We start from the raw sequence: 44,757 nt of genomic DNA, 5'->3' as shown, positions 1-44,757 counted from the left end.
CATGATGACTCCCCCTGTTTCAGATTGAAGATCACAGACACCTTCAATGTGCCACATCGATGCTGTGGGAGCAGGGGGAGTCCATATCATTCGTTTGATGGAGCCGGCGGGAGTTGAACCCGATGAAATCGTCCTCAAAAAGCCACTTTGATACGCATTGGGCCTAAATTCAGTAAGTTAAGAAAGCGAGAAACCGCAGAAAAACACGTTAACACGGAGTGGTGTGGACATGTTCTGGACACATAGGCTTTGGAACGCTGTAAGCAATTAAGCAATCGCTTACACCGCTTTCAGAGATTGCCGATACCTTGAGCGGCAATGGATCTGTATCGTTTGCGCCATCTCATCGGATGAGATCCCCTATGCACGGATGCCTCTAGCATGGATGCCGACGGGGTGCGCCACCTGCTCAGTGGTGGGACTGCCAGGGAGAGTACTGGTTCTCTTCTTGCACTTTTCGCTCAATACACCCAATTGCAGCCCCCTTTGCCGGTTGAAGGCTCGTCTGGTTTCCTGGATACGGCTCATTTCGAAAGGACCGTTCCCACCAAAACCAAGAGTCATTGTGTTGTGGCTTCGGCCTTGACGTGACATTGTGAAGGGAGGACCCTTGCGCCTAACTGCATTGTCCGCAAATTTGGTATGGTCTACTATTTTAGAGTAGAGGCCTCAAGCGAGAGCATCGTAAGTGACTGATTACAAAGATTTGAAGCTGAAGACTGATCCGATCGTAGAGGCGTTGTTTGAGATTCGTTTTCGGAAGTCGGACGCGATGCCGAGTTCAGCACTCGCGGGGCTGGTTTTTTCGGCGTACCGTGAGCAGTACCCGCATTTTGAAAATCTTCCAGCGTCTAATGTTCCGCAGGAGGTGCGGGACAGAGATGAAAGCTTTCATTACAAAGCTACGCATCGAATCTCTGGAGATGGTTATGCGATATCCGTTGGGGATAGGGTCTGTTCTCTGTCAGGAAGAAGACCGTATAAACACTGGGAAGACTTTAAGGAACGAATTTTAGGACTTATTGAGGCATTAAAACAGTTTAATGTTATAGAAGTGGTTGATCGGATTAGTTTGAGATATATCAACTTCTTTGAAAGTGAAGAGGTTTTCCCTGACCATTATAAATATATAGATTTCTCCTGTAATCTGGCCTCAAAAAAGCTAGAAGAGTATCCGACGACAGTAAAAACTCAAATACCAGTTGGAAACTGCAAGAATATAATTCAGATAGTGCCTGGGGCATCCGTTAGTGTTCCTCCTGATGTCAGTGAGACAAATGGCTTGGTTTTCGACATTGACTCAATAATGGATGGGCCGTTTGAAGATTTTTGGTCTAAGGTGGATGGTTATCTGGACGATATCCATAGAACGGAAAAGCAAATCTTCTTTGAGTCTCTTTCTGAATTGGCAAAAGAACACTTTGGTCTGGCTGAATAGGTTGAAGGGATATGGAGGCTTTCATGGATAAATCTACCTCGACTGTTATAAGTGCAAGTACGTTAGCGTGTCTGGCCTTTAGCCCAGGACCTGCAGATTCGCAAATTGTGCCTTCAACCTTGCAAGATAACTCTGAGTATCAAGCGCTTCCGGCTGAGTTTTTGTCTTCAGTTGTTGAGGATGTATACGAGCGGCCAGCAGATTCGCTAAGCTTGAGTGAAGGGGTTTTAAAGCTGGATAGTAATTTGAGTTCTCAGGTAGGATATTCCGCCTATGAAGTAAAACAGGGCGTTGATCCTCTTAAACGTTTAGCGAAGGGTCTTGGGCAGAAGCTTGAGAATAACAAAACTGATTTTGATCCCGAGGTTAGGGCTATTATAGCCGATAACTTGTGGGAGCTTTACGATTGAGCGACTCGGTAAAGGACCTTTTTAGTGAGGTCGAACTTTTTCTTCCGTCGTACCTAACGCCTAATGAGAAAGAAGAGCTTTACTCGGGGCTAAAAGACTTTCCTGAAAATGTGACGTATTATCTACAAAGGGGGCGTCAGGATGAGGCCCTTCAGGGTGATGTTTGGAGCTCGTTGCCCATAATCAATTTTGACACTTATGATGTGAAAAACTGTCAGGGTGTTATTATCAGCAACAGCTGTGATATAAGTCCAGAAAACGAGAGATTTCTTCCTACCTTTAATGTGATCTTTGCTCCTCTTATTAGAGTCTCAAAGCTTAGGAGATTGCTTGAGTCAAGTAATATTTCTGAGGAAAGGGTGTCTTCTACAATTGAGAACATTAGGAAGCAGTATAATACGTCCACTTTTTTCCTTCCTGCGATGGGAGAGGTTATAGAAGAGGATTCTGTCGCTCTTTTTTCGGATATGCGGTACGTTCCTATGAGCAAATTCAGAGAGCAAGGTGTCAAAAATATAACGTTGCATATGCAAGGGTTTTATTTATTTTTGATGAAATTATCTATGCATTTTTGTAGATTTAATGAAGGCGTTCATCGCTTTTAATTCTAGATAAATTAGTAATGATTTGGGCTGCTTCTCCTTTAGCTGTTAGCGATCAAAAGCCTACTTTAAATAAAGATGTTGGTTATATGCGAACGGATCTGCGTCTGCATTAATTAAGATATGGCTGTAATAATCCTAGGTGGGGTTTTAGCGCACAGGTATCTGGTTTAGATTCGGTTGAGAAATTTACTGAATTGTTCCAATTACCTCTTCGTACTTTATATTTACGCGCTCTCGATTTTTCGGGCAGAGATCAAAAAAGAAATAGTATTCTTTAACTGTTTCAAAATCTTCCCGAGAATTTTTTAATATTTCTTTAGTTAGACGTCGAGATTTATTTACTCCCAAGCTTTGACCTTTCGGCGTTTTCATAAACTTTGTGGTGAGATACTCTAATTGAGTCTGCCGTCCTTTCCCTTTTCTGGTGTTTATGTAGTGATCTCTAAACGACTTAGCAAATAAAGCTATTGTGTTTATTGCGTAAAACTGTTCGTCTTCTGGAAGATCTTTGTTTAACTTCTCGAGAGCTTTGTTGCCATTTGAAGTATTTACTAAAGCTACGTAGTCGCCCCTGCAAAACCTAAAATGTGCGCCAAAACAGGACGTTGAAGCCATTTTCGGGTATCATTCCCGCCCATAAATGCACTCATACCCTCAAATCCCTGCAGTTTTACCGCCATGACACCCAAAGACAAGCGCCAACAGCCCCAGAAAGCCATGTTTGAGACCTACCTGGAAGACATCATCAACGCCCGGCATCCGCTGGTTCGGATGGCCGAACGGATTGATTGGGATAACTGCGAGCAGCACTTCGGTCCCTACTGGTGCGCCGACAACGGGCGCCCCGGTCACCCGATCCGGCTGCACGTGGGCCTGCAGATGCTCAAGCACATGCAGGGGCTGTCCGACCGCGAGCTTCTGGATCAGTGGGTGGAGAACCCGTACTGGCAGTATTTCTGCGGTGAGGATGTGTTCCAGCACGAGACGCCGATGGACGAGTCCACCATGGGCCGGTTTCGCCGGCGCATTGGCGAGGACGGTGCCCAGGCGCTTTTGAAGATGACCGTCGAGCTGGGCGAAGGCACCGGCACGGTTCGCCCGGAGAGTTTCCGGGTGGCGGTGATGGACACGTCGGTGATGCCCAAGGCGGTGGCGCACCCCAGTGATGCGAAATTGATGGCGCGCTCGCACCGCAAGCTGGTCTCGAGAGCGAAGGCTGATGGCATCAAGTTCCGCCAGACCTATGAGCGCTCGCTGGACACACTGGTCTGGCAGGTGGGGCGCTACGCCCATGCCCGCCAGTACCGGCGCATGCACCGAAAGCTCGGCAAGCTCCATGGGTATCTCGGGCGGGTCTGCAATGACATCATCCGCCAGCAGCCCTACGGCCAGCGCAGCAGCGAGCTTGATCATCATCTTTACCAGTCACTGCGGCTGCTGCGCCAGTACAGTGAACCCGGCCATAAACGCCTCTACAGCCTGCACGAGCCGGAGGTGGCCTGCATCGCCAAGGGCAAGGCACGAACGCCCTACGAGTTCGGCAGCAAGGTGAACGTGGTCACCACCGCCGATGAAGGCTTCGTGCTCGACTGCCAAGCGTTGAAGGGCAACGCCTACGATGGCCACACCGCGCACCAGGGACTGCTGCGGGTGTTCAAGCACACCGGCCGCTTCCCGCTGCACACGCTGGTGGATCGAGGCTATCGCGGCGGTGAACACACCGCGCTCAGCCAGGTCCACATCACCGGCAAGAAGAAAGGTACGGGCACCGCCCACGAACAACACCAGCACCGGCGCAACAGCATCGAGCCGATCATCGGCCACATGAAACACGAAGGGCTGCTCGACCGATGCCACCTCCGAGGCCATACCGGGGACCGTATCCACGCGGTGCTGTGCGCGGTGGGGTTCAACCTGAGAAAGGTGCTCCGGCACCTGGCCTGGCTTTTTTGGCTCCGTAATCCGGTGGCGTTCAGGCGCTGGGTGGAAACATTAATGGCTCACAGCGTTCCCGATCAAAATGGCCGGTTTCTCCCGGCTGTTTGAGAAGGCGGGTTTCGCAGGGACGACTACGTAGAAGTTTCGAAATCTCGTAATGGTTCTTTGGCTTATTATTGTCGGGCAGCTTACTAAAATCAAGAAAGGAGCTCGGTCCAAAACTGCTGCGATGGTGCTGCTGTAGAGGCCATGGCAGGCTGCGATGGTGACGCATAAATTGAGGCATGAGGATATGTTTATCTTCATTAGTTTTTTTCTGAGTTTTTCATGCTTAATAAAGCTATTGTCTGCTAGCTGGAGGCCTTCAGTATCTCCGTGACAGTCAATGTGGATCATAGAGGATTTGGAGTGGACGTGATTGAAAGTCTCTATTCGATCAAGCGTCTTCAGGAATTCCGCCGACGAGGAAACTGTGACGACTTCCACATCAATAACTTGCTGATGCATGAATATATCTTCATATAAATATTGGCCCGTCTTTTGGTCTTTTTCCCCAAGAGACTCGATTATCCATAACTTATGATAAGTTACGTCGATATCCAGCATTTTCGGATCCATGTATTTCGGATGGGTGACCCTGACCCCGTTTCAGTACCACCCATTACTGGAAAAATCCGGCTCTTTGAGCCGCCTCCGGGGACCGGAAACGGCGTGTTTTCGGGCATAGTCAGCCGGTGTTGACCACCCCAGTGCAGAGTGAGGTCTGACTTGATTGTAGTCCATCCGCCACTGCGAGGCATTCCTGGCGAAAGCGTCCGTTGAACGACTCAACCGCCGCATTATCCGTCGGTTTCCCAGGCCGGGAGAAGTCAATTCCGATGCCATTTTCATAGGCCCAGCGGTCCATGACCTTGCCGGCGAACTCCGAGCCATTGTCGGATTTGAGCATCTGCGGCACTCCTCTAAAGCGCGCGATCCGGGTCAGCGCCTCTTTCACATCGTCGCCTTTAAGGCTCTGTCCCGTGACGATCGCCCTTGCCTTCGGCAACCTGCTGAGCATCTACGCACGCAACCGGTTCAGTCCTCAGCAGGTGTGGCACTGCCTCAAGAAATCGGGCCTGTGGGATGACCTAACGCAGTATTACCGAAGGCGGGACATGACCAGTGACATGCTCTATGAACTGGTGCGGGATGGACTCCTGCAGCGACGATTACAGGGGAAGGTGTCACGCCCGCTTGATATTGTCCGCTTAATCCCGAACTAATTTGTCCGCCCTCTCAAGACCGGTACCTTCCGGGAAGTAACTGTAGCCGCAGTGAACACCCGGGAGGCAGCCGATGCTCAAGAGGACGGACGCTATGATGATAAAGCGAATGCGCCGACAAGGCCTATACCTGAAGGACATCGCCGCCCAGATCGGTTGTTCGGAGCGCACCGTGCGCCGGACACTGCAGCGCGGTGGTCCCGCCAGCGGGCGCCGCCCCGGCGCCCGGGGCAGTAAACTCGATCCCTACAAGCCGATGATCGATGCAATGCTCGGTGACGGGATCTGGAACTGTCGTGTCATCCGAACACGGCTTCAGGCCGCCGGCTATGACGGCGGCTCAACCCTGGTTGAGGATTACGTTCGCCCACTGCGCCGGCTCCAGCCGTCGAAGGCAACCGTGCGCTTCGAGACGCCACCAGGGCGTCAGCTCCAGCATGACTGGGGCGAGATCGACGCGGAGGTCGACGGCCAGACACAGCGGGTTCACTTCGCGGTGAACACCCTTGGCCACTCGCGCTACTTCCATGTCTATGCGGCTCCCTGCCAGGACGCCGAGCACACCTATGAGAGCCTTGTGCGGGCGTTTGAGCACTTCGGAGGGGTGGCCGCCGAAGTGTTGGTCGATAACCAGCGTGCGGCAGTTGTCGGGCGCAGTGGTGGCGATGTGCGCTTCAACGCCCGTTTTCTGGATCTGGCCGGTTGCTATGGGTTCAAGCCTCGGGCCTGTCGCCCGTACCGGGCCCGGACCAAGGGCAAGACCGAACGGATGGTGCGTTACGTGAAGGAGAACTTCTTCCAACGCCACCAGCGCTTCGACAGCCTCGATCATCTCAACCACTGCCTGGAGCAATGGTTGGCGGAAGTCGCCAACCAGCGCGAGCACGGCACCCACGGCGACGTCGTCATGGAGCGCTTTCGCCGTGAAGAGGCTCCGGCGTTGCAGCCGCTTCCACAAGCGCGGTTCGACACCGCGTACCGCTTCCAGCGCACCGCCGGCTGGGACGGTTACATCAACGTCGAGGGCAACCGCTACAGCGTGCCTGATGAGTACTGCGGTGAGGTGCTCAACTGCCACCTCACCCTGGAGGGCGTGCTTACCGTCTACGGCCGCCTTCGCCTCCAGGGGCCTGACGAGCCCATTGCCCGGCATGTTCTGAGCGATCCCTCAGCCGGCTGGCAACAGCAGCCGGAGCACCATCAACGCCTGTGGCGGGAGTCTATGCCGGTTCAAGTTCGCGACCTCAGCGTTTACGAGGAGATGGTGTGATGCAGCTGGAGCAACTGTTTGAACGACTCAAGTTCGAGTATCTGCCGGATCAGCTCGATACAGTGTGCGAACAGGCCGCCAAGAAGCAGCTCGATTACCAGGACTTCCTCGCCCAGGCGCTGGAGACCGAGTGGGCCGGGCGTAACCGCAAGGGGATCGAGTCACGCATGAACCAGGCCCGCTTCCCCCACATCAAGACGCTGGAGCAGTTCGACTTCGAGTTCCAGCCCTCGGTGGATCGCAATGTGTTGCGCAACCTCTCGGGCCTGGCTTTCGTGGAACGCGGCGAGAATGTCATCTTCCTCGGGCCACCCGGTGTAGGTAAAACCCATCTGTCCATCGCGTTGGGCGTGAAGGCTGTTGAAGCCGGCCATCGAGTCGAGTTCCAGACCTTGGACCAGCTGATGACCCGCCTCAAGAAGGCCCGAGAGGAGAACCGGCTGGATCGCACGCTCAAGCAGCTGAGTTACCCCAAGGTGTTGATCGTCGATGAGATCGGCTATCTGCCGCTGTCACGGGACGAGGCCTCGCTGTTCTTCCGGCTGATCAACCGCCGCTACGAGAAGGCCTCGATGATCCTGACCTCCAACAAGTCCTTCGCCGACTGGGGCGAGGTCTTCGGTGAGCAGGTCATCGCCACCGCCATCCTGGACCGGCTGCTGCACCACGCCACCACCGTCAACATCAAGGGTGAGAGCTACCGACTCAAAGAGAAACGCCGTGCCGGCATGCTCAAGAACAACCCACCGGCGGGCAGTGATGACTCGCCCGAACCCAACACCGCAACCAATGAAGAGGACCCAACCCCGGCCTGACTGAAACCGGACTGGCCATCCAGAAACAGAACCAACTCACTCAACCGGCGGACAAATTAAACCGGGAGAAACCGGACAAATTAGGCTGGCGTTGACAAAGGTCGCGGCATGATCCGGAAACAGAAGTCTGGCCGCTGGCAGATTGATGTGCGCCTCGGTGGTCGAGGAAGTAAACGCGTGCGCAAGACTTTCCCCAGTAAGGCGGAAGCGCATCGGTATGAGCGCTGGCTGCTCTCTCAGATTCAGAGTGGGGCAGACTGGAACGAGCTGCAGTAAGGATAAGCGCCGGCTGAGCGAACTGTTCACGCTTTGGTATGACGCTCACCGGCGATACCTGAAGGACGGCAAGCGCCGTTACGATCACTCGATGCGTATTGCGGAGGCCTGGGGCGATCCGGTGGCCGCGGATATCCAGGCACGGGACTACATGAAGTATCGCGCAGTCAGGACGGAAGAAGGGCGGACACCCAAGACCTGTAACAATGAGTTGGGCTATCTCAACGCCGTATTCAATGAGCTGCAGCGGCTGGGGGAGATCAATTACAGCAACCCGCTGTCATCCGTGCGGCCGTTGAAGGTGCCGGAACAGGAGATGGGTAACTGGAACACCACGAGATCCAGAAGCTGTTTCAGGAACTTAGCGAGGGCTGCGACAACCCGCATGTTTACCTGGTTGCTCGTATAAGCCTGGAAACCGGTGCTCGGTGGTCGGAGGCTGAGGGCTTGACGCTGAATCACTTCAAGCGGTACCGGGTCACTTTCGTGAACACCAAATCAGGCCGAAAGCGCACGGTTCCGATCTCCCAGGAGCTTCACCAGGCGATCACGGAGCATCTGAAAGAGTGGGGCAGCTTCGGAACGTCCACCATATCGGCATTCCGGCGAGCGGTCAGAAGGGCAGGGCTGACACTGCCCAAGGGTCAATGTGCCCACATACTGCGCCATACGTTCGCCAGCCATTTCATGACGAACGGCGGTAACATTCTCACGCTCCAGCGGATCCTGGGCCATGCCAGCATCAGCATGACGATGCGTTACCTCACCTATCCCCTGACCACTTAGAGGACGCCGTTCGTTTGAACCCTATGGCAGCAGCCTCTATTGAGGCCGCTGATAGATAAGGCGTTGCGCCTTATGCCCAATTGTACTCTTGGGTCTGTGGAGGCCCCTCATAGAGTGGGGGGGCTAAGTGGGGAGGCTGGGTATCAGGTTCTTGAATAGCCTGCAACGATAGGGCGATTACGACGCTTATTAGTTGATGGGCGAAAATGCGCCCTATCGTTTTTAAGGGATTTTTTTGAAATAATACTTGACGCCTTACTTTCTTTGCAGTAGATTTTGATTTCAAAGATAGTATTCTAAAAGAAATTTTCACCATAATAGTCTCCTATAGCTTGATTTGGTGGAAATGAGGATTCGGCGGCATCCGAATCCAATTCCTAATTTCCGGGGTTTAAGCCCCGGTCCTTCCTTTTGGGCTAATTATGCCCAACTCCCAAATATATCAGAGATGTAGCGCGACGTCAACTCCTTTTGAGGTTTTTGCGTCTTCTTAGCTTGCCGGCGGTGGCTGGTGTCCAGACGCTCTCGACTACTCTGCTCGTCTTGGTGCGATGCGAATTAGCTCATGAATAAGCTCTGGCAGAGGGTTTTGGTGTGTCTGAATGCGGTTGAAGCTCTGTGTGGACACTTCGTGGACGCATATTGCTGGGTGGCAGTTCGGGAATAAAAAAAAGCCCTGACGAATCAGGGCTTTAAGTCTTGCTGTTTGGTGGAGACGGCGGGAGTTGAACCCGCGTCCGCCGGTACTCCGCCCTCGGCTCTACATGCTTAGCTTCCTTTTATTGCTTTAACCCCAGGCGACCCAAAGGTCAGGGTGCAAGGGGCGAGCTCTTCGGGTTTTAACTACAGCGTATAGAGCAATACGCGGTAGCGAGCTTGTTTTCTATGACTGCCTGAACGCGCGGGGAACAAGCACCCCGGCTAGGCAGACTAGCGGGTTTTATGCCGCCAGTGCGTAGTTGTCGTCGTTTGCAACTATCTTTAGCACAGCTTTGATTTTACGAGATTCGCTGTCATCTCGGCATGCACCTCGGGTTTTGTCACCAGCGTCGAATCCGGATCGTCCCCGTACCCATTAGTATATGGGCGCCCTAGTCCATTCTCAAGGGCTCGCGGGTTTTTATTACCGGGGCCTGCCCGCTCTCATCAAGGGCCAGATCCCGGATTTCATGGAAGGCGTCCGCGAAGGCCGCAGCCATGCCCTCTGGGGAGGGCATGAGCTCGCGGTCGATGATAACGCCGAACTGGACCTGACCGGCGTAGCTGAAGATGCTCAGGCCAATGCCAACATCCCCGGTCTGCGGCACCCAGAACATGGGCTGGCGTAGCCGGGAGCCGCAGAGGTAAAGAGGCTCCTCGGGGCCGGGCACGTTGGTGAGCACGGCGGAGGCGCGCCGGCTGAGCAGCTCCAGTGCCCGGCGCTCAAGCAGGTCCGGGCCGCGCCCGAGTATATCGAGCAGGCCGTAGGAGACCTGGGCCTGGTAGGACTGCTTCAGCTCCGCCATGTGCTCCTGGACGAATCGGAAGCGTTCCCGCGGGCACAGGGCCTGCACGGGTAGTGGCACCAGAACCAGCCCGAACTGATTCCCAAGACGCGTAATGGGCTGGTTGAGTGGTCTCAGATTGAAGGGCACGGCGACGCGGATACCGGTCTCCGGCAGTGGTGTCTGGCTCGCCCGCAGGAAGGCGTGGATGGCGCCGGTGGCCGCGGCCATGAGCACGTCGTTGACGGTGCCGTCCAGGGCCCTGGCGGTTGCCTTGACCTCGCCCAGGCTGAGCGGTTCCGACCAGGCTACTTCCTTGCGACCAGAGAGCGGGCCTTTCAGGGGGGTGGCCGGCTCCGGGGCCCGGAAGGCGACCCGGAAGAGGTCCTTTCCCACCAGCGCGCATTCCTCGCCAAGCCGCAGGAGGTAGGCGGGGTCCTCCTGGACGGTGCGCCAGGTCTCTCGAACCTGGCGTCGTGCGAGCCGCAGGTTGCGTCGTGCCCGGAAAACCACCCGGCGCCATTCCGGCCACGTGGAGGTATCGGTACGTTGTTTGCGGCGTCTGCGGCAGAGCTCTTCATCCTCTTCCGGGCCACATTCATCCGTCAGTGACAGCAGGACCCGTACCAGCGAGATGCCGTCGGCGATGCAGTGGTGGATGCGTACGATAAGCGCGCAACCGCCCTGGTACTGGTCGACGTAATGGATCTGCCAGAGGGGGTGGTTGAAATCGAGTGGTGTGCTGTTCAGGTTGCTGACAAGGCTCTGGAGCGCGGTCTGGTCAGCCTTTCCGGGGAGCGCGGTGGCGTGCAGGTGGTTGTCCAGGTCAAACCAGGGGTCATCCTCCCAGTAGCAGCGGTCACTCTTACAGACAACGCGTTGCCGGAAGCGGCGGAAACGAAGGAAGCGTTCTTCAAGCAGGTTGCGGAACATCCCGAAGTCGATCGGCTCATCAAAGACCAGCACGGCCCCGATCATCATGGGGCTTTCGGGAGACTCCATCCGCAACCAGGCAGTATCGACCGAGGACATGGCTGTGCGGTTGGCAGACATGATCCCTCCCTGGTTGCAGTGGTATTTGTTTTGGAATACAGGACGAGTATACGTCCGCTAAACCACTGCTGGAACAGCTGTTGGCATTACCTTACCGTAAGTTCGCCCGCAGGATCCGCTGTTTCTCCCGGTTCCAGTCCCGCTCTTTCTCGGTCGCCCGCTTGTCATGCAGCTTCTTACCCTTGACCAGGGCGATCTGGACCTTGATGAGGTTCTTCTTCCAGTAAATGGCAAGCGGCACACAGGTGTGTCCTGTCTGCTGTGTTTTGCCTACAAGCGTGGCAATTTCACGCCGGTGCAGCAGAAGCTTGCGCGTCCGTGTGGGGTCCGGGTTGATATGGGTGGATACCGATGGCAATGGCGGAATGTGGAGTCCGAGCAGCCAGGCTTCGCCATTTTTCAGGAGCACATAGGCGTCCGTGATCTGGCACTTGCCAGCGCGCAGGGCCTTCACTTCCCACCCGTGAAGCTGGAGGCCGGCCTCGAAGGTTTCTTCAATATGGTATTCGTGCCGCGCTTTCTTGTTGAGGGCGATCGTGCTTCCACCAGAGGTGGATTTTTTCTTTCCGCTCATAGGGTTGGTCCGGCCTGACTGAATCGGTTCCGCAAAAGGTCCGCCATTGTAGCCTAAAGCCCTTGGTAAAAAGCAAAGTGTCTGCCTGTATGTTTGCTGCTTAAGCCGAGTGGGCGGTTGGGTTACACTGGGTCATCCTTTGCAGTATTGGGGCAGTTCATGGCCACAAATTCCATTGCGCCGGCCAGTGCCTGGGGCAGTCGATGGACCTTTTCGCTGGCGTTGGCGGCTACCGTCATCGGGCTCGGCAACCTGTGGCGAGTGCCGTCCGCCATGGTGAACTATGGTGGCAGCGCGTTTCTGCTGGTGTACGTGGCGGTTCTGTTTCTGGCGGTGGTGCCCGTGGTCATGGCGGAGCTGGCCCTGGCCCGCCGGTGCCTGATGAGCCCGGTTCCAACCCTCAGGCGCATGTCCGAGGGTTCCCTGATTGCGCCGCTGATGCCCTGGGCAGGGTGGTCCATGATGCTGGCGGCCTGCATCCTGCTGGGGCTCTACGGGGTTGTGGGAGGCATGGGGCTGTCCTATCTGTTCCGGGCAGCGCTGGGGGAACTCAATGGTAATCCCGCCGCCGCTTCCGCGCTGTTTACCCGTTTCTACAGCAATCAGGGCGATATGGCCTTCTGGCTCCTGAGTTTTATGGCCCTGGTGGTCGGTATATCGATGAAAGGGCTGCAGCGGGGTCTGCAAAGCTCGCTTCGAACCGTGATGCCCTTGATGCTGGTCGTGATCCTGGTGCTTGTGACGGTGGGCGCCATGTCCGGCAAGGCCGGCGAAGCAAGCTGGACGCTTTTCGCGTTTCGCTGGGAGGATCTCGGCTGGTCTGGCGGTTTCCATGCGGTTTCGCTCGCCTTTTTCTCGCTGGCAATCGGCAGCGGCGCCCTGATGACACTGGGGGCCTATATGCCCGGCAACGCATCGGTTCCGCTGTCGGGGATTGGTGTTGCTGCAACGGATCTTGCCATCACGCTGTTGCTTGGGCTGGGTGTCATTTCACTGCTCTTTGCCCATCAGGTGGCTTCGGTCTCAGGCTTTGAACTGGTATTCGTGACATTGCCCCAGGTGTTTGAGGCGATGCCTTCCGGGCAGCTTGTCGGGAGTCTGTTCTATATACTGGTGGTGTTGCTTGCCTGGACGTCCGCGCTCTTTGTCATGGAAGTTCTGGTGGCACGGTTGTCGGAGTCGCTCGGCGGCCTGCGGGCCCTTGCTGTGGCTCTGGCGGCGATCCCGGGCTGTCTGGCCGGGTTGCTGGCGGTCCGCGGAGTTGCCAGCGGGACGGGGCCGGATTTCTTTTTCTGGATGAGTCAGCTAGCCAGGCTGCTCTTTATTCCGTTGGGGGTTCTCGGCGTGGCGTTGCTTGTGGGTCGCTTCCTTCGTCCTCAGCGGGTGGTCTCCTTTCTGGGGCTGAAGGGGATGCGTTTCCGGTTCTGGCGCCTGCTCATGGGTGTGGTGGTCCCGCTCACAGTGGTTGCGACGGTCGGGTTTGGGCTCTACCAGCAGGGGCCTAGCCTTTGCGATGAGTATTCCCCCCCATGGTGCGGCGGGGGTGGAGACAGTTTCGAAACACCGGTTTATCCGTTATCCGAAGAGCCTTATGGGGCAATAGGGGATTATGACGCAGAAGATTGAACGCAGCGCCCTTGTGCGACATTCCGCCCGGGAGATGTTTGCGCTGGTGAGCGATGTTGAGGCCTATCCGGAGTTCCTTCCCTGGTGCGGTAATGCGCTCCGCCATGATGATGGCAATGGGCAGCAGGTGACGGCCTCTCTTGAAGTGGTGCGTGGCGGTCTCAGCCAGCGCTTTACCACACGTAATCATCTGGACCCTCACAGCTGCATCCGGATGGAACTGGTGGATGGGCCGTTTCGCTATCTTCGCGGGTACTGGCATTTTGTCGAGCTCAGGGAAGACGCCTGCAAGGTGAAACTTGAGCTGGAGTTTGATGTGGACGGACGTGTTGCCCGGTTTGCTTTCGGCAACATCTTCCACCAGGCCGCCAATGCCATGGTGGATGCGTTCTGCCGTCGTGCCGCGGAGCTCTACGGCGCCAGGGCGGGGAGCGGCTGATGGGTGGGATGCAGGTGGAAGTGGTATATGCGCGCCCCGAGCATCAGGAGCTGATTGCCGTCACGGTGCCGCCCGATGCGACTGCGCTGGATGCCATCAGGGTTTCCGGTATCGAGGCACGATTTCCTGAAATTGATCCGTCGCAGCAGAGCATTGGAGTCTTTGGGCGGGTACTGAAGGATCCGGAGCACCATGTGCTGTCTGATGGCGACCGGGTGGAGATCTACCGTCCGTTGGTTATTGATCCCAAGGATGCCAGGGCCAGCCGGGCTGGAACACGGCGCTGAGTACCCGGTCAGTTGGCCGGGGTTTCGTCCAGCAGTTTGGTTTCATGCCGGAGGTAGCGGTTGTTCTCGTAGTGGATCGTGACGCGCTGGCGCTTGATCTCCCCCCCGTTTTCCTGAAAAGTGTACAGATAGTGTTCACGATCCGGATTGAAGGCGCTCACGGTAATGGGCGTCCCCAGCAGGTCCTGAACGTCTGCCCGGGTCATGGTAGGGCCAAGTGCTGAAAGGTCCTCGTGGTCGATGATGTTGCCCTGCTGGACATCAATCCGGTACACGCCCGGAAAGCTGCAGCCCGCCTGAAGGGCGGCGACAAGTGCCAGGACGGGAAGTATAAAAGCCTTTTGCATCGCGGGAGCAAATCCTCTATCTTGAGTGCCGCTCTGAGGGTCGTCGGCCGGTTAATGAGCGAGCATAGTAACGAAAGCCCACAACATCACCAACGATTAGGTTCAGCATGGCACCAGAAAACGTCGAGCTGCGCAAGGTAGGACTCAAGGTTACCCTGCCAAGGGTCAAGATTCTGAGCATTCTTGAGACTGCGGAAGCGGCCGAGGATGCGGAAGGCGATCATCATCTGAGCGCGGAAGATGTGTACAAGAAGCTTCTGGAATCCGGTGATGATGTTGGGCTGGCCACGGTCTATCGGGTTCTGACGCAGTTTGAAGCCGCTGGCCTGGTCCTGCGGCACAACTTCGAGGGTGGCCATGCGGTATTTGAGCTGGCCAAGGAAGAGCATCACGACCACATGGTCTGCACCCAGACGGGGCGTGTCATCGAGTTCTATGACGAGGTTATTGAAGAGCGCCAGCGCAAGATTGCCGAGCAGTATGGCTTCGATCTTGTCGACCACAGCATGATTCTCTATGTGAAGCCCCGTAACGGCTAGCCAGACTGGCTCTAGTGATGGGTGGCCTGCCCCTTCTCAACCATTTCCGCGGCATGAGCGATGGTCTGCTCCGTGAGATCAACGCCCCCCAGCATGCGTGCCACTTCCCGGATCCGCTCATCAGCATCCAGGGTTTCAACGGTTGAGAAGGTTTCGCTCTCCTGAGTGAACTTGCTGACGGACAGATGCTGATGCGCCTGACTGGCTACCTGGGGCAGATGGGTCACGCACAGTATCTGACCCTCCTCGCCAAGAGTTCTCAGCAGCCTGCCCACGACCTCTGCGACCGCACCGCCAATGCCCACGTCCACTTCATCAAAGATCAGGGTGGGAATGGTGGATGTCTGGGCGACCACCACCTGTATGGCCAGGCTGATGCGTGACAGCTCACCACCGGAGGCTACTCGGTGCAGGGGCTTGGCGGACTGGCCGGCGTTGGTGCTGACCAGGAATTCCATTTCCTCATTGCCCGTGACGCTGGGCGTCTGGTCGTCGGAGGTGGGTGTCAGCCGGGTTTCGAAGTGGATGCCGGGCATGCTCAGCCGCGTCAGTTCCTCGGTGACGCGGGCATCCAGGTTTTGCGCGGCCTGCTGACGGGCAGCGGTCAGTTCATCGGCCCTCTCCCGCCATGCCCTGCAGGCTTCTTCGACCCGGGCTTCCAGCTGCTCCACGCTTTCTGAGCCGCTGTCGAGTCGCTCAAGTTCCGCCTGCAGGTTCTGGTGGTGTTCCGGCAGTTCTTCGGGCTGCACCTGGTGCTTGCGTGCCAGCTGATAGATCAGGCTCAGTCGTTCCTCGACACTCTGCAATCGCTGCGGGTCGCAGTCGTAATCATCCATGAACCGGCGTAGATTATCGCCGGCTTCCTCCACCTGAATGCGGGCCTCCGCCAGCATCTGGCTGGTTTCCGCCAGTTGCGGGATCTCCACGGGAAGCCGCTCAAGCTGCTGGCGTGCCTGTTCGAGCAGGGCGCTGGCATCCGGCTCCCCTTCGCTGCAGCATGCCGCAGCCTGATGGCAGTGCTGGAGGATGCTTTCGGCGTTCGCGAGCTGCTTCTGTTCGGCCTCGAGGGCGGAAAGCTCATCCGCCGTCATGCCCAGACGATCCAGCTCCTCCACCTGGTAGCGCAGCAGTTCCGTGCGGGACTGGCGTTCGTCCTGTTCATTCCGGATGCGTTCCAGCTTCCGGCGCAGTGCCTGCCAGTCACGGTAGGCGGTCCGGACTTCCGCCGCCCGCTCGGTATTGTTCCCGAACTCATCCACCAGCCGGTGATGGGTGTCTTTGCGAAGCAGGGACTGGTGCTGGTGCTGGCCGTGGATGTCCATCAGCATGGCGCCGAGCTGCTTGAGGTCCTGGAGGGTGCAGGGCTGGCCATTGATGTAACCGCGTGAACGGCCATCCTTGCGGATAACCCGCCGGAGCACGCAGTCATTGTCCTGCTCGAGATCCTTCGATTCGAGCCAGGCTCGCGCCTGGGGAATGCGCTCGATGTCAAAGACGGCGGTGATGTCGGCTTTTTCGGCGCCGTCGCGCACCGCGCCGGCATCCGCCCTGGCGCCCATGACCAGGCCCAGGGCATCGAGCACGATGGACTTGCCCGCCCCGGTTTCCCCAGTGAGTGCTGTCATGCCCTGGGAAAAGGAAAGCTCGACCTGCTCTGCAATGGCGTAATTGGCGACCGTCAGCTGGCTCAGCATGAGTCTGTTCTCCTGTACCGGGCATGGGGTTATATACAGTATATGTTCATATATACAGTTCGTAAAGAATGGGGTCAGGCACGAAATCCGAAAAATTTCGGGGTTCGTGATGCGCAATGGTTGAAACCTGTCGGGGCAACCCCATATTCCGGGCAGGTAACCCCTTTTGGGTCGAAACGAAATTCGGTCAATGAATGTCGAGGCGAGTGATGAGCGACGAAGAAACCCGTAAGGAAGAACAGGCTAACGAGGCGGAAGCAGCCGAGGAAGGCCAGGCCCAGGCGCAGGCCGAGGGCGGCGAAGAGACAGCCAGCGGCGATTCGGGGCTCGAGCAACAGCTGGAGAGCTACAAGGAAGAGCTGATGCGTGCCAAGGCGGAGATGCAGAACATCCGCCGCCGCTCTGAGATTGATGTGGAGAAGGCGCACAAGTTCGCGCTGGAGAAGTTCGTGAAGGAGCTTCTGCCAGTGCTGGACAGCCTCGAGAAAGCGGTGGAGAGCACCGAGGGGCACGAGGTCCACAATGAAGAAGTGGTCACCCGCATCAAGGAAGGCGTCGACATGACGCTGGATATGTTCACCCGCGCGATGGAGAAGTTCAACGTTCAGCAGATCAATCCAGTGGGTGAACCCTTTGATCCGCAGCAGCATGAGGCCATGTCGATGGTGCCCAGCGCTGAAGCGGAACCCAATTCCGTCATCGCGGTGATGCAGAAAGGCTACACGCTGAACGGCCGCGTCGTGCGTCCCGCCATGGTCATGGTGGCCAAGGCGCCGGAACCCGAGGGCGGTAATGTCGACGAGCAGACTTGAAAACGCTGAGTTAGGCCCAATAAAGGCACTATAACGGCAAACCGGATACCGGCTACTAATTCAACGATCAGATAAATTGGAGTGATTTCCATGGGTAAGATAATCGGGATTGACCTGGGTACGACGAATTCCTGCGTTGCCATTCCGGATGGTGACGGCGTCAAGGTCATCGAGAACGCAGAGGGCGACCGCACAACCCCGTCCATCGTGGCCTATACCGACGAGGGCGAGACCCTTGTGGGTGCGGCGGCGAAGCGCCAGGCGGTAACCAACCCGAAGAACACGCTGTACGCCATCAAGCGCCTGATTGGCCGCGCCTTTGACGACGACGTCGTCCAGAAGGACATCAAGATGGTGCCCTATGACATCGTCAAGAACGACAATGGCGATGCCTGGGTTGAAGTGAAGGGCGAAAAGATGGCACCGCCCCAGGTGTCCGCGGAAGTTCTCAAGAAGATGAAGAGCACCGCGGAGGATTACCTGGGCGAGAAGGTGACCGAGGCGGTCGTTACCGTGCCGGCCTACTTCAACGACAACCAGCGCCAGGCCACCAAGGATGCCGGCCGCATCGCCGGTCTTGATGTGAAGCGCATCATCAACGAGCCGACCGCCGCGGCACTGGCCTATGGCCTGGACCGTAAGGGCAAGGATCGCACTGTTGCGGTCTATGACCTTGGCGGCGGTACCTTCGACATCTCCATCATCGAGATCGCGGATGTCGATGGCGAGAAGCAGTTCGAGGTACTGGCCACCAGTGGTGACACCTTCCTGGGTGGTGAAGACTTCGACATGGCGCTGATCGAGTACCTGGCCGACCAGTTCAAGAAGGACCAGGGCATCGACCTGCGCGGCGACTCACTGGCCATGCAGCGCCTGAAGGAAGCTGCCGAGAAGGCCAAGATCGAGCTGTCTTCCGCGCAGCAGACCGACGTGAACCTGCCGTACATCACGGCGGACCAGAACGGGCCCAAGCACCTGAACGTGAAGGTCACACGGGCCAAGCTGGAATCACTGGTCGAGGACCTGGTCCAGCGCAGCATGGAACCCTGCAAGACCTGCATCAACGATGCCGGCGTGAAGGTGAGCGACATCGACGAGGTGATCCTGGTCGGTGGTCAGACCCGGATGCCGAAGGTGCAGGAAAAGGTCAAGGAATTCTTCAACCAGGATCCACGCAAGGACGTGAACCCGGACGAAGCCGTGGCCATGGGTGCTGCCCTGCAGGGCTCCGTACTCTCCGGCGATGTGAAGGATGTCCTGCTGCTTGACGTGACACCGCTGACCCTCGGCATTGAGACCATGGGTGGTGTTGCCACGCCGGTGATCGAGAAGAACACCACGATCCCGACCAAGAAGTCGCAGACCTTCTCGACCGCCGAGGACAACCAGACCGCGGTAACCATCCACGTGGTCCAGGGTGAGCGCAAGCAGGCCACCCAGAACAAGTCCCTGGGTCGCTTTGACCTCCAGGACATTCCGCCGGCACCGCGTGGTGTACCGCAGATCGAGGTGACCTTCGATATCGATGCCAACGGCATCCTGCACGTCTCGGCCAAGGACAAGGCAACCGGCAAGGAGCAGTCCATCGAGATCAAGGCTTCCTCCGGTCTGAACGAGGACGAAGTCGAGCAGATGGTCAAGGACGCCGAGGCCAATGCGGAAGAGGACAAGAAGTTCGAGGAACTGGTCCAGGCCCGCAACCAGGGCGACAGCATGATCCATGCGGTTCGCAAGAGCCTTGAGGAAGCTGGCGACCAGGCGACCGAGGAAGAGAAGTCCTCCATCGAGAGCGCCATTTCCGAACTGGAAGAGGCGATGAAGGGCGATGACAAGGAGGACATCGAAGCGAAGACCCAGAAGCTGACCGAAGCGTCATCCAGCCTGGCTCAGAAGATGTACTCCCAGGAAGGCGGTGACGCCGAAGGCCAGGCGGATGCTGGCCAGCAGGGTCAGGAAGGTGGCGATGATGCCGTTGACGCCGAATTCGAGGAAGTCAACGACGATGACAAGCGGTAATACCGCTGGCATCATGCACACCTTTTGAGCAGCAGGCGCGGGGGGTTCTCCTCCCGCGTTTGTCGTTGCTGGATCAATATTCGAACTACGGTTAACAGACGTCATGGCCAAACGCGATTATTACGAGATTCTCGGTGTATCCCGAAGTGCGGATGACAAAGAGATCAAGAAGGCATACCGGAAGCTGGCGATGAAGTATCACCCGGACCGCAATCCGGATGATGAAGACGCCGAAGCCCGCTTCAAGGAAGCCAGTGAGGCCTATGAGGTCCTTGGCGATCCGGAGAAGAAGGCGGCCTACGACCAGTTCGGCCACGCCGGTGTTGACGGCAGCGCCGGCGGTGGTGGCGGCTTTGGCGGCGGTGGCGGCGCCAGTTTCTCCGACATCTTCGGCGACGTGTTCGGCGACATCTTCGGGGGCGGTCGCGGCCGCAGCAACCGGGGTGCCGACCTTCGCTACACACTGGAGCTGGATCTTGAAGACGCCGTGCGCGGCAAGAATGTGAAGATCGAGATCCCCAGCGCCAGCGAGTGCAAGAGCTGCAATGGCTCGGGTGCGGAGCCGGGCAGCCGGCCTGAAACCTGCACGACCTGTCGTGGTATGGGGCAGGTCCGGATGCAGCAGGGTTTCTTCTCGGTCCAGCAGACCTGTCCCCACTGCCGCGGCCTGGGTCAGATCATCAAGAACCCCTGTAAGGCCTGTCATGGTCAGGGGCAGATCGAGGAAGAGAAGACTCTGTCCGTCAAGGTGCCGCCGGGTGTCGATACGGGTGACCGCATCCGCCTCTCCGGCGAGGGTGAGCCCGGTTTCCAGGGTGCTGCCCCGGGCGATCTCTACGTGCAGGTTGCTGTTAAGGAACACCCGATCTTTGCCCGGGATGGGCGCAATCTCCATTGCGACGTCCCCATCAGCATTACCGATGCGGCCCTGGGTGGTGAGCTTGAAGTGCCCACGCTCGATGGCCGGGTGAAGCTCAAGATTCCGGCGGAAACCCAGAGCGGCAAGGTATTCCGGCTGCGCGGCAAGGGCGTGACCCCCGTACGTGGTGGCAACCCCGGCGATCTGCTGTGTCGGGTTGTGGTGGAAACGCCTGTCAATCTGACCAAGAAGCAGAAGGAGCTTCTCCGGGAGTTTGAGGATACACTCCAGGAAGACAGTGATGGCAGCCATCACGGGCCCCGCAAAAGCTCCTGGTTCGAGGGTGTGAAAAATTTCTTTGAAGACATGAAGTTCTGACCATGACACGGATTGCGATCACCGGCGCTGCCGGACGTATGGGAAAGGTGTTGATCGAGGCGGTGACGCTTACGGAGGGTGTCAGTCTCGGTGCCGCTGTTGTGCGCCCGGGAAGTTCGCTGGTGGGGTCCGATGCCGGTGAGCTTGCCGGTGTTGGCCGCAATGGGGTTGCCCTTGCCGGCGATCTCTCCGAAGTCACCGATGACTTTGATGTCCTCATCGATTTCACCTTCCCGGACCTGACGCTCGCCAACCTTGATGTCTGCCGTAACGCGGGCAGATCGGTGGTGATCGGGACGACCGGGCTCAGCGATTCCGAAAAGCTCCAGCTTGAGGATAAAGCCAGCGGCATTCCGGTGGTTTTTGCTCCCAACATGAGTGTGGGGGTGAACCTGGTGCTGCAGTTGTTGAAGACCGCCTCCAGGGTCCTGGGCGATGACTCGGACATCGAGATTGTGGAGGCCCATCATCGCCATAAGAAGGATGCGCCTTCCGGGACGGCCCTGCGCATGGGTGAGGTTGTTGCCGATACCCTGGGCCGGGACCTTCAGGAGTGCGCGGTCTATGGCCGCGAGGGATTCACCGGCGAACGCGCACGCGAGACCATTGGCTTTGAGACCATCCGTGGCGGCGATATCGTGGGTGAACACAATGTCATGTTCGCCGCTCTGGGCGAGCGGGTCGAGATCAGTCACAAGGCGAGCAGTCGCATGACCTTTGCCAAGGGCGCGGTGCGCGCCGCACTCTGGCTGCAGGGTCAGGGGCCGGGTCTGTATGACATGCAGGACGTTCTGGGCCTGAAAGACCTCGCATAGCGGATGTCCCGGATGGACAGCGGCAGGGGTTTCTCTATAAAATGCTCCGGATTTATTGAGCGCTCCCTCCACCGGCTGTTGGAATTCTGCGAAAGCGGGACGGCGTCACACGACTCCGTCTCGCTTTTTTACGAGTAAGCAATGCCGGGGTGTCGTGACGCGCGTCCTACCCGCCAGAGACGCAAGAAGGGGCATGGCATTGACGGAACCAGCAATCCTTGCACTTGAAGATGGCAGCATTTTCAGGGGCGAATCCATTGGCGCCGAGGGCAGCACCAGTGGCGAGGTCGTTTTCAATACGGCCATGACCGGCTACCAGGAAATCCTCACTGATCCTTCCTATACCCGCCAGATGGTGACGCTCACCTATCCGCATATCGGTAACACGGGCATCAACCCCGAGGACGTGGAATCCGACCGGGTCTGTGCGGCCGGGCTCATTATCCGTGACCTCCCGATGATCGCCAGCAACTGGCGCCGGACGGAGACGCTCACCGACTACCTTCAGCGCGAGAAGGTCGTGGCCATCGCGGGCATCGACACGCGTCGACTGACGCGCCTGCTGCGGGACAAGGGCGCCCAGAGTGGCGCCATTGTGGCGGGAGCCGGGGCCACCGAAGAAGCCGCGCTGAAGCTGGCGCGGGAATTTCCGGGACTCAAGGGCATGGACCTGGCCTCAGATGCCGGTTGCAGTGAGCCCATGAAGTGGACCCAGTCAGCCTGGACCCTGGACGAGGGCTACGGTCCGGCACCGGAGGCCCGCTACCGGGTGGTCGCCTATGATTATGGCATCAAGTACAACATCCTGAGACTACTGGTGTGGCGGGGCTGCGAGGTGACGGTCGTGCCCGCGAAAACGCCCCTGGACGAGGTCATGGCCTATCAGCCGGATGGCGTCTTCTTCTCCAATGGCCCGGGTGATCCGGAGCCCTGCGACTACGCCATCGAGGCACTCCGTGGCTGCATTGAGAAAGGGATTCCCACATTCGGGATCTGTCTGGGACACCAGCTTCTCGGGCTGGCGGTGGGCGCGCGCAGCGTCAAGATGAAGTTTGGCCATCACGGGGCGAACCACCCGGTTGAGAATGTAGCGGACGGGACCGTGGTGATCACCAGCCAGAACCATGGCTTTGCGGTGGAAGAGGATTCGCTTCCGGACAATGTCGAGGTCACCCACCGCTCGCTGTTTGATGGCACCCTTCAGGGGATGCGTCTCAAGGACGCGCCGGTGTTCAGTTTCCAGGGGCATCCGGAAGCCAGTCCCGGTCCCAGGGACGTGATCCCGCTGTTCGGTGAATTTACCCGGCTCATGGACGAGCACCAGGCAGCCCGGGCTGCCGAAGACTGACTCCTGTCGGACACCGACATCCGACAAACGGCTTGAATGAGAACGGGACAGTGTTTTAAATGCCGAAAAGAGACGATATCAAAAGCATACTGATTCTTGGCGCTGGCCCGATCGTGATCGGGCAGGCGTGTGAATTCGACTATTCCGGCGCGCAGGCCTGCAAGGCCCTGACCGAGGAAGGTTTCCGCGTCATACTGGTCAACTCGAATCCGGCCACGATCATGACGGATCCCGTCATGGCGGACGCCACCTATATTGAGCCAATCACCTGGCGCACGGTCGAGAAGATCATCGAGAAAGAGCAGCCGGACGCGCTGCTGCCCACCATGGGTGGGCAGACGGCACTGAACTGCGCTCTCGACCTGGAACGCCACGGACTGCTGGCCAAACATGGCGTGGAGATGATCGGTGCCAACGCCGATGCCATCGACAAGGCCGAGGACCGGGACCGCTTCGATAAGGCCGTTCACAACATAGGCCTCGATACCCCTCGCGCTTCTATGGCCCACAGCATGGAAGAGGCCTACCAGGTGCTGGATCACATCGGCCTTCCGTGCATCATCCGGCCCTCGTTCACCATGGGCGGTTCCGGTGGCGGTATTGCCTATAATCGCGAGGAATTCGAGGAGATCTGCCAGCGTGGCCTGGCGTTGTCTCCCACCAATGAGCTGTTGATCGATGAGTCGCTCATTGGCTGGAAGGAATATGAAACGGAAGTGGTGCGGGACAAGAACGACAACACCATCATTGTCTGCGCCATCGAGAACTTTGACCCCATGGGCGTCCACACCGGGGATTCCATTACAGTCGCCCCCTCCCAGACGCTGACGGACAAGGAATGGCAGATCATGCGTGATGCCTCCCTGGCCGTGCTGCGTGAGATCGGTGTGGAGACCGGGGGTTCCAACGTCCAGTTCGGTATCAACCCGGAAAACGGACGCATGGTGGTGATCGAGATGAACCCCCGCGTGTCCCGTTCTTCGGCACTGGCGTCCAAGGCTACGGGTTTTCCCATCGCCAAGGTCGCCGCCAAGCTCGCCGTCGGCTTTACCCTGGACGAGCTGCAGAACGAGATTACTGGCGGTGTGACACCGGCCTCCTTTGAGCCGTCCCTTGATTACGTGGTTACCAAGATCCCGCGCTTCACCTTCGAGAAGTTCCCGCAGGCGGATTCGCGGCTGACCACCCAGATGAAGTCGGTGGGTGAGGTCATGGCCATCGGGCGGACCTTCCAGGAGTCCTTCCAGAAGGCGCTGCGTGGCCTGGAGACCGGTGTTTCCGGGCTCGATCCGATTCTTGAGGACGGTGGTGATGCCGAGGATACCCTGATCCACGAACTCAAGGTCCCCGGCGCCAACCGTCCCTGGTACATCGGTGACGCCTTCCGGCGGGGCATGAGTCTTGAGCAGGTGTTTGAGTACACCAATATCGACCGCTGGTACCTGATCCAGATCCAGGACCTGATCGAGGAGGAAAAGCGTCTCGAATCCACGGGTACTGCGGAGCTGGATTACGATCGTGTCTACCGCCTCAAGCGCAAGGGCTTCTCCGATACGCGCCTGGCTGAGCTGCTGGGGGTGTCCGAGCAGAGCTTCCGCAAGCTGCGTCACGACCTTGGTGTACGCCCCGTGTTCAAGCGCGTCGATACCTGTGCCGCCGAGTTCAAGTCGTCCACGGCCTATATGTATTCCAGTTACGAGGAGGAATGCGAGGCGGACGTCAGCGACCGCAAGAAGATCGTGGTGATTGGGGGCGGCCCCAACCGTATCGGCCAGGGCATCGAGTTTGATTACTGCTGTGTGCACGCGGTGCTGGCCATGCGCGATGATGGTTATGAAACCGTCATGATCAACTGCAACCCGGAGACGGTTTCCACCGACTACGACACCTCGGACCGGCTCTACTTCGAGCCGATTACCCTCGAGGATGTGCTCGAAATCGTGCAGGCGGAAAACCCGGACGGCGTTATCATCCAGTTCGGCGGCCAGACGCCGCTCAAGCTGGCCCGGGGCCTGGAAGCCGCGGGTGTGCCCATCATCGGCACCAGCCCGGACGCCATTGACCGGGCCGAGGACCGCGAGCGCTTCCAGCAGATGATCAACCGCCTCGGCCTCAAGCAGCCGCCGAATGCCACGGTCCGCAGCCTGGAGGAAGGCATACTGGTGGCGCGTGACATTGGCTATCCGCTGGTGGTGCGCCCGTCCTATGTGCTGGGTGGCCGGGCCATGGAGATCGTCTATACCGAGGACGAGCTCAAGGAATACATGCGCAGTGCGGTACTGGTTTCCAATGACAGTCCCGTACTGCTGGACCACTTCCTGAACGCGGCCGTCGAGATTGACATCGACGCGGTCTGTGACGGCAAGACCGCCATCATTGGCGGCATCATGCAGCACATTGAGCAGGCTGGCGTGCACTCCGGCGACTCCGCCTGTTCTCTGCCGCCTTACACGCTGCCGGTCAGCGTCCAGGACGAGATGCGCGATGTGGTTCGCCGCATGGCGCTGGAGCTGGACGTGGTCGGGCTGATGAACGTGCAGCTGGCCTGGCAGGATGGCGAGATCTACGTGATCGAGGTCAATCCCCGGGCGTCACGGACCGTGCCCTTCGTCTCCAAGGCCGTGGGCCGTTCCCTGGCTCGTATTGCCGCCCGCTGCATGGCCGGAATGACCCTGGAGGAGCAGGGGATTACCAGTGAGGCCGTTCCGAACTATTATTCGGTGAAAGAGTCGGTCTTCCCCTTCCCGAAATTCCCCTCGGTGGACCCCATTCTCGGGCCCGAGATGAAGTCCACTGGAGAGGTCATGGGCATTGGCGACAGCTTTGACGAGGCGTTTGCCAAGGCGGCCCTGGGCGCGGGAGAGACCCTCCCGAGTGGCGGCACGGCCTTTATCAGTGTGCGTGATGCGGACAAGGGCGATGTGGTCAAACTGGCCCGCGACCTTGCCGATGTGGGCTTCCGTCTGATCGCCACCGGTGGTACGGCTGCTGTGCTCGCGGAGGCGGGCCTGCAGGTGGAAAAGATCAACAAGGTGCGCGAAGGCCGGCCGCATATCGTGGATGCCATCAAGAACGACCAGGTGGATCTGATCGTGAACACCACGGAAGGGCGCAAGGCGATCGCGGATTCGGCCCAGATCCGGCAGTCCGCGCTGCAGCGCAAGGTAACCTATGCAACCACATTGACGGGCGGCGAAGCCTTCTGCCGGGCCATCCGGTTCGGCTCGGAGCGCACCGTTCGCCGCCTCCAGGACCTTCACGCGGGGTATCAGCACGATGAGTAACAACCGGGTTCCCATGACCAAGCAGGGCGAACAGGCCCTGCGTGATGAGCTGTACAGGCTCAAGAGCGAGGACCGCCCCCGGGTGATCCAGGCGATTGCCGATGCCCGGGAACATGGCGACCTCAAGGAAAACGCGGAGTATCATGCGGCGCGCGAGCAGCAGAGCTTTGTCGAGGGTCGCATCCAGGAGATTGAAAGCAAACTGGCCGCGGCGCAGGTGATTGACGTGACCACCATCGAGAAGACCGGAAAGGTGATCTTCGGGACCACGGTGCGGCTGGTCAACGTGGATACCGAGGAGGCGGAAACCTACCAGATCGTGGGCGACGACGAAGCCGACATCAAGCAGGGGCGCCTCTCCATCTCCTCACCCATTGCCCGTGCCCTGATCGGCAAGGAGGAAGGCGAGGAAGTGTCCGTCCAGGTGCCCTCGGGTACCGTGGAATACGAGATTGAAGAGGTGCTGCACCTGTAGGCGGGAGGCCGCTGCGGCTTACTTGCGAAGGTTCGACAGCTTCGGGTTGGGATCCTTCGCGCGGCGCAGCAGTACGGCGACCTTGCCGATGGTCTGGACGAGCTCGGCGCCGGTGGCCCTGCAGGCCTCCTCCAGCATTTCACGGCGCTCCTCGCGGTCCGTGGAGCTGATCTTGACCTTGATCAGCTCGTGATCATCCAGGGCCCGTTCAAGCTCCTGGGTCAGGCCTTCGGAGACGCCGTTGTCGCCGATCAGGATGACGGGCTTGAGGTGATGGGCGCGAGCACGGTATTCGCGCTGCTGTTCCTTTGAAAGGGCCATTATTGATTCTCTTGATTGGGGAAATAACAGGCTCGAGGCTGTTCCAGAGGCGGTAGACCATTAGAATAGGCAGTATACCAGTCGAGGCGGGCTGATTGAATGCCCCGGGAGAGACGGTTTGGCGCGATCCAAGAGCAGTGATCGCTGGTTGCGCGAGCATCACGGCGATCCTTATGTCCAGAAGTCACGGGAGGACGGTTACCGCTCCCGGGCGAGTTACAAACTCCTTGAAATTGACGAGAAGGAGGGCCTCTTCCGGCGTGGCCAGACGGTCGTGGACCTGGGGTCGGCCCCGGGCGGCTGGTCCCAGGTGGCCGCGGAGAAGGTCGGTGACCAGGGGCTGGTGGTGGCCAGTGATATACTGCCCATGGATGCGGTTCCCGGCGTAAGCTTCATACAGGGCGATTTTACCGAGCAGGACGTGCTGGATGCGCTTCTTGCAGAGATTGGGGATCGGCCTGTCGATGTTGTTATTTCGGATATGGCCCCCAATATGAGTGGTATGGCCGCCATTGATATTCCCGGCGCCATGAACCTGATTGAGCTGGCGCTGGATATGGCCCAGCAGGTGCTGCGTCCGGGGGGCACCTTTGTGACCAAGGTTTTTCAGGGTGAAGGCTTCGATGCCCTGCTGAAAACCATGAAATCGGATTTCCGGCGTGTTGCGACACGCAAACCGGGCGCCTCAAGGGCTCGTTCAAGGGAGCAATATCAGGTCTGTAGCGGCTTTCGTGGCCGCCAGGGCGCCTGAACAGACAGCCAGTATGCTGGTCGCCCCCGGGGCGATTGGTGTATTGTTTGACGTATATCGCCCGAAAGGGCGGGCAGACAGAATGGGTGAGTAATCTTGAACGATATGGCGAAAAATCTGGTCCTGTGGCTGGTCATCGCGGCGGTGCTGTTGATGGTGTTCCAGAACTTCAACCCCGAGCCACAGCAGGACCAGGTCAACTACTCCCAGTTCATCGAGATGGTGCGCAGCGGTCAGGTCCAGGAAGTGACCATCCAGGGGCAGACGATTACCGGTGAGCGCGAGGGTGGCAGCAACTTCACGACCACCCGGCCGGCGGTCGAGGACCCCAACCTGATGGATGACCTCTACAACAACGATGTGCAGGTCACCGGCAAGGAAGCGTCCGGCCAGAGCATCTGGACCCAGTTGCTGGTGGCGTCATTCCCGATCCTGATCATCATTGCCATCTTCATCTTCTTCATGCGCCAGATGCAGGGCGGAGGCGGTGGTGGCAAAGGCCCCATGTCCTTCGGCAAGAGCAAGGCCCGCCTGATGAGCGAGGAGCAGATCAAGACCGGCTTCAGTGATGTGGCCGGTGTTGACGAGGCCAAGGAAGACGTCATGGAGCTGGTGGACTTCCTCAAGGATCCCAGCAAGTTCCAGCGCCTCGGCGGCCATATTCCCAAGGGGGTGCTGATGGTGGGCGCCCCGGGTACCGGTAAGACACTGCTCGCCAAGGCCATCGCGGGCGAGGCCAAGGTGCCGTTTTTCTCCATCTCCGGTTCGGACTTCGTCGAGATGTTCGTCGGCGTTGGTGCATCCCGGGTCCGGGACATGTTCGAGCAGGCCAAGAAGCAGAGTCCCTGCATCATCTTCATCGATGAGATCGACGCCGTTGGTCGCCAGCGTGGTGCCGGCATGGGCGGTGGGCACGATGAGCGGGAACAGACCCTGAACCAGCTGCTTGTCGAAATGGACGGCTTTGAGGGCAACGAGGGCGTTATCGTTATCGCCGCCACCAACCGCCCGGACGTCCTTGACCCGGCCCTGCTGCGCCCTGGCCGTTTTGACCGCCAGGTGCAGGTGCCGCTGCCGGATATCCGCGGCCGTGAGCAGGTGCTCAAGGTTCACCTCAGCAAGGTGCCCCTGGCGGATGGCGTCGAGCCCAAGGACATCGCACGCGGTACGCCCGGCTTCTCCGGTGCCGATCTGGAGAACCTGGTCAACGAGGCGGCGCTGTTCGCGGCGCGCCGGAACAAGCGCCTGGTCTCCATGGAAGAGCTGGATCTGGCCAAGGACAAGATCATGATGGGCTCGGAGCGCAAGTCCATGGTCATGTCCGAGAAGGAAAAGCTCAACACAGCCAATCACGAGTCCGGCCATGCCATTGTTGGCCGGCTGGTGCCGGAGCATGACCCGGTCTACAAGGTCAGCATCATCCCGCGTGGGCGGGCGCTTGGCGTGACCATGTTCCTCCCCGAGGAGGATAAGTACAGCTACACGCGCCGCTACATCATCAGCCAGATCTGCAGCCTCTTTGGCGGCCGGATTGCCGAGGAACTCACCCTTGGCAAGGAAGGTGTGACCACCGGGGCCCAGAACGACATCAAGCGTGCCACCGAACTGGCGCGTAACATGGTGACCAAGTGGGGCCTCTCAGAGAAACTGGGGCCGCTGATGTATGACGAAGACCGTGATGAGCCCTTTGCCGGTTATGACACAGGCGCTGGTGGCAAGGGCGTATCGGGCCAGACAGCACATGCCATCGACGAGGAGATCCGCCGCATCATCGATGAGTGCTATGATACGGCCAAGCAGATCCTCGTCGATAACATGGATAAGCTGCAGTTGATGGCGGATGCGCTGATGAAGTACGAAACCATCGACAGTGCCCAGATCAACGACATCATGGCCGGCAAGGTGCCGCGTCCGCCCCAGGGGTGGGATGATGATGACAGCGACGGGGAGCGGGTCACCCAGGACCTGAACGCGAGTAACGGTGACGAGGCGTCGGAGGGCGGCGAGTCCGGCCACCCTGCCGGGGAACACTGACCCGCCCCGGAACCCTTCCGAACACGCTCCCGTCGGCATGCCGGGAGCGTTTTTCGTTTGATGAGGCAGACCCATGAACCATTCGATCATTCCGGGGGCGCAATGGCCCGCTGTGATGGGCGTGCTCAATGTTACCCCCGACTCCTTTTCCGATGGTGGTCGTTTTGCGGACCGGGAAGCCGCGCTTCAGCAGGCGCGTACCATGGTGGAGGCAGGGGCGGATTGCCTGGATATCGGGGGTGAATCAACGCGTCCGGGGGCCGAACCGGTGCCGATCCAGGAAGAACTTGACCGTGTCTGCCCCGTCCTGGAAGCCATCCGGAGCGAGCTTGATATTCCCCTGTCCCTGGACACGAGCACCCCCGAGGTGATGCGGGAAGGTGCACGACTGGGCGCCACACTGATCAATGACGTGCGCTCACTGCGCCGTGAGGGCGCCGTGGAGGCCGCCCGTGACTCGGGGCTGCCCGTCTGCATCATGCACATGCAGGGTGAGCCGGCGACCATGCAGCAGCAACCCGAGTACGCTGACGATGTTGTGCTTGATGTGCTGGCCTTTCTCAGGAGCCGGACGCAGGAGCTTATCGAGGCGGGAATTGTCCGGGAGCGGATCATGCTTGATCCGGGATTTGGCTTTGGCAAGACGCTGGAGCACAACTTAACCCTGCTGGACCGGCTGGAAACAATAACCGCTGAGGGATTGCCGGTGCTGGTGGGGATGTCGCGCAAATCCATGCTGGGGAAGGTGACCGGGCGGGATCTGGCCCATCGAATGCCGGCAAGTGTCGCCGCCGCCACGGTGGCCATGATGAAAGGGGCAGCCGTGGTGCGTGCGCATGATGTTCCGGAGACAGTGGATGCGGCGCGACTGGTAAGTGCGCTTGATGGCAACAGGGAGCAGGAGTATGGGTGAACGGCAGTATTTCGGTACGGATGGCATTCGGGGCAGGGTTGGTGAGGCACCGATAACCCCCGACTTCATTCTCAAGCTTGGCTGGGCTGCCGGGCGGGCATTCCGGCGCGAGGGCCAGGCCAACACCATGCTGATCGGCAAGGATACGCGGCTTTCCGGCTACATGTTCGAGTCGGCCCTGGAGGCGGGGTTGTCGGCCGCCGGCATGGATGTTCGCCTGCTGGGGCCCATGCCGACGCCCGCGATCGCCTACCTGACCCGGACCTTCAGGGCCGCCGCTGGCATTGTGATCAGCGCCTCCCACAATCCCCATTACGACAACGGGATCAAGTTCTTCTCCGCCGACGGCACCAAGCTGGACGACGCCATGGAGAACCGTATCGAGCAGTGGATTGATCGGGACCTGGCGGTTGTGGAAGCCGCCGATCTTGGTAAGGCGGTCCGGGTGGACGATGCGCCGGGCCGCTATGTGGAGTTCTGCAAGAGTACGGTTCCCGCCCATTTCAGCCTTGAGGGGCTGCACATGGTGGTCGATTGCGCCCATGGTGCGACCTACCATGTTGCCCCCAGTGTGTTCCGGGAGCTCGGCGCTCGGGTGACGGTCATGGGCGCGCAGCCGGACGGTCTCAACATCAATGAAGAATGTGGCTCCACCTCCCCGGAAGCACTCCAGAAGCGGGTTGCGGAGACCGGCGCGGATCTGGGGGTGGCATTTGATGGTGACGGTGACCGCGTCATCATGGTGGATCACACGGGGCGGTTGATCGACGGCGACGAACTGCTCTATGTCATCGCGCGCCAGCGCTGGGACGCGGGCGGTCTCTCCGGTGGTGTGGTGGGCACCCTGATGACCAATCTGGGCGTTGAGCAGGCCCTGGATCGCCTCGGAGTCCCCTTTGCGCGCGCGAAGGTCGGTGACCGCTATGTCATGGAAGAGCTGGTACATCGGGGCTGGCTGATTGGCGGTGAAGGTTCCGGGCACATTGTCTGCCGGGACTGCACCTCAACCGGGGACGGCATTGTCTCCGCCCTGCAGGTGCTGGTGGCGATGCGTCAGCGGGAGCATTCGCTGGCGGAGCTTTGCCGGGGAGTCACCCGTCTGCCGCAGGAGACGGTGAACGTGCATGTGACCCAGCGTTTTGATCCAGACCAGGTACCCGGCATCCAGAAAGCGGTTGAACAGGCGGAAGAGCGCCTCGGTGCCGCCGGACGAATACTGTTGCGGGCTTCCGGCACCGAGCCGGTCGTTCGTGTCATGGCGGAAGGCGAAGATGCCGGGCTCATCGGGCGCATTGTCAACGAGCTTGCGGAGACCGTGCGCCGTGAGGCGCCCTGAGCTTCCTTGCGCCACGCTGACATCTTGGGTATAGTGCCGCCTCCCTGAAAAACGGGTTGGATTATGCGACGGCGGCTGATAGCAGCAAACTGGAAACTGAATGGCAGTGGCGCCTTCGCCACTGAATATGCCGATGCCATGGTGCCGGCACTGGAGGGGCTTGATCCGGCCGTTGAGGTTGCGATCATGCCACCTGCGATCCTGGTGCCGACGCTGCGTGACGCCCTCAACTGTGAGGGCGGTAGACGGGTTATGGTTGGCGTCCAGGATGTGTCAGCCTGGGAGACCGGCGCCTACACGGGTGAGATTGGTGCCCTTATGGCGGCGGATCAGCATTGCAGCTTCGCCATTGTCGGGCACTCCGAACGTCGCCAGTATTTCGGGGAAACCGATGAGCTGGTTAACAGCAAGATCCATCAGGCGCTGGCGGCCGGGCTCGACCCGATCCTGTGTGTAGGCGAGTCGCTGGAAGAGCGTGAAGCGGGGAATACCCTGAGCGTTGTCGGCCGCCAGATCGAACGGGGTCTGGATGGTGTTCCCGGGTCGGACTGGCGCCATGTGTGTGTTGCCTATGAGCCTGTCTGGGCCATTGGCACAGGCAAGAGTGCCTCCGCGCAGGAGGCGCAGACGGTTCACGCCCACATCCGCTCATTGCTGGCGGATTATGACAGGGGCGCGAGCGAGATACCGATTATCTACGGCGGCAGTGTGAAGCCGGAAACTGCCGAAGAATTGTTTGCACAACCGGACATTGATGGCGGCCTGATTGGTGGGGCTTCGCTGAGCGCTACGGACTTCGCCGCGATCTGTCGGGCAGCGTAAGAGACTGGACTATGAACTGGGTTGAATCCGCCATTCTGTTGGCACATGTGCTTATAGCGCTGGCGCTGGTTGTCCTCATACTACTGCAGAGGGGCAAGGGCGCGGACGCCGGGGCCGCCTTCGGGGGTGGCTCATCCCAGACGGTTTTCGGCAGCGCCGGCGGTGTGGGCTTCATGGTCAAGCTTACCGCCGTGCTGGCGGCACTGTTTTTTGTAACCAGCTTCTCCCTGGCCATGTATGCCAAGCAGCGTGCCGAGGTCGGAGCCCAGGCGGGCGTGCCGATGGTTGAAGAGCAGAGCGGCGCGCAGGAGCAGGCCTCGGGTGATGCAGCGCAGGGTGAAGAGGGCGCCACCAGTGAAGACAGTGAGGGTGGCGACGATCAGGCATCGGAGAGCGACGCCGATCAGGATGGTGAGGAATTGCCCGAGATTGAATAAACCCGCTTCAGGGTATTGGAAATCGGGCAGAGGGTTCGTTACTATACGTCCCGCAACGAGTTATGCCGAAGTGGTGGAAATGGTAGACACGCTAGCTTGAGGGGTTAGTGGCGCAAGCCGTGCCGGTTCAAGTCCGGCCTTCGGCACCATACGGGAAACGGCTTGGAAGAGGTGGTGCTGCTTCCCTCGATCAAGCCGTTTTTTTTGGTCATTCCTTGACCAGTTTTGGGGCGAGACTTATACTTTTCGCCCTGCTGGCAGGGCATTATGGCCAGTAAGGAGCTGCTCCGGGAAAATTGCCGGAGCGGTCCTGGCGGGGGTGAGTTCACCAGCCCGCGGATCCCGTTAGACGGGGTCCAGGTTGTGCGTATCGGGCACGACCGGCTTTTCGTTCTGTGGCCTCCCAAGGGAAGAGCCACGTCTTGAAAAGGGGCTGGAAGGGCCCTTTTTTTGTTTCTGAATCACGGCAAATTCGTGGTTCACTGAAGAATCTGGAAGCAGGCAGGGGCGAATTGTCCGCAAAGGTTAAGAAGCTGGAAACACTGTTGACCCCGGTTATAGAAGGGCTGGGGTTTGTCTGCTGGGGAATTGAGTATCTCCCCCAGGGCAATCACTCCGTGGTTCGTGTCTATATCGACCATGCCGACGGCATCACCGTCGATGACTGTGAGCAGGTGAGTCGTCAGGTGAGTGGCGTGCTGGACGTGGAAGACCCCATTGGTAACCGATATACACTGGAAGTTTCCTCGCCCGGCATGGACCGGCCCCTGTTTCACAGGGATCAGTACCGGGAATTCATCGGGTCGTTACTGAGTATCAAGCTTTCTGAACCGTTCGAGGGGCGTCGGAAATACAAGGGTATACTGCGGGCCGTGGAAGGCGACGACATCTGCCTCGTTGTGGATGAATACGAACTGCAGCTCCCGTTTGAAACCATTGAAAGCGCGCGCGTCGTCCCGGTTTTCGAATGAAGAGCAGAATCAGGCTTAAAGGAAAGGCAGGGCTGTTTAATGAATAAAGAAATCCTGATGGTTGTCGAGGCCGTTTCCAACGAAAAGGACGTCGATAAGGACGTTATTTTCGAAGCGATCGAACTGGCCCTGGCGGCTGCGGCCAAGAAGCGTTATGACGACGAGGACGCCGATCTTCGCGTGTCGGTGGACCGCAAGACCGGCGAATACGCCACCTACCGCCGCTGGCTCGTGGTTGACAACGACGCCGTGCCGGCGCTCGGAACGGAGTTGACGCTTCAGGAAGCGGAGCAGATCGATCCCTCCCTGCAGCCCGGCGATGTGCATGAGGAAGAGGTCGAGTCGGTCTCGTTCGGGCGCATCGGCGCCCAGGCCGCGAAGCAGATCATCTTCCAGAAGGTTCGCGAGGCTGAACGCGCCCGGGTTGTCGACAGCTATCGCGACCGGGTCGGTGAGCTGGTTTCCGGGTCTGTGAAAAAGGTAACCCGTGACAACGTCATTGTTGAGCTCAGTGGCAATGCCGAGGCATTGCTGCCCCGCGACCAGCTCATCGCCCGTGAAACCTTTCGCATGGGCGACCGGGTACGGGCGCTGCTGCTTGACATCCGCACCGACCATCGCGGCCAGCAGCTGATTCTGAGCCGGACCAGTCCGAAGATGCTGATCGAGCTGTTCCGTATTGAAGTGCCCGAGATCGCGGAAGAGCTGATTGAGATCAAGGGCGCCGCTCGTGACCCGGGTTCGCGCGCCAAGATTGCAGTCAAGACCAACGACGGTCGTATTGATCCTGTCGGGGCCTGCGTGGGGATGCGGGGCGCTCGTGTTCAGGCCGTATCCAACGAGCTGGGCGGTGAGCGCGTCGACATTGTCACCTTCGATGACAACCCGGCGCAGCTGGTGATTAACGCCATGGCGCCTGCCGAGGTGGTGTCGATTGTGATCGACGAGGACACCCACTCGATGGAGGTTGCCGTCGCCGAGGACAACCTGGCCCAGGCCATCGGGCGAGGTGGGCAGAACGTACGCCTTGCCAGTGAGCTGACGGGCTGGGAACTGAACGTGATGACCGAAAGCGAGGCTGAGGAAAAGCAGGAACAGGAAGCTCAGCGGCTGGTCAATCATTTCATCCGCTTCCTGGAGGCGGATGAGGAACTTGCCCAGGTTCTGGTGGAGGAAGGCTTCACCACCCTGGAGGAAATCGCCTATGTACCGCGGGATGAAATGCTCGCGATTGAAGGCTTTGACGAAGACCTGGTGGAAGAACTGCGTGAACGTGCCAGAAACGGCATGCTGAACGAAGCCCTGGCAAGCGACGTTGAGGGCGGCGAAAGCAGCAACGAGCCGCAGCAGGACCTGCTGGAGATGGATGGTATGGACCCCGAGCTGGCGGGAACGCTGGCGGGCAAGGGGATCTGCAGTATGGAAGACCTGGCGGAACAGTCGGTCGATGAGCTGCTCGACATTGAAGGCATGGATGAAGACCGTGCCGGTCAGCTGATCATGACAGCCCGCGCGCCATGGTTCGAAGACCAGGAATAATCGGGAGAGGAGGACCAGTATGGCGGAAGTCACTGTAAAGCAACTGGCCGAAGATGTGGGCGCTCCCGTTGATCGCTTGCTTCGTCAGTTTGAGGAAGCCGGGCTGAGCAAGCGGGCGGCAGATGATGTGGTTACCGATGAGGAAAAACAGACGCTTCTGGCGTTCCTCCGGCGCAACCAGAGTGGTGAAGGCGGCGGGCCGAGCAAGGTCACGCTCAAGCGCCGTACCACAACGCAGCTGAAGACCGGTGGTGGCGGTCGCGGCAAGACCGTGAATGTTGAGGTGCGCAAGAAACGTACCTATGTGAAACGCTCCGAGAATCAGCCTCAGGCCACGGAAGCCGAAGAAGCCCAGCAGCAGGAAGAAGCCCAGCAGGCTGAAGAGGCCGCGGCCAGCGAAACTACTGGCGCTGAAGCTGCCGCCGAGACGACTCAGGCTGAAGCAGCGGAAGAGGCCACGGTGACCGAGGCGACTGAAAGCGAAGCCGAAGCGTCCGCGAAAGCCGAGACGACTGAAGAGGCAGCCGAAGCGCCGGCCGAGACGGTCGAGGAAGCGCCGGCCCCACCGCCGCCTGAATCGACCAAGGAAGATAAGCGCAAACACGCCCGTAATAAGAAGAAAGGCAAGCCTGAACGGGATGACGACGAGGGCAAGCAGCGTGGCAAGGGCAAGGCGGCGCAGAAGCCTCCCAAGAAGCGTGTTGACGACGAGCTTGTCGAACTGGAAACAGAGGGTGACACGACCGAGGACACCAGTGCCGATGAAGAAGCGGCTGGTCCGCGGAAGCCGCTGCGTTCGCGTAAGAAGAAGCAACGCGAGAAGCGCCATGTGTTTGAGAAACCCACGAAACCCATGGTGCATGAAGTGGAAATACCCGAAACCATTACCGTCTCCGAGCTGGCGCAGCGCATGGCGGTCAAGTCCGGCCAGGTGATCAAGACCCTGATGGGGATGGGCGTCATGGCGACCATCAATCAGCCGCTGGATCAGGAAACGGCCGTGCTCGTTGTCGAGGAAATGGGACACAAGGCCCGGATGGTCCGCGAGGATGCCATCGAGGAAGAGGTCCTCAGCGACATCGAGTACGAGGGCGAGGCGAAGCACCGCGCCCCAGTCATCAGTGTCATGGGCCACGTCGACCACGGCAAGACCTCGCTGCTGGATTATATCCGCAAGACCAAGGTGGCCAGCGGCGAATCCGGGGGTATTACCCAGCACATCGGCGCCTATCACGTCGAGACCGGTCACGGCATGATCACCTTCCTGGATACCCCGGGCCACGCGGCCTTTACGGAAATGCGTGCCAGGGGTGCCAAGTCCACGGATATCGTCATCCTGGTGGTTGCCGCCGATGACGGCGTCATGCCCCAGACCCGGGAAGCGGTGGAGCACGCTCGTGCCGCCGGCGTCCCGCTGATCATTGCGGTCAACAAGATGGACAAGCCCGAGGCGGACCCGGACCGGGTCAAGAACGAGCTTGTGGCACTGGAAGTGGTTCCCGAGGAATGGGGTGGTGAGACCCAGTTCGTTCATGTTTCCGCCCAGACCGGTGAAGGCATTGATAACCTCCTTGAGGCGATCCTGCTCCAGGCTGAACTCCAGGAGCTCAGTGCCGTTGAGGAAGGGCCCGGCCAGGGCACGGTCATCGAGTCGCGGATGGAGAAAGGGCGCGGCTCCGTAGCCACGCTGCTGGTCCAGAACGGCACCCTGCACAAGGGCGACATCATCGTGGCCGGCATGTACTTTGGTCGTATCCGCGCGATGATCAACGAGCTCGGTAAGCAGGTGGACAGTGCCGGACCGTCGATCCCCGTGGAGATTCTGGGTCTGAATGGCACGCCCAACGCCGGTGATGATTTCGTGCGCGTGGCCGACGAGAAGAAGGCCAAGGAACTGGCCGAGTTCCGCCAGGAGAAGGAGCGTGAGCAGCGCCTGCATCGTCAGCAGGCGGCCAAGCTCGAGAACCTGTTCGAGAACATGGGCAAGGAAGAGGTCAAGAGCCTCAACGTGATCGTGAAAGCGGATGTGCAGGGGTCGCTTGAGGCGATTACAGGCGCGCTCCAGGAACTCGGCAACGAGGAAGTCGAGGTGCAGATCATCTCGGCGGGCGTTGGCGGCATCACTGAATCCGACATCAACCTGGCCATGACGAGCGAGTCGGTCGTGTTCGGCTTCAACGTCCGCGCAACACCGGCTGCCAAGAAGCTGGTTGAGCAGGAAGAGATCGACATGCGCTACTACAGCGTCATCTACAATCTGATTGATGACGTCAAGGGCGCGCTGACCGGTATGCTCAAGCCCGAGTATCGGGAAGAGATCCTGGGCATCGCCGAGGTCCGCGAGACGTTCCGTTCGCCCCGCTTCGGCCAGGTTGCCGGCTGTATGGTCACCGAAGGCCACGTCTACCGGAACAAGCCGATTCGGGTGCTGCGTGACAACGTGGTGATCTTCGAGGGCGAGCTTCAGTCCCTGCGGCGCTTCAAGGATGATGTTAACGAAGTCCGTAACGGCATGGAGTGTGGTATCGGCGTCAAGGGCTACGACGTGAAGGTCGGTGACCAGATCGAGGTCTTTGACCGGATTCGCGTGGAGCGCAAACTCAATTGATCGAGGGCGCCCATGCCACGTGAATTTACCCGCGCCGAGCGGATTGCCGACCAGATCCAGCGCGAGCTTGCGCAGCTGATCCAGCGCGAGGTCAAGGACCCGCGCCTGGGCATGGTGAATATCAGCGAGGTCCGCGTGACCCGGGATTTCGGCTATGCCGACATCTATATCACCCTGCTCAGCACGGAAGAACTGACCGAGGAGTCTCCCGAGGTGCAGCAGAGCCTGGAGGTTCTGCGGCGTGCCTCCGGGTTCCTTCGTGGCCACCTGGGACGCTCCATGCGCCTGCGTGTGGTGCCGGAGCTGCGGTTCCGGTTCGACCGGCTGGCCGGCCAGAGCCGCCATATGGAGTCGCTGATCCGTCAGGCGGTCGAGAGTGACCGTCAGAAGCATGACGATGAGGGCGATGGAGGCGAGGATTGAGTCGTCGGCGTCGCGGTGATGCAGTCGATGGCGTTCTCGTGGTGGACAAACCTGCCGGACAGACTTCCAACGGGGTCTTACAGCAGGTCCGCCACAAGTTGAACGCGGCCAGGGGCGGCCACACCGGAAGCCTGGACCCACTCGCCACGGGTGTTCTGCCGCTGTGTTTCGGGGAGGCGACCAAGTTTGCCCAGCAGGTGCTTGAGGCGGACAAGACCTATCTGACACGGGCCCGCCTTGGTGTGAGAACCACGACCAGCGACGCCGACGGCGAGCCGGTTCAGGAAAGGCCCGTGCCGGAAGGATTATCCCGAGCCGATGTTGAGGCGGTGCTTGAGCGCTTTCGGGGCGAACAGAAACAGACGCCCTCCATGTATTCGGCGCTCAAATATCAGGGGCGGCCGCTGTACGCCTATGCCCGTGAGGGGCGAACGGTGCCGCGCGAGGCCCGGCCGATCCATATCCGCGAACTCAGCCTGATTGAGCATGAGGGCGAGGACCTGGTGCTCAGGGTTCGGTGTACCAAGGGCACTTACATCCGCACCCTGGTGGATGATATTGGTGAGGCGCTGGGCTGCGGCGCGCATGTTGCCGAGTTGAGACGCGAAGCGGCGGGCCCCTTCACCCTGGGGGAAGCCGTGACGCCGGCCGAACTGGAAGAGCTGTCCCGTGATGAACTGCGACAGCGACTGGTGCCGGCGGATCGATTGCTGTCGGCCCTGTCCATGATCACCCTGGACGGCGTCCAGGCCGTATCGATTTCCAATGGGCAGGCTGTTACCATAGCGGCTTCCAGCGCCGAGTCGTCTGTGGAAAGCGGGCTCCTCAGGCTCTACGAAGGAGAGCGATTCCTGGGGCTTGGTGAACTGAATCAGGGCGTTGTCCGGCCCAGGCGGCTGATGCGCACTGAAAACTGAACGAATCAAAGCGGGCGGGCTGTAAATATGCGCGGTTCGACCCGGAATCCAAAGGCATATTGGGAGGAAGTAAACCATGGCACTGACTACTGCCGAAAAAGAGCAGATCGTTAAGGATTATCAGCGCGCTGAGGGCGATACCGGTTCGCCGGAAGTCCAGGTCGCTCTGCTGACCCACAACATTGTGAAACTGCAGGACCATTTCAAGGATAACAAACAGGACCACCACTCACGGCGGGGCCTGATCCGGATGGTCAATCAGCGCCGTAAGCTACTGGACTATCTCAAGCGCAAGAACGCGAATCGCTACCTTGAGCTGATTCGCCAGCTTGAACTCAGGCGCTAACGGTTTAAAAAAGAGTTGCGGCCAGACCTCCGGGTCTGGCCGGCTTCGTTTAAGAACGTCTGGAAAGGAGCAACTGTGAATCCAGTCAAGAAAACATTCGAGTTCGGAGGGTCCACCGTTACCCTCGAAACCGGCCGCATCGCACGCCAGGCCACCAGTGCCGTTCTGGTAACCATGGACGACACGTCCGTGCTGGTTACCGTGATGGCGGACAAGGAACCCAGCCCGATGCCGTTCTTCCCGCTGGCGGTCCATTACGTCGAGAAGACCTATGCGGTGGGTAAGATTCCGGGTGGCTTCCTGAAGCGGGAAGGCCCGCTGTCCGAAAAGGAAACCCTGACCTCGCGCCTGATCGACCGGCCCATCCGGCCGCTGTTCGCGGACGGTTTCAAGCATGAGACCCAGGTCATCTGTACGGTCATGTCCTCGAACAGGAACGTGGATCCGGATATTCCGGCAATGATCGGCGCTTCTGCGGCTCTGTCCATCTCCGGACTGCCGTTTGAGGGCCCGATCGGTGGCGCGCGCGTCGGCTTCTCCGACGAAGAAGGGTATTTCCTGAACCCGACCTACGAAAAGCTCGACACCAGCCGCCTCAACATGGTTGTTGCCGGCACCAAGGATGCCGTGCTCATGGTCGAGTCCGAGGCGGACCGCCTGACGGAAGACCAGATGCTGGGCGCCGTGCTCTTTGCCCATGATCAGATGCAGACGGCGATCAAGGCGATCAACGAGTTTGCCGAGGAGGTTCAGCCGACTTCCTGGAACTGGCAGCCCGAACCCGAGAAGACCGAGCTGAAGACTCAGATTAAAGATCAGTTCGGGGCTGAGATCGAGGCGGCCTATCAGGTCAAGGACAAGCTTGAGCGTCAGGACAAGCTGGGTGAGCTGAAAACCCGTGTGGTTGAAGCACTGGCTTCCACCGAGGAAGGCGGTGAGCCGACCGAGGGTGACGTCAAGGAATACTTTGGCAAGGTCGAGAAGGAAATCGTACGCGGCCGCATCCTGCGCAATGAGCCGCGGATTGACGGGCGTGACAACCGCACCGTGCGTCCCATCGACGTTGAGGTGGGGCTGCTGCCCAACGCCCATGGCTCGGCGCTCTTTACCCGTGGCGAGACCCAGGCGATTGTTTCCACGACCCTGGGTACGGCCCGGGACGCCAAGCTCATCGATTCGCTGCGCGGTGAGAGCAAGGATCCCTTCCTGTTCCATTACAACTTCCCGTCCTATTCCGTGGGCGAGACCGGCCGCATGGGCCCTCCGGGGCGCCGTGAGATCGGTCACGGTCGGCTGGCGCGTCGTGGTGTGCAGGCGGTCATGCCCAAGCACGATGACTTCCCGTACACCATCCGCTGCGTTTCCGAGATTACCGAGTCCAATGGCTCCAGCTCCATGGCATCGGTATGCGGCAGCAGCCTGGCGCTGATGGACGCTGGTGTTCCCGTAAAGTCACCGGTGGCTGGCATTGCCATGGGCCTGGTCAAGGACGGGGATGATTTCGCGGTCCTGACCGATATTCTTGGCGATGAGGACCACCTGGGCGACATGGACTTCAAGGTTGCCGGTACCCCGGACGCGGTTACCGCGCTGCAGATGGACATCAAGATTGCCGGCATCACCGAGCAGATCATGGAAATGGCCCTGCAGCAGGCCAATGAAGCACGGCAGCATATCCTGGGCGAAATGGCCAAGGTCATCGCCGAGGCACGTCCGGAAGTGGCGGACAATGCGCCAACGATGCACACCATGCACATTGACTCCCAGAAGATCCGTGACGTCATCGGCAAGGGCGGCGCCACCATCCGCCAGCTCAGCGAAGACACGGGTGCTTCCATCGATATCGAGGATGACGGCACCATCAAGATCTACGCGGAGAACTCCGAGCAGGTCGAGAAAGCCACCTTCCGTATCATGGAGCTTACCGCGGACGTGGAAGTCGGCCGGGTCTACCGAGGTCGGGTCGAGCGGATCGTCGAGTTTGGTGCTTTCGTGAACCTGCTGCCGGGCAAGGATGGCCTTGTCCATATCAGCCAGATTGCGGATCGCCGAATCGAGACGGTTCGTGAAGAGCTTACCGAGGGCCAGGAAGTGCTGGTCAAGGTGCTCGATGTGGACCAGCGCGGTCGCGTGAAGCTGAGTATGAAGGAAGTCCAGGGCGACGAAGAGCCCGTCGATTTCCGCCTGCCGGGCGAATAACGCCCACAAAAAAGCCGCCCCAACTGGGGCGGCTAAAGGGCTCTACTCAGATGACAGGATTCTGAGGATCGGATGCGCCGCAACCGATATCTCCAGTCTAGCGATCTCACCCTGAGGCGCTATACGGGAATTCCACTATCCCCCGAAACCCCCTTCAATGATGGGTCCTGCGTCTAGGGCTGTCGTCAAAGCAGACGCGGTACACGTCGGTGTACTCCTTTGCGAAATGCGCCTCAATGCCTTCTTGCAGGTAATCCGGAAGCTCCTCGAAGTCACCCCGGTTGGCCTCGGGCAGAATCAGGGTGCTGATCTTCTGCCGGCGCGCGGCAATCACCTTCTCGCGAATCCCGCCCACTGCCAGAACCTGACCGGTGAGTGTGAGCTCGCCGGTCATGGCTACCGTGCGCACGGGTGCCTCATTGCGGGCCAGCGACAGCAGGGCCGTAGCCATGGTGACGCCGGCACTGGGGCCATCCTTGGGGGTTGCCCCCTCGGGCACGTGCAGGTGGATATAGGATTTGTCGAAGAAACTCGGGTCGCCCTTGTACTGGTTCAGGTGCGATGAGACAAAGCTGTGGGCGATGGAGGCGGACTCCTTCATGACATCGCCGAGCTGGCCCGTGAGCTTGAAGCCCCGGTCCTGGCTGTGGATGCGCGAGGCTTCCACGCCCAGGGTAGCGCCGCCCATGGCGGTCCAGGCCAGGCCGGTCACAACGCCTATCCCACGTAAGGGCTTTTCCTTGCGGAACAGGGGTTGGCCCAGGTAGTCCGGGAGCTCCTTAACGCCAACCCGGATGGGCTCCTCATCGGATTCAAGCATCCGAACAATACCCTTGCGCACGATCTTGTGCAGTTGCTTCTCCAGATTACGGACGCCGGCTTCCCGGGCATAGCCTTCCACGACCTGGCGCATGGCGCCGTCGGTGATGTCCATCTGCTTTTTCTTGAGGCCGGCCCGCTTGAGCAGTTTGGGCAACAGATGATGCTTGGCGATGGCCACTTTCTCGTCGGTGATGTAGCCGGACAGACGGATGGTGTCCATGCGGTCCAGCAACGCCTGCGGGATGGTGTCCAGCTGGTTGGCCGTGCAGATGAACAGCACCTTGGAGAGATCCACCCGCAGGTCCAGGTAATGGTCCAGGAACTCGCCGTTCTGTTCCGGGTCCAGGCTCTCCAGAAGGGCGGAGGCCGGATCGCCCATGAAGGAATTGCCGATCTTGTCGATCTCGTCGAGCATGATCACCGGGTTGTTGACGCCCACCTCCTTCAGCGCCTGCACGAACTTGCCCGGCATGGCGCCGATGTAGGTGCGGCGGTGGCCCTTGATCTCGGCCTCGTCGCGCATGCCGCCCAGGGAGAAGCGATAGAACTCGCGCCCCAGTGCCGAGGCCACCGATTTGCCGATGGAGGTCTTGCCCACACCGGGTGGACCCACCAGCAACAGGATGGAGCCGGAGATCTCGCCCTTGAACGAGCCCTCTGCCAGGAATTCCAGGATCCGGTCCTTGATGTCGTCGAGGCCATCATGGTCGCGGTTCAGGACCCGGCGGGCCTCCTTGAGGTCCAGCTTGTCCTGGGAATTCTGGCCCCAGGGGAGCTGGGTAAGCCAGTCCAGATAGTTGCGGGTGGTGCCGTATTCCGGGGATCCCTGCTCGAGGATCTGGAATTTATCCACTTCCTCGTCGAAACGCTCCCGGACATGCTCGGGCGGATCCTTTTCCGCCATGCGCTGCTTGAACATGTCCACGTCGGCGGTCTTGTCGTCCTTGGCGATGCCCAGCTCGCGCTGGATGATCTTGAGCTGTTCGCGCAGGAAGAATTCGCGCTGGTGCTTCTGGACGCGCTCGTTCACCTCCTCGGTGATCTCGGCCTGCATCTGTGCCACCTCGTGCTCTTTGCGCAGCAACAGAAGGACCTTTTCCATGCGATTGAGCAGCGGCACGGTATTGAGCACATCCTGGAGTTCCGCTCCGCGGCCACTGGTAATGGCGGCCCCGAAGTCCGCAAGGGGGGAGCTGTCGTCCGCGCCGAAGCGGGACAGGTAGTGCTTGACCTCTTCGCCGTAAAGCGGGTTGGTGCGAAGCAGCTCCTTGATCGAGCTGATGATTGCCAGGGTATAGGCCTTGACCTGCTCGTGGTCCTCCACGGGCTCATCCGGGTAACTCACTTCCACCAGGTAGGGCGGCTTGCGGCTGAGCCAGTGATCAATGCGGAATCGCCGGATACCCTGGGCAATGAACTGGATCTTGTCGTCTTCACGATGAACGTGATGGACCTTGACGGCGCACCCCATGGTGGCCAGCTGTT

At 59.3% G+C, this 44,757-nt stretch carries 41 protein-coding genes, 1 tRNA gene, 1 other RNA gene and 1 pseudogene (1 of these 44 only partly in view); 34 read left to right on the top strand and 10 right to left on the bottom strand.

The features are described 5' to 3' along the window. The first annotated feature begins 688 nt into the window (after positions 1-688). Genes DES49_RS07025 through DES49_RS07015 form a run of 3 tightly spaced genes read left to right on the top strand, consistent with a single transcriptional unit; the run spans position 689 to position 2,453 of the window. Complete coding sequence (locus DES49_RS07025; RefSeq protein WP_133735659.1) at positions 689-1,438, top strand: TIGR04255 family protein; 750 nt, start codon at positions 689-691, stop codon at positions 1,436-1,438. A 23-nt stretch (positions 1,439-1,461) separates the two neighbouring features. Next, complete coding sequence (locus tag DES49_RS07020) at positions 1,462-1,848, top strand: hypothetical protein (RefSeq protein ID WP_133735658.1); 387 nt, start codon at positions 1,462-1,464, stop codon at positions 1,846-1,848. Further along, complete coding sequence (locus tag DES49_RS07015) at positions 1,845-2,453, top strand: hypothetical protein (RefSeq protein ID WP_133735657.1); 609 nt, start codon at positions 1,845-1,847, stop codon at positions 2,451-2,453. Before DES49_RS07020 ends, DES49_RS07015 begins: the two co-directional genes overlap by 4 nt. Before the next feature lie 186 nt (positions 2,454-2,639). Here DES49_RS07015 and DES49_RS07010 read toward each other — a convergent pair whose 3' ends face one another. Continuing rightward, entirely contained in the window at positions 2,640-3,068 is a 429-nt protein-coding gene (locus DES49_RS07010; protein WP_133735656.1) for a hypothetical protein, read from the bottom strand. A 63-nt stretch (positions 3,069-3,131) separates the two neighbouring features. On the opposite strand from DES49_RS07010, the gene DES49_RS07005 reads away from it, so the two are divergent. Continuing rightward, positions 3,132-4,499, top strand: a complete 1,368-nt coding sequence (locus DES49_RS07005; RefSeq protein WP_133735655.1) for an IS5 family transposase — start codon at positions 3,132-3,134, stop codon at positions 4,497-4,499. 540 nt (positions 4,500-5,039) lie between these two features. On the opposite strand, the gene DES49_RS15810 is transcribed toward DES49_RS07005, so the two are convergent. Continuing rightward, the gene (locus DES49_RS15810; RefSeq protein WP_424955222.1) at positions 5,040-5,231 is read right to left on the bottom strand and encodes an integrase core domain-containing protein; all 192 of its coding nucleotides are present in this window, start codon (positions 5,229-5,231) and stop codon (positions 5,040-5,042) included. A gap of 67 nt (positions 5,232-5,298) precedes the next feature. Beyond that, positions 5,299-5,451 (bottom strand): annotated as a pseudogene (locus tag DES49_RS15805) (hypothetical protein); the annotation flags it as partial. Between DES49_RS15805 and DES49_RS15475 the strand changes: the two are divergent. From DES49_RS15475 to DES49_RS15795, 5 genes are all read left to right on the top strand, one after another. Then, positions 5,414-5,656: a hypothetical protein gene (locus DES49_RS15475; protein WP_166646016.1), complete on the top strand. Its 243-nt coding sequence runs from the start codon at positions 5,414-5,416 to the stop codon at positions 5,654-5,656. The pseudogene DES49_RS15805 and the gene DES49_RS15475 overlap by 38 nt on opposite strands. A gap of 73 nt (positions 5,657-5,729) precedes the next feature. After that, the gene (istA, locus tag DES49_RS06995; protein WP_133735653.1) at positions 5,730-6,926 is read left to right on the top strand and encodes an IS21 family transposase; all 1,197 of its coding nucleotides are present in this window, start codon (positions 5,730-5,732) and stop codon (positions 6,924-6,926) included. Further along, positions 6,923-7,741, top strand: a complete 819-nt coding sequence (gene istB, locus DES49_RS06990; RefSeq protein ID WP_133735652.1) for an IS21-like element helper ATPase IstB — start codon at positions 6,923-6,925, stop codon at positions 7,739-7,741. The genes istA and istB overlap by 4 nt, the downstream gene beginning before the upstream one ends. A 247-nt stretch (positions 7,742-7,988) precedes the next feature. Continuing rightward, positions 7,989-8,426, top strand: coding sequence for a phage integrase (locus DES49_RS15800; protein WP_424955221.1), 438 nt, complete (start codon positions 7,989-7,991; stop codon positions 8,424-8,426). Next, positions 8,342-8,803: a tyrosine-type recombinase/integrase gene (locus tag DES49_RS15795; RefSeq protein ID WP_424955225.1), complete on the top strand. Its 462-nt coding sequence runs from the start codon at positions 8,342-8,344 to the stop codon at positions 8,801-8,803. Before DES49_RS15800 ends, DES49_RS15795 begins: the two co-directional genes overlap by 85 nt. 707 nt (positions 8,804-9,510) lie before the next feature. Here the strand turns inward: DES49_RS15795 and ssrA are convergent. The 3 genes from ssrA to smpB all read right to left on the bottom strand — a co-directional run bounded on the left by ssrA (position 9,511) and on the right by smpB (position 11,914). After that, positions 9,511-9,871, bottom strand: a transfer-messenger RNA (tmRNA) gene (gene ssrA, locus DES49_RS06980). Positions 9,872-9,894: 23 nt separating this feature from the next. Further along, positions 9,895-11,340 (bottom strand): wax ester/triacylglycerol synthase family O-acyltransferase, encoded by a 1,446-nt coding sequence (locus DES49_RS06975; RefSeq protein WP_133735651.1) that lies wholly within the window; start codon positions 11,338-11,340, stop codon positions 9,895-9,897. Between the two features lie 91 nt (positions 11,341-11,431). Further along, positions 11,432-11,914 (bottom strand): SsrA-binding protein SmpB, encoded by a 483-nt coding sequence (gene smpB, locus DES49_RS06970; RefSeq protein ID WP_133735650.1) that lies wholly within the window; start codon positions 11,912-11,914, stop codon positions 11,432-11,434. A gap of 159 nt (positions 11,915-12,073) precedes the next feature. Between smpB and DES49_RS06965 the strand changes: the two genes are divergently transcribed. The 3 genes from DES49_RS06965 to DES49_RS06955 are packed head-to-tail and all read left to right on the top strand — an operon-like array spanning position 12,074 to position 14,266. Then, positions 12,074-13,540: a sodium-dependent transporter gene (locus DES49_RS06965; RefSeq protein WP_133735649.1), complete on the top strand. Its 1,467-nt coding sequence runs from the start codon at positions 12,074-12,076 to the stop codon at positions 13,538-13,540. Further along, positions 13,524-13,979 (top strand): type II toxin-antitoxin system RatA family toxin, encoded by a 456-nt coding sequence (locus DES49_RS06960; protein ID WP_133735648.1) that lies wholly within the window; start codon positions 13,524-13,526, stop codon positions 13,977-13,979. The genes DES49_RS06965 and DES49_RS06960 overlap by 17 nt, the downstream gene beginning before the upstream one ends. Further along, a complete protein-coding gene (locus DES49_RS06955) occupies positions 13,979-14,266 on the top strand; it encodes an RnfH family protein (RefSeq protein WP_341776790.1) in 288 nt (95 codons plus the stop codon). Before DES49_RS06960 ends, DES49_RS06955 begins: the two co-directional genes overlap by 1 nt. Before the next feature lie 8 nt (positions 14,267-14,274). Here the strand turns inward: DES49_RS06955 and DES49_RS06950 are convergent, their stop codons facing one another. Beyond that, positions 14,275-14,613, bottom strand: coding sequence for an outer membrane protein assembly factor BamE (locus tag DES49_RS06950; protein ID WP_133735647.1), 339 nt, complete (start codon positions 14,611-14,613; stop codon positions 14,275-14,277). 107 nt (positions 14,614-14,720) lie between these two features. Here DES49_RS06950 and fur point away from each other — a divergent pair, with 107 nt between their 5' ends. After that, positions 14,721-15,152 carry a ferric iron uptake transcriptional regulator gene (gene fur / locus DES49_RS06945; protein WP_133735646.1) on the top strand — a complete coding sequence of 144 codons (432 nt, stop codon included), beginning with the start codon at positions 14,721-14,723 and terminating at the stop codon, positions 15,150-15,152. 11 nt (positions 15,153-15,163) lie between these two features. Here fur and recN read toward each other — a convergent pair whose 3' ends face one another. Further along, positions 15,164-16,846: a DNA repair protein RecN gene (gene recN / locus DES49_RS06940; protein ID WP_133735645.1), complete on the bottom strand. Its 1,683-nt coding sequence runs from the start codon at positions 16,844-16,846 to the stop codon at positions 15,164-15,166. 209 nt (positions 16,847-17,055) lie between these two features. Between recN and grpE the strand changes: the two genes are divergently transcribed. The 7 genes from grpE to greA all read left to right on the top strand — a co-directional run bounded on the left by grpE (position 17,056) and on the right by greA (position 26,833). Continuing rightward, a complete protein-coding gene (grpE, locus tag DES49_RS06935) occupies positions 17,056-17,658 on the top strand; it encodes a nucleotide exchange factor GrpE (protein WP_133735644.1) in 603 nt (200 codons plus the stop codon). Positions 17,659-17,748: 90 nt separating this feature from the next. Then, positions 17,749-19,674: a molecular chaperone DnaK gene (gene dnaK / locus DES49_RS06930; protein WP_133735643.1), complete on the top strand. Its 1,926-nt coding sequence runs from the start codon at positions 17,749-17,751 to the stop codon at positions 19,672-19,674. 103 nt (positions 19,675-19,777) lie between these two features. Then, entirely contained in the window at positions 19,778-20,911 is a 1,134-nt protein-coding gene (dnaJ, locus tag DES49_RS06925; protein ID WP_133735642.1) for a molecular chaperone DnaJ, read from the top strand. A 2-nt stretch (positions 20,912-20,913) separates the two neighbouring features. Next, positions 20,914-21,726, top strand: coding sequence for a 4-hydroxy-tetrahydrodipicolinate reductase (dapB, locus tag DES49_RS06920; RefSeq protein WP_133735641.1), 813 nt, complete (start codon positions 20,914-20,916; stop codon positions 21,724-21,726). Positions 21,727-21,925: 199 nt separating this feature from the next. Further along, positions 21,926-23,074, top strand: a complete 1,149-nt coding sequence (gene carA, locus DES49_RS06915; RefSeq protein WP_133735640.1) for a glutamine-hydrolyzing carbamoyl-phosphate synthase small subunit — start codon at positions 21,926-21,928, stop codon at positions 23,072-23,074. A gap of 59 nt (positions 23,075-23,133) precedes the next feature. Then, the gene (gene carB / locus DES49_RS06910) at positions 23,134-26,358 is read left to right on the top strand and encodes a carbamoyl-phosphate synthase large subunit (protein ID WP_133735639.1); all 3,225 of its coding nucleotides are present in this window, start codon (positions 23,134-23,136) and stop codon (positions 26,356-26,358) included. Positions 26,359-26,371: 13 nt separating this feature from the next. Further along, positions 26,372-26,833: a transcription elongation factor GreA gene (gene greA / locus DES49_RS06905; protein WP_243864935.1), complete on the top strand. Its 462-nt coding sequence runs from the start codon at positions 26,372-26,374 to the stop codon at positions 26,831-26,833. Positions 26,834-26,851: 18 nt separating this feature from the next. Here greA and yhbY read toward each other — a convergent pair whose 3' ends face one another. After that, positions 26,852-27,154, bottom strand: coding sequence for a ribosome assembly RNA-binding protein YhbY (gene yhbY, locus DES49_RS06900; RefSeq protein WP_133735637.1), 303 nt, complete (start codon positions 27,152-27,154; stop codon positions 26,852-26,854). A 118-nt stretch (positions 27,155-27,272) separates the two neighbouring features. Between yhbY and rlmE the strand changes: the two genes are divergently transcribed. From rlmE to pnp, 14 genes are all read left to right on the top strand, one after another. Beyond that, positions 27,273-27,905 (top strand): 23S rRNA (uridine(2552)-2'-O)-methyltransferase RlmE, encoded by a 633-nt coding sequence (gene rlmE / locus DES49_RS06895; RefSeq protein WP_133735636.1) that lies wholly within the window; start codon positions 27,273-27,275, stop codon positions 27,903-27,905. Between the two features lie 105 nt (positions 27,906-28,010). Next, a complete protein-coding gene (gene ftsH / locus DES49_RS06890) occupies positions 28,011-29,939 on the top strand; it encodes an ATP-dependent zinc metalloprotease FtsH (protein ID WP_133735710.1) in 1,929 nt (642 codons plus the stop codon). Between the two features lie 73 nt (positions 29,940-30,012). Beyond that, on the top strand, positions 30,013-30,852 hold the full coding sequence (gene folP / locus DES49_RS06885) for a dihydropteroate synthase (protein WP_133735635.1): 840 nt from the start codon (positions 30,013-30,015) through the stop codon (positions 30,850-30,852). Further along, positions 30,845-32,188, top strand: coding sequence for a phosphoglucosamine mutase (glmM, locus tag DES49_RS06880; RefSeq protein WP_133735634.1), 1,344 nt, complete (start codon positions 30,845-30,847; stop codon positions 32,186-32,188). Before folP ends, glmM begins: the two co-directional genes overlap by 8 nt. A 63-nt stretch (positions 32,189-32,251) precedes the next feature. Further along, positions 32,252-33,010: a triose-phosphate isomerase gene (gene tpiA / locus DES49_RS06875; protein ID WP_133735633.1), complete on the top strand. Its 759-nt coding sequence runs from the start codon at positions 32,252-32,254 to the stop codon at positions 33,008-33,010. Positions 33,011-33,021: 11 nt separating this feature from the next. Further along, positions 33,022-33,447: a preprotein translocase subunit SecG gene (secG, locus tag DES49_RS06870; protein WP_133735632.1), complete on the top strand. Its 426-nt coding sequence runs from the start codon at positions 33,022-33,024 to the stop codon at positions 33,445-33,447. 64 nt (positions 33,448-33,511) lie between these two features. Next, a tRNA-Leu gene (locus DES49_RS06865) sits at positions 33,512-33,596 on the top strand. A gap of 363 nt (positions 33,597-33,959) precedes the next feature. Further along, complete coding sequence (gene rimP / locus DES49_RS06860) at positions 33,960-34,418, top strand: ribosome maturation factor RimP (protein WP_133735631.1); 459 nt, start codon at positions 33,960-33,962, stop codon at positions 34,416-34,418. Between the two features lie 39 nt (positions 34,419-34,457). Further along, positions 34,458-35,957, top strand: a complete 1,500-nt coding sequence (nusA, locus tag DES49_RS06855) for a transcription termination factor NusA (protein ID WP_133735630.1) — start codon at positions 34,458-34,460, stop codon at positions 35,955-35,957. A 19-nt stretch (positions 35,958-35,976) separates the two neighbouring features. Next, a complete protein-coding gene (gene infB / locus DES49_RS06850; RefSeq protein ID WP_133735629.1) occupies positions 35,977-38,565 on the top strand; it encodes a translation initiation factor IF-2 in 2,589 nt (862 codons plus the stop codon). Positions 38,566-38,577: 12 nt separating this feature from the next. Next, a complete protein-coding gene (rbfA, locus tag DES49_RS06845; protein WP_133735628.1) occupies positions 38,578-38,988 on the top strand; it encodes a 30S ribosome-binding factor RbfA in 411 nt (136 codons plus the stop codon). Then, on the top strand, positions 38,985-39,905 hold the full coding sequence (gene truB / locus DES49_RS06840) for a tRNA pseudouridine(55) synthase TruB (protein ID WP_133735627.1): 921 nt from the start codon (positions 38,985-38,987) through the stop codon (positions 39,903-39,905). The genes rbfA and truB overlap by 4 nt, the downstream gene beginning before the upstream one ends. Positions 39,906-39,981: 76 nt before the next feature. Then, on the top strand, positions 39,982-40,251 hold the full coding sequence (rpsO, locus tag DES49_RS06835; protein WP_133735626.1) for a 30S ribosomal protein S15: 270 nt from the start codon (positions 39,982-39,984) through the stop codon (positions 40,249-40,251). A 75-nt stretch (positions 40,252-40,326) separates the two neighbouring features. Beyond that, positions 40,327-42,450, top strand: coding sequence for a polyribonucleotide nucleotidyltransferase (gene pnp / locus DES49_RS06830; protein WP_133735625.1), 2,124 nt, complete (start codon positions 40,327-40,329; stop codon positions 42,448-42,450). Between the two features lie 154 nt (positions 42,451-42,604). Here the strand turns inward: pnp and lon are convergent, their stop codons facing one another. After that, a protein-coding gene (lon, locus tag DES49_RS06825; RefSeq protein WP_133735624.1) for an endopeptidase La crosses the window boundary here: on the bottom strand, positions 42,605-44,757 show its 3' portion. 298 nt of this gene lie beyond the right edge of the window; only the last 2,153 of its 2,451 coding nucleotides appear in the window; the start codon falls outside the window, past its right edge; its stop codon occupies positions 42,605-42,607.

Origin of the sequence: Halospina denitrificans, from assembly GCF_004364635.1 — a bacterium.
In the GTDB taxonomy this organism is placed as follows: domain Bacteria; phylum Pseudomonadota; class Gammaproteobacteria; order Pseudomonadales; family Oleiphilaceae; genus Halospina; species Halospina denitrificans.
The sequence above is the reverse complement of the archived record's forward strand: the minus strand, read 5'-3'. Positions and strand labels throughout refer to the sequence as shown.

Bases quoted from the DNA above. Each gene is read 5' to 3' on its own strand.
- DES49_RS06960 (WP_133735648.1), top strand. From the start codon at position 13,524: ATGACGCAGAAGATTGAACGCAGCGCCCTTGTGCGACATTCCGCCCGG.
- dnaJ (WP_133735642.1), top strand. From the start codon at position 19,778: ATGGCCAAACGCGATTATTACGAGATTCTCGGTGTATCCCGAAGTGCG.
- dnaK (WP_133735643.1), top strand. From the start codon at position 17,749: ATGGGTAAGATAATCGGGATTGACCTGGGTACGACGAATTCCTGCGTT.
- glmM (WP_133735634.1), top strand. From the start codon at position 30,845: ATGGGTGAACGGCAGTATTTCGGTACGGATGGCATTCGGGGCAGGGTT.
- tpiA (WP_133735633.1), top strand. From the start codon at position 32,252: ATGCGACGGCGGCTGATAGCAGCAAACTGGAAACTGAATGGCAGTGGC.
- rpsO (WP_133735626.1), top strand. From the start codon at position 39,982: ATGGCACTGACTACTGCCGAAAAAGAGCAGATCGTTAAGGATTATCAG.
- carB (WP_133735639.1), top strand. From the start codon at position 23,134: ATGCCGAAAAGAGACGATATCAAAAGCATACTGATTCTTGGCGCTGGC.
- DES49_RS07020 (WP_133735658.1), top strand. From the start codon at position 1,462: ATGGATAAATCTACCTCGACTGTTATAAGTGCAAGTACGTTAGCGTGT.
- rbfA (WP_133735628.1), top strand. From the start codon at position 38,578: ATGCCACGTGAATTTACCCGCGCCGAGCGGATTGCCGACCAGATCCAG.
- DES49_RS06975 (WP_133735651.1), bottom strand. From the start codon at position 11,340: ATGTCTGCCAACCGCACAGCCATGTCCTCGGTCGATACTGCCTGGTTG.
- fur (WP_133735646.1), top strand. From the start codon at position 14,721: ATGGCACCAGAAAACGTCGAGCTGCGCAAGGTAGGACTCAAGGTTACC.
- DES49_RS15810 (WP_424955222.1), bottom strand. From the start codon at position 5,231: ATGCGGCGGTTGAGTCGTTCAACGGACGCTTTCGCCAGGAATGCCTCG.
- DES49_RS07010 (WP_133735656.1), bottom strand. From the start codon at position 3,068: ATGGCTTCAACGTCCTGTTTTGGCGCACATTTTAGGTTTTGCAGGGGC.
- secG (WP_133735632.1), top strand. From the start codon at position 33,022: ATGAACTGGGTTGAATCCGCCATTCTGTTGGCACATGTGCTTATAGCG.
- DES49_RS07005 (WP_133735655.1), top strand. From the start codon at position 3,132: ATGACACCCAAAGACAAGCGCCAACAGCCCCAGAAAGCCATGTTTGAG.
- DES49_RS06950 (WP_133735647.1), bottom strand. From the start codon at position 14,613: ATGCAAAAGGCTTTTATACTTCCCGTCCTGGCACTTGTCGCCGCCCTT.
- yhbY (WP_133735637.1), bottom strand. From the start codon at position 27,154: ATGGCCCTTTCAAAGGAACAGCAGCGCGAATACCGTGCTCGCGCCCAT.
- istA (WP_133735653.1), top strand. From the start codon at position 5,730: ATGCTCAAGAGGACGGACGCTATGATGATAAAGCGAATGCGCCGACAA.
- smpB (WP_133735650.1), bottom strand. From the start codon at position 11,914: ATGAGCGGAAAGAAAAAATCCACCTCTGGTGGAAGCACGATCGCCCTC.
- ftsH (WP_133735710.1), top strand. From the start codon at position 28,011: ATGGCGAAAAATCTGGTCCTGTGGCTGGTCATCGCGGCGGTGCTGTTG.
- greA (WP_243864935.1), top strand. From the start codon at position 26,372: ATGACCAAGCAGGGCGAACAGGCCCTGCGTGATGAGCTGTACAGGCTC.
- folP (WP_133735635.1), top strand. From the start codon at position 30,013: ATGAACCATTCGATCATTCCGGGGGCGCAATGGCCCGCTGTGATGGGC.
- dapB (WP_133735641.1), top strand. From the start codon at position 20,914: ATGACACGGATTGCGATCACCGGCGCTGCCGGACGTATGGGAAAGGTG.
- infB (WP_133735629.1), top strand. From the start codon at position 35,977: ATGGCGGAAGTCACTGTAAAGCAACTGGCCGAAGATGTGGGCGCTCCC.
- recN (WP_133735645.1), bottom strand. From the start codon at position 16,846: ATGCTGAGCCAGCTGACGGTCGCCAATTACGCCATTGCAGAGCAGGTC.
- DES49_RS06955 (WP_341776790.1), top strand. From the start codon at position 13,979: ATGGGTGGGATGCAGGTGGAAGTGGTATATGCGCGCCCCGAGCATCAG.
- DES49_RS06965 (WP_133735649.1), top strand. From the start codon at position 12,074: ATGGCCACAAATTCCATTGCGCCGGCCAGTGCCTGGGGCAGTCGATGG.
- nusA (WP_133735630.1), top strand. From the start codon at position 34,458: ATGAATAAAGAAATCCTGATGGTTGTCGAGGCCGTTTCCAACGAAAAG.
- grpE (WP_133735644.1), top strand. From the start codon at position 17,056: ATGAGCGACGAAGAAACCCGTAAGGAAGAACAGGCTAACGAGGCGGAA.